65 protein-coding genes, 1 tRNA gene and 5 pseudogenes (1 of these 71 cut by a window edge) are annotated in these 54238 nt (G+C 65.0%); 29 read left to right on the forward strand and 42 right to left on the reverse strand.

What is annotated here, in order from left to right:
• Positions 1-290: 290 nt before the first annotated feature.
• Positions 291-593 (reverse strand): UBP-type zinc finger domain-containing protein, encoded by a 303-nt coding sequence (locus GR702_RS17370; RefSeq protein WP_160986993.1) that lies wholly within the window; start codon positions 591-593, stop codon positions 291-293.
• The gene (locus GR702_RS17375) at positions 590-2278 is read right to left on the reverse strand and encodes an FAD-dependent oxidoreductase (RefSeq protein ID WP_160986994.1); all 1689 of its coding nucleotides are present in this window, start codon (positions 2276-2278) and stop codon (positions 590-592) included. The genes GR702_RS17370 and GR702_RS17375 overlap by 4 nt, the downstream gene beginning before the upstream one ends.
• 349 nt (positions 2279-2627) lie before the next feature.
• Between GR702_RS17375 and GR702_RS17380 the strand changes: the two genes are divergently transcribed.
• Together GR702_RS17380 and GR702_RS17385 are read left to right on the forward strand one after the other, a co-directional pair.
• Positions 2628-2834, forward strand: a complete 207-nt coding sequence (locus GR702_RS17380) for a cold-shock protein (protein ID WP_007684000.1) — start codon at positions 2628-2630, stop codon at positions 2832-2834.
• 89 nt (positions 2835-2923) lie between these two features.
• Positions 2924-3259, forward strand: coding sequence for a DUF6481 family protein (locus tag GR702_RS17385; protein WP_160986995.1), 336 nt, complete (start codon positions 2924-2926; stop codon positions 3257-3259).
• A gap of 238 nt (positions 3260-3497) precedes the next feature.
• Here GR702_RS17385 and GR702_RS17390 read toward each other — a convergent pair whose 3' ends face one another.
• Both GR702_RS17390 and GR702_RS17395 read right to left on the reverse strand, forming a co-directional pair.
• The gene (locus tag GR702_RS17390; RefSeq protein ID WP_160986996.1) at positions 3498-3689 is read right to left on the reverse strand and encodes a YbdD/YjiX family protein; all 192 of its coding nucleotides are present in this window, start codon (positions 3687-3689) and stop codon (positions 3498-3500) included.
• Between the two features lie 14 nt (positions 3690-3703).
• Complete coding sequence (locus tag GR702_RS17395) at positions 3704-5749, reverse strand: carbon starvation CstA family protein (protein ID WP_160986997.1); 2046 nt, start codon at positions 5747-5749, stop codon at positions 3704-3706.
• A 178-nt stretch (positions 5750-5927) separates the two neighbouring features.
• Between GR702_RS17395 and GR702_RS17400 the strand changes: the two genes are divergently transcribed.
• From GR702_RS17400 to GR702_RS17420, 5 genes and pseudogenes are all read left to right on the forward strand, one after another.
• Positions 5928-6443, forward strand: a complete 516-nt coding sequence (locus GR702_RS17400) for a DUF983 domain-containing protein (RefSeq protein ID WP_237449782.1) — start codon at positions 5928-5930, stop codon at positions 6441-6443.
• A gap of 267 nt (positions 6444-6710) precedes the next feature.
• Positions 6711-8888 (forward strand): TonB-dependent siderophore receptor, encoded by a 2178-nt coding sequence (locus tag GR702_RS17405; protein ID WP_160986998.1) that lies wholly within the window; start codon positions 6711-6713, stop codon positions 8886-8888.
• Between the two features lie 184 nt (positions 8889-9072).
• Positions 9073-9741, forward strand: coding sequence for a hypothetical protein (locus GR702_RS17410; RefSeq protein WP_202408347.1), 669 nt, complete (start codon positions 9073-9075; stop codon positions 9739-9741).
• 343 nt (positions 9742-10084) lie between these two features.
• Positions 10085-10228: pseudogene (locus GR702_RS17415) on the forward strand (IS5/IS1182 family transposase); the annotation flags it as partial.
• Positions 10229-10331: 103 nt separating this feature from the next.
• Positions 10332-11272 (forward strand): IS630 family transposase gene (locus tag GR702_RS17420; protein WP_237449783.1). Its coding sequence is split into 2 segments (ribosomal slippage): positions 10332-10677 and positions 10677-11272, totalling 942 coding nucleotides; the frame shifts between segments, so codons are not numbered across the junction.
• A gap of 12 nt (positions 11273-11284) precedes the next feature.
• On the opposite strand, the gene GR702_RS17425 is transcribed toward GR702_RS17420, so the two are convergent.
• Positions 11285-12343: a glycosyltransferase gene (locus tag GR702_RS17425; protein ID WP_160987000.1), complete on the reverse strand. Its 1059-nt coding sequence runs from the start codon at positions 12341-12343 to the stop codon at positions 11285-11287.
• 250 nt (positions 12344-12593) lie between these two features.
• Positions 12594-13910: a lipopolysaccharide biosynthesis protein gene (locus GR702_RS17430; protein WP_160987001.1), complete on the reverse strand. Its 1317-nt coding sequence runs from the start codon at positions 13908-13910 to the stop codon at positions 12594-12596.
• A gap of 332 nt (positions 13911-14242) precedes the next feature.
• On the opposite strand from GR702_RS17430, the gene GR702_RS17435 reads away from it, so the two are divergent.
• Both GR702_RS17435 and GR702_RS17440 read left to right on the forward strand, forming a co-directional pair.
• Positions 14243-14437, forward strand: coding sequence for a hypothetical protein (locus GR702_RS17435; protein WP_160987002.1), 195 nt, complete (start codon positions 14243-14245; stop codon positions 14435-14437).
• A 441-nt stretch (positions 14438-14878) separates the two neighbouring features.
• A complete protein-coding gene (locus GR702_RS17440; protein WP_160987003.1) occupies positions 14879-15769 on the forward strand; it encodes a class I SAM-dependent methyltransferase in 891 nt (296 codons plus the stop codon).
• Here the strand turns inward: GR702_RS17440 and GR702_RS22130 are convergent.
• The 25 genes and pseudogenes from GR702_RS22130 to GR702_RS22805 all read right to left on the reverse strand — a co-directional run.
• Positions 15766-15976: pseudogene (locus tag GR702_RS22130) on the reverse strand (IS630 family transposase); the annotation flags it as partial. The gene GR702_RS17440 and the pseudogene GR702_RS22130 overlap by 4 nt on opposite strands.
• 133 nt (positions 15977-16109) lie before the next feature.
• Positions 16110-16508, reverse strand: coding sequence for a hypothetical protein (locus GR702_RS17445; RefSeq protein WP_160987004.1), 399 nt, complete (start codon positions 16506-16508; stop codon positions 16110-16112).
• On the reverse strand, positions 16505-16831 hold the full coding sequence (locus tag GR702_RS17450) for a hypothetical protein (RefSeq protein ID WP_160984961.1): 327 nt from the start codon (positions 16829-16831) through the stop codon (positions 16505-16507). Before GR702_RS17450 ends, GR702_RS17445 begins: the two co-directional genes overlap by 4 nt.
• On the reverse strand, positions 16828-17478 hold the full coding sequence (locus tag GR702_RS17455) for an N-acetylmuramidase family protein (protein ID WP_160987005.1): 651 nt from the start codon (positions 17476-17478) through the stop codon (positions 16828-16830). Before GR702_RS17455 ends, GR702_RS17450 begins: the two co-directional genes overlap by 4 nt.
• Before the next feature lie 547 nt (positions 17479-18025).
• Positions 18026-18826: pseudogene (locus GR702_RS17460) on the reverse strand (IS110 family RNA-guided transposase); the annotation flags it as partial.
• A gap of 15 nt (positions 18827-18841) precedes the next feature.
• Positions 18842-19599 (reverse strand): IS5 family transposase gene (locus tag GR702_RS17465; RefSeq protein ID WP_160987006.1). Its coding sequence is split into 2 segments (ribosomal slippage): positions 18842-19266 and positions 19266-19599, totalling 759 coding nucleotides; the frame shifts between segments, so codons are not numbered across the junction.
• A gap of 80 nt (positions 19600-19679) precedes the next feature.
• Positions 19680-20039: pseudogene (locus GR702_RS17470) on the reverse strand (IS110 family transposase); the annotation flags it as partial.
• Between the two features lie 137 nt (positions 20040-20176).
• Positions 20177-20569 (reverse strand): hypothetical protein, encoded by a 393-nt coding sequence (locus tag GR702_RS17475; RefSeq protein WP_160987007.1) that lies wholly within the window; start codon positions 20567-20569, stop codon positions 20177-20179.
• Positions 20560-21189, reverse strand: a complete 630-nt coding sequence (locus GR702_RS17480; RefSeq protein ID WP_160987008.1) for a hypothetical protein — start codon at positions 21187-21189, stop codon at positions 20560-20562. Before GR702_RS17480 ends, GR702_RS17475 begins: the two co-directional genes overlap by 10 nt.
• A 248-nt stretch (positions 21190-21437) precedes the next feature.
• Positions 21438-22946, reverse strand: coding sequence for an arabinofuranosidase catalytic domain-containing protein (locus GR702_RS17485; RefSeq protein WP_337192638.1), 1509 nt, complete (start codon positions 22944-22946; stop codon positions 21438-21440).
• 148 nt (positions 22947-23094) lie between these two features.
• The gene (locus GR702_RS17490) at positions 23095-23481 is read right to left on the reverse strand and encodes a hypothetical protein (protein WP_160987010.1); all 387 of its coding nucleotides are present in this window, start codon (positions 23479-23481) and stop codon (positions 23095-23097) included.
• Between the two features lie 108 nt (positions 23482-23589).
• Positions 23590-24039: a hypothetical protein gene (locus tag GR702_RS17495; RefSeq protein ID WP_160987011.1), complete on the reverse strand. Its 450-nt coding sequence runs from the start codon at positions 24037-24039 to the stop codon at positions 23590-23592.
• 307 nt (positions 24040-24346) lie between these two features.
• A complete protein-coding gene (locus GR702_RS22795; protein ID WP_160987012.1) occupies positions 24347-24589 on the reverse strand; it encodes a phage head completion protein in 243 nt (80 codons plus the stop codon).
• Positions 24589-25170, reverse strand: coding sequence for a head-tail connector protein (locus tag GR702_RS17505; protein ID WP_160987013.1), 582 nt, complete (start codon positions 25168-25170; stop codon positions 24589-24591). Before GR702_RS17505 ends, GR702_RS22795 begins: the two co-directional genes overlap by 1 nt.
• A 25-nt stretch (positions 25171-25195) precedes the next feature.
• The gene (locus GR702_RS17510) at positions 25196-25630 is read right to left on the reverse strand and encodes a protein kinase family protein (protein ID WP_160987014.1); all 435 of its coding nucleotides are present in this window, start codon (positions 25628-25630) and stop codon (positions 25196-25198) included.
• Positions 25631-25704: 74 nt separating this feature from the next.
• Positions 25705-26298: a phage major capsid protein gene (locus GR702_RS17515; RefSeq protein WP_337192640.1), complete on the reverse strand. Its 594-nt coding sequence runs from the start codon at positions 26296-26298 to the stop codon at positions 25705-25707.
• A 22-nt stretch (positions 26299-26320) separates the two neighbouring features.
• Positions 26321-26767 (reverse strand): annotated as a pseudogene (locus GR702_RS22800) (phage portal protein); the annotation flags it as partial.
• Positions 26768-26840: 73 nt separating this feature from the next.
• Entirely contained in the window at positions 26841-27530 is a 690-nt protein-coding gene (locus GR702_RS17525) for a GapR family DNA-binding domain-containing protein (protein ID WP_160987016.1), read from the reverse strand.
• Complete coding sequence (locus GR702_RS17530; protein ID WP_160987017.1) at positions 27530-28111, reverse strand: hypothetical protein; 582 nt, start codon at positions 28109-28111, stop codon at positions 27530-27532. Before GR702_RS17530 ends, GR702_RS17525 begins: the two co-directional genes overlap by 1 nt.
• On the reverse strand, positions 28108-29385 hold the full coding sequence (locus GR702_RS17535) for a CHC2 zinc finger domain-containing protein (protein WP_160987018.1): 1278 nt from the start codon (positions 29383-29385) through the stop codon (positions 28108-28110). Before GR702_RS17535 ends, GR702_RS17530 begins: the two co-directional genes overlap by 4 nt.
• Positions 29372-29587, reverse strand: coding sequence for a hypothetical protein (locus GR702_RS17540; protein ID WP_160987019.1), 216 nt, complete (start codon positions 29585-29587; stop codon positions 29372-29374). Before GR702_RS17540 ends, GR702_RS17535 begins: the two co-directional genes overlap by 14 nt.
• A 99-nt stretch (positions 29588-29686) precedes the next feature.
• Positions 29687-29815 carry a hypothetical protein gene (locus tag GR702_RS22580; RefSeq protein WP_272916684.1) on the reverse strand — a complete coding sequence of 43 codons (129 nt, stop codon included), beginning with the start codon at positions 29813-29815 and terminating at the stop codon, positions 29687-29689.
• Positions 29812-30339 carry a helix-turn-helix transcriptional regulator gene (locus tag GR702_RS17545; RefSeq protein ID WP_160987020.1) on the reverse strand — a complete coding sequence of 176 codons (528 nt, stop codon included), beginning with the start codon at positions 30337-30339 and terminating at the stop codon, positions 29812-29814. The genes GR702_RS22580 and GR702_RS17545 overlap by 4 nt, the downstream gene beginning before the upstream one ends.
• Positions 30340-30341: 2 nt before the next feature.
• Positions 30342-30803, reverse strand: a complete 462-nt coding sequence (locus tag GR702_RS17550; RefSeq protein ID WP_160987021.1) for a phage regulatory CII family protein — start codon at positions 30801-30803, stop codon at positions 30342-30344.
• Positions 30800-31081, reverse strand: a complete 282-nt coding sequence (locus GR702_RS22805; protein ID WP_419880310.1) for a carph-isopro domain-containing protein — start codon at positions 31079-31081, stop codon at positions 30800-30802. Before GR702_RS22805 ends, GR702_RS17550 begins: the two co-directional genes overlap by 4 nt.
• A gap of 93 nt (positions 31082-31174) precedes the next feature.
• Here GR702_RS22805 and GR702_RS17555 point away from each other — a divergent pair, with 93 nt between their 5' ends.
• Entirely contained in the window at positions 31175-31759 is a 585-nt protein-coding gene (locus tag GR702_RS17555; RefSeq protein WP_237449787.1) for a LexA family protein, read from the forward strand.
• Here the strand turns inward: GR702_RS17555 and GR702_RS17560 are convergent.
• Positions 31743-31928: a hypothetical protein gene (locus GR702_RS17560; RefSeq protein ID WP_160987022.1), complete on the reverse strand. Its 186-nt coding sequence runs from the start codon at positions 31926-31928 to the stop codon at positions 31743-31745. The two genes, GR702_RS17555 and GR702_RS17560, sit on opposite strands and share 17 nt — an antisense overlap.
• A 251-nt stretch (positions 31929-32179) precedes the next feature.
• Here GR702_RS17560 and GR702_RS17565 point away from each other — a divergent pair, with 251 nt between their 5' ends.
• The 15 genes from GR702_RS17565 to GR702_RS17630 all read left to right on the forward strand — a co-directional run bounded on the left by GR702_RS17565 (position 32180) and on the right by GR702_RS17630 (position 40298).
• Positions 32180-32443, forward strand: a complete 264-nt coding sequence (locus GR702_RS17565; protein WP_160987023.1) for a hypothetical protein — start codon at positions 32180-32182, stop codon at positions 32441-32443.
• Positions 32440-32940, forward strand: coding sequence for a hypothetical protein (locus GR702_RS17570; RefSeq protein ID WP_160987024.1), 501 nt, complete (start codon positions 32440-32442; stop codon positions 32938-32940). Before GR702_RS17565 ends, GR702_RS17570 begins: the two co-directional genes overlap by 4 nt.
• The gene (locus GR702_RS17575) at positions 32933-33403 is read left to right on the forward strand and encodes a hypothetical protein (RefSeq protein ID WP_160987025.1); all 471 of its coding nucleotides are present in this window, start codon (positions 32933-32935) and stop codon (positions 33401-33403) included. The genes GR702_RS17570 and GR702_RS17575 overlap by 8 nt, the downstream gene beginning before the upstream one ends.
• Positions 33400-33576 carry a hypothetical protein gene (locus GR702_RS17580; protein WP_160987026.1) on the forward strand — a complete coding sequence of 59 codons (177 nt, stop codon included), beginning with the start codon at positions 33400-33402 and terminating at the stop codon, positions 33574-33576. The genes GR702_RS17575 and GR702_RS17580 overlap by 4 nt, the downstream gene beginning before the upstream one ends.
• Positions 33573-33698 carry a hypothetical protein gene (locus tag GR702_RS22585; RefSeq protein WP_272916685.1) on the forward strand — a complete coding sequence of 42 codons (126 nt, stop codon included), beginning with the start codon at positions 33573-33575 and terminating at the stop codon, positions 33696-33698. The genes GR702_RS17580 and GR702_RS22585 overlap by 4 nt, the downstream gene beginning before the upstream one ends.
• 13 nt (positions 33699-33711) lie before the next feature.
• Positions 33712-34728, forward strand: coding sequence for a DUF6551 family protein (locus GR702_RS17585; protein WP_160987027.1), 1017 nt, complete (start codon positions 33712-33714; stop codon positions 34726-34728).
• A complete protein-coding gene (locus GR702_RS17590) occupies positions 34728-34937 on the forward strand; it encodes a hypothetical protein (protein WP_160987028.1) in 210 nt (69 codons plus the stop codon). Before GR702_RS17585 ends, GR702_RS17590 begins: the two co-directional genes overlap by 1 nt.
• Positions 34934-35116 (forward strand): hypothetical protein, encoded by a 183-nt coding sequence (locus tag GR702_RS17595; protein ID WP_160987029.1) that lies wholly within the window; start codon positions 34934-34936, stop codon positions 35114-35116. Before GR702_RS17590 ends, GR702_RS17595 begins: the two co-directional genes overlap by 4 nt.
• A gap of 3 nt (positions 35117-35119) precedes the next feature.
• Positions 35120-36622, forward strand: coding sequence for a ParB/RepB/Spo0J family partition protein (locus GR702_RS17600; protein WP_160987030.1), 1503 nt, complete (start codon positions 35120-35122; stop codon positions 36620-36622).
• Entirely contained in the window at positions 36619-36918 is a 300-nt protein-coding gene (locus GR702_RS17605; protein ID WP_160987031.1) for a hypothetical protein, read from the forward strand. Before GR702_RS17600 ends, GR702_RS17605 begins: the two co-directional genes overlap by 4 nt.
• A complete protein-coding gene (locus GR702_RS17610; protein WP_337192639.1) occupies positions 36915-37487 on the forward strand; it encodes an MT-A70 family methyltransferase in 573 nt (190 codons plus the stop codon). Before GR702_RS17605 ends, GR702_RS17610 begins: the two co-directional genes overlap by 4 nt.
• A complete protein-coding gene (locus tag GR702_RS17615; RefSeq protein ID WP_160987032.1) occupies positions 37480-37794 on the forward strand; it encodes a hypothetical protein in 315 nt (104 codons plus the stop codon). Before GR702_RS17610 ends, GR702_RS17615 begins: the two co-directional genes overlap by 8 nt.
• Entirely contained in the window at positions 37791-38090 is a 300-nt protein-coding gene (locus tag GR702_RS17620; protein ID WP_160987033.1) for an HNH endonuclease, read from the forward strand. Before GR702_RS17615 ends, GR702_RS17620 begins: the two co-directional genes overlap by 4 nt.
• The gene (locus GR702_RS17625; RefSeq protein WP_160987034.1) at positions 38087-38512 is read left to right on the forward strand and encodes a hypothetical protein; all 426 of its coding nucleotides are present in this window, start codon (positions 38087-38089) and stop codon (positions 38510-38512) included. The genes GR702_RS17620 and GR702_RS17625 overlap by 4 nt, the downstream gene beginning before the upstream one ends.
• 169 nt (positions 38513-38681) lie before the next feature.
• Positions 38682-40298 carry a recombinase family protein gene (locus GR702_RS17630; protein WP_160987035.1) on the forward strand — a complete coding sequence of 539 codons (1617 nt, stop codon included), beginning with the start codon at positions 38682-38684 and terminating at the stop codon, positions 40296-40298.
• On the opposite strand, the gene GR702_RS17635 is transcribed toward GR702_RS17630, so the two are convergent.
• A tRNA-Gly gene (locus tag GR702_RS17635) sits at positions 40267-40340 on the reverse strand. The genes GR702_RS17630 and GR702_RS17635 overlap by 32 nt on opposite strands.
• A 215-nt stretch (positions 40341-40555) precedes the next feature.
• On the opposite strand from GR702_RS17635, the gene GR702_RS17640 reads away from it, so the two are divergent.
• Complete coding sequence (locus GR702_RS17640; RefSeq protein WP_160987036.1) at positions 40556-41968, forward strand: malonyl-CoA decarboxylase domain-containing protein; 1413 nt, start codon at positions 40556-40558, stop codon at positions 41966-41968.
• A gap of 75 nt (positions 41969-42043) precedes the next feature.
• Here GR702_RS17640 and GR702_RS17645 read toward each other — a convergent pair whose 3' ends face one another.
• The 6 genes from GR702_RS17645 to pepN all read right to left on the reverse strand — a co-directional run bounded on the left by GR702_RS17645 (position 42044) and on the right by pepN (position 49285).
• A complete protein-coding gene (locus GR702_RS17645) occupies positions 42044-42580 on the reverse strand; it encodes an adenine phosphoribosyltransferase (protein ID WP_160987037.1) in 537 nt (178 codons plus the stop codon).
• Positions 42581-42731: 151 nt separating this feature from the next.
• On the reverse strand, positions 42732-43571 hold the full coding sequence (locus GR702_RS17650) for a cytochrome c1 (protein ID WP_160987038.1): 840 nt from the start codon (positions 43569-43571) through the stop codon (positions 42732-42734).
• A 26-nt stretch (positions 43572-43597) separates the two neighbouring features.
• Positions 43598-44929, reverse strand: coding sequence for a cytochrome b (locus tag GR702_RS17655; protein ID WP_160987039.1), 1332 nt, complete (start codon positions 44927-44929; stop codon positions 43598-43600).
• 23 nt (positions 44930-44952) lie between these two features.
• A complete protein-coding gene (gene petA / locus GR702_RS17660) occupies positions 44953-45486 on the reverse strand; it encodes a ubiquinol-cytochrome c reductase iron-sulfur subunit (RefSeq protein WP_160987040.1) in 534 nt (177 codons plus the stop codon).
• A gap of 363 nt (positions 45487-45849) precedes the next feature.
• Positions 45850-46638, reverse strand: a complete 789-nt coding sequence (gene pgeF, locus GR702_RS17665) for a peptidoglycan editing factor PgeF (protein ID WP_160987041.1) — start codon at positions 46636-46638, stop codon at positions 45850-45852.
• Positions 46631-49285, reverse strand: a complete 2655-nt coding sequence (gene pepN / locus GR702_RS17670; protein ID WP_160987042.1) for an aminopeptidase N — start codon at positions 49283-49285, stop codon at positions 46631-46633. The genes pgeF and pepN overlap by 8 nt, the downstream gene beginning before the upstream one ends.
• A 169-nt stretch (positions 49286-49454) precedes the next feature.
• Here pepN and GR702_RS17675 point away from each other — a divergent pair, with 169 nt between their 5' ends.
• The gene (locus tag GR702_RS17675; RefSeq protein WP_160987043.1) at positions 49455-50249 is read left to right on the forward strand and encodes a Rossmann-fold NAD(P)-binding domain-containing protein; all 795 of its coding nucleotides are present in this window, start codon (positions 49455-49457) and stop codon (positions 50247-50249) included.
• Here GR702_RS17675 and GR702_RS17680 read toward each other — a convergent pair.
• Together GR702_RS17680 and GR702_RS17685 are read right to left on the reverse strand one after the other, a co-directional pair.
• On the reverse strand, positions 50223-51131 hold the full coding sequence (locus GR702_RS17680) for a DMT family transporter (RefSeq protein WP_160987044.1): 909 nt from the start codon (positions 51129-51131) through the stop codon (positions 50223-50225). The genes GR702_RS17675 and GR702_RS17680 overlap by 27 nt on opposite strands.
• Positions 51128-52123: a threonine aldolase family protein gene (locus tag GR702_RS17685; protein ID WP_160987045.1), complete on the reverse strand. Its 996-nt coding sequence runs from the start codon at positions 52121-52123 to the stop codon at positions 51128-51130. The genes GR702_RS17680 and GR702_RS17685 overlap by 4 nt, the downstream gene beginning before the upstream one ends.
• Positions 52124-52181: 58 nt before the next feature.
• Between GR702_RS17685 and GR702_RS17690 the strand changes: the two genes are divergently transcribed.
• Positions 52182-52472, forward strand: a complete 291-nt coding sequence (locus tag GR702_RS17690) for a GNAT family N-acetyltransferase (protein ID WP_160987046.1) — start codon at positions 52182-52184, stop codon at positions 52470-52472.
• Between the two features lie 82 nt (positions 52473-52554).
• Here the strand turns inward: GR702_RS17690 and GR702_RS17695 are convergent, their stop codons facing one another.
• A complete protein-coding gene (locus GR702_RS17695) occupies positions 52555-53910 on the reverse strand; it encodes a lipopolysaccharide biosynthesis protein (protein WP_160987047.1) in 1356 nt (451 codons plus the stop codon).
• 161 nt (positions 53911-54071) lie between these two features.
• Between GR702_RS17695 and GR702_RS17700 the strand changes: the two genes are divergently transcribed.
• A protein-coding gene (locus GR702_RS17700) for a phosphocholine cytidylyltransferase family protein (protein WP_160987048.1) crosses the window boundary here: on the forward strand, positions 54072-54238 show its 5' end (the start). 589 nt of this gene lie beyond the right edge of the window; only the first 167 of its 756 coding nucleotides appear in the window; the start codon lies at positions 54072-54074; the stop codon falls past the right edge of the window.

Here is a 54238-nt window from a genome sequence, read left to right on the forward strand (position 1 = left end):
TATCTGACCACGACACGATCAGATCCGCCTGCACATCACCATCACGTCGCATCGCCATCGTCGCTGACCGCCTTCTTTCCGTATCCAGGCTGAATCAGATCACACCGACTTCGTCAACGCGCTGCTAGGCCTTCGGCGAACAAAAGGTTTTGAACCGGCAGTCCTTGCGTGATGCCCGCAAGGAACCCCCAGCGCCGACCGCCTCGCCGTCCGCTGAACCTTTCCCCGGCGTTACCCCGCACTCGCCAGCGGGCGATGAGGCGTGCCTCGCGCCTGTTTGCGCTCGCGCGCTAGAAGAAGCGCGGGATCGGCCCCAGCTGCGGCGTCCGGTCGGGCAGGTCCACCTCCACATCGTCGACATAGCACCAGCCCCAGCCCTCGGGCGGGTCGTAGCCTTCGATGATCGGGTGGTGGCTCGCCGCGAAGTGAGCGCGGGCGTGGCGGTTGGGCGAATCGTCGCAGCAGCCCACGTGCCCGCAGCTGCGGCACAGGCGCAGGTGAACCCAGTAGCTGCCGGTCTCCAGGCACTCCTCGCACCCCTTGGCGCTGGGCATCACTGTGTTGATCGTCGATCGATGCGAACAGCCAGTCATGGCGCGTCCTTTCCCTTGGCGGCGAATCTGGCGTGGATCTGCGCGACGACGGCGGCGCCCTCGCCAACGGCGGCCGCGACGCGCTTGGTCGAGCCTGCGCGCACGTCGCCGATGGCGAACACGCCTGCGATGCCCGTTTCAAGCAGGTCGCAGCCGGTGCCCGCATGGCTTCCGGTCATGACGAAGCCGCGATTGTCGCGCTGGATGCGCTCGGGCAGCCATTCGGAGTTGGGATCGGCGCCGATGAACAGGAACAGGTGGCGCAAGTCGCACCGGCGCAGCGCCCCGCTCGCATTGTCGCGGATCGTCGCGCCCGAAAGGCCGTGCTCGTCGCCCTCCAGTCCCGCGATCTCCGCGCCCACGTGCACCTCGACATTGGGGAGCGCGGCGATCCGCTCGATCAGGTAGCGCGACATCGTCTCGGACAGGTCGCGCCGCACGATCATGTGCAGCCGCTTCACCTGCGGCGCGAGGAAGACCACCGCCTGCCCGGCCGAGTTGCCGCCGCCCACCAGCGCCACTTCCTCGCCCGCACAGAGCCGCGCCTCGATGGGCGAGACCCAGTACGAGACCCCCGCGCCTTCGAACCGCTCCAGCCCCTCGACGCCCGGCCGCCGGTAGCGCGCGCCCGAGGCAACGACCACGGCGCGGGCCCGCACCGCGCCCCCGCCCGCGAGGCGAAGCCGCAGGACGCTGCCGTGCTCTTTGCCCGAACCGGGAGCCTCGTCTTTCGCAGCCTCCTCTTCCAGCGCCTCCACCTCGCAGGGGATCGCCATCTGCGCGCCGAACTTCAGCGCCTGGTTGAAGGCGCGCCCGGCCAGCGCCTGCCCGGAGATGCCGGTGGGAAAGCCCAGGTAGTTCTCGATCCGGGCCGAGGCGCCGGCCTGCCCGCCCATGCTGCGGCAGTCGAGCACGACCACCGAGAGCCCTTCCGAAGCGGCATAGACCGCCGCCGCCAGTCCCGCCGGACCCGCGCCGACGATGGCCACGTCCTGCACCGTCTCGGGGTCGATCTGCGCGGCCATGCCCAGGCACGCGGCCAGCTCGTTCTCGTCCGGGCCGCGCAGGATCGGCCCGGCCGGACAAACCACGAGCGGGTATTCGCCGGGCGCGACGCCAAGGCGCTGCACCAGCTCGCGGCCCTCGCCGTCCTCGCTCACGTCGAGCACGAGGTAGGGATATCCGCTGCGACGCAGGAATTCACCCAGGCGCAGGATCTCCGGGCTGCCGGGCACGCCGATCAGCACGGTGCCCGCGCCCCCTTCCTCGATCAGGCCGACGCGGCGCAGGATCAGCGCGCGCATCACTCTCTCGCCAAGTTCGGCGGCGCCGATCATCAGCGCCCGCAGGTGCGCCGCATCGATCGGCAGCGCGGTGCACCCTTCCGGCCCCGCACTGCCGCCCGCGATCGAGGGGCGACCGGCCAGCTGGTTGATCTCGCCGGTGAACTGCCCGGGCCCATGGCTGGTGATCCGCGCCTCGCGGTTGAGGCCGTCGCGGCGGCGCACCTCGATGCTGCCTTCCACCACGAGCCAGGTGGGCGAATCGACGTCGCCAATGGCATAGACGCTCTCCCCGGCGGCGAAGCGCCTTTCCGGGCCGCTGGCGAAGCGCCGCGCCTCCGCGATCTCGCCCGGGCCAAGGACCGGGAACATCTGGTGCTCGCGCTCTGCAATGCTGCTCAAGGCGGAAATTCTCCCTCGGCGGGGAAGGTGGCCGCGCCACCGGCCACGCTTCGTGCGCCCGCCAGTATACGCAGGTTTCGGGTCGATCTGTCGAGCCGCGATGTGCAGGCCGGGCACAGGCTGGGAGGCAGGCGTCCGGACGCCCCCGTCCGGCTTCCCGCACGCATCGGCGCGGCGGCGCGCGGCAGCGGTGGCTATTCGCGCAGCATGTGCTATAGGCGGTCGGGCTGATGTCGCCATCGACGGATATCGGGCCGCTTCAGCTGCTCCCTTGTCCCTTTTGCTTCGCGAAGCCGGGATGCCCCGCGTTGGAGCATGCCCGCCAAACCTCGGACAAGGAATGCGTCCCATGATCACCGGAAAAGTAAAGTTCTTCAATGCCGACAAGGGCTATGGTTTCATCGCGCCTGAAGGCGGCGGCGACGATGCCTTCGTGCACATCTCGGCCGTCGAGCGTGCCGGCATGCGCACGCTCGACAAGGAGCAGCGCGTCTCCTACGAGCTGGAAACCGATCGCCGCGGCAAGACCTCGGCCGTGAACCTCCAGCCCGCCTGATCGGGCCGGAACGGGAAGCGGCCGGCCAGCCGGGCGCTTCCCACCCCTTTCCCACACTACGTTTTTTCGAGAAGACCAGGTAGCAGTCGATGGCAGGATACAAGGAACCCGGCATTCAGGATCGCGTCAATGCGGCGGCACAGGCCCGTGCCAAGGCGCTCGCGAAGCTGAAGGCCAAGGCGCCGATCGACCCGGCAGTGCAGGCGGAGCGTCTCGCCAGGGCCGCAGCCCGCGAAGCGGCCGAGGCCGAGAAGCGCGAAGCGGCCAAGGCCGCGCGCGAGGCCCGCGCCGCCGAGAAGGCCGAAAAGGCCGAGAAGGCGCGTCAGGCCGCGGAAGCCGCGAACGCGAAGGCCTCCATGTCCGAGGCCGAGAAGAAGGCGCTGCGCGATGCGCGCTATGCCGCGCGCAAGGCACGCAAGAAGTAGGACCGAAAGGGTCCTTCCCTCATTCCCCGCTAGGCATTTGACCGACGGCCGCTCGTCCCTTTCCGGGATGAGCCCGTCGCCGCTGCGCGCCTTCCAGCGCCGCCGTTCCTGGCGCATCTGCCGACGGTAAACGGCAAGGCGGCTCGGCCCAGCTCGGAGCAGCCCGTACCCACTCCGTAAAAGGGCAGGCCGGGCAAAGCGCAGGCCCCGCAGCGACCCTGCGCTTCCGCCCTTCGACCTAGCAGCACTTGCCTCCGCCCGCGCCGCCGTAGCGCGCCTGCTCGCGGTTGCGGAAGAACTCGAGCCGGGTCAACGGCGCGGCTTCGGGATGGTGGTGCGCCATATGGGCGAGGTAGGCCTCGTAGGGAGGCTGCCCCACCATCAGGCGCAGCATGTCGCGCACCCGCTTCATGACGTCCCTTTGCTTCATGACGCCGCGCCGCTTCATGACGCAGCGACCATGTGCGCCGGGCTCTCGTTCACGGTCGGCCGCTCCTCGCGCAGCGCGGCAATGCAGGTGCGCACGGTGAAGAACAGCAGCGACAGCACCACCGCCAGGAACAGCGCGCACAGACCTGCGTCCACGCGGTCGTTGAAGACGATCGCCTCCATCTCGGCCATCGACTTGGCAGGGGCGAGCACGGTGCCCGCTTCCAGCGCCGCGCCGAACTTCGCCGCATGGGCAAGGAAGCCGACCGCCGGGTCGGTGGACAGCAGCTTGAGCGTCCCCGCGCTCAGCGTGCAGACCAGCAGCCATGCGGTGGGAACCACCGTCACCCAGGCATAGCGCTGCCGCTTCATGCGGAACAGCACCACGGTCGAGAGCATGAGCGCCACGGCCGCGAGCATCTGGTTGGAGATGCCGAACACCGGCCAGAGCGTGTTCACCCCGCCCAGCGGATCGGTGACGCCCTGATAGAGGAAGAAGCCCCAGCTCGCCACGCACAGTGCCGTCGCCACCACGCCCGGCACCCATGACGTGCCCGCCCGGAACGATGGCACCACGAGGCCGATGAGATCCTGCAGCATGAAGCGCCCGGCGCGGGTCCCGGCGTCCACCGCGGTCAGGATGAACAGCGCCTCGAACAGGATCGCGAAGTGATACCAGAAGGCCTTCATCGCGCTCCCCCCGGCGATGTGGGCGAAGATCTCGGCCATGGCCACCGCCAGCGTCGGCGCGCCGCCGGTGCGCGAGACGATGGTGTGCTCGCCCACGTCGCGCGCGGTCTGCGCCAGCGTCTCGGCGCTGACCGGGAAGCCCATCGCGGTGACCGCCTGCGCCGCGCTCGCGGGGTCGGTGCCCAGCACGGCGGCGGGGCTGTTCATCGCGAAGTAGATGCCCGGATCGAGGATCGAGGCGCCCACCAGCGCCATGATCGCCACGAACGCCTCCATCAGCATCGCCCCATAGCCGATGAAGGGCGCGTCGGTCTCGGCGCCGATCAGCTTGGGCGTGGTGCCGCTGGCGATCAAGGCGTGGAAGCCCGAGACCGCCCCGCAGGCGATGGTGATGAACAGGAACGGGAACAGCGCGCCCGACCATGCCGGACCGCCGCCGCCGGTAAACTGGGTCAGCGCGGGCATCCGCAGCGGCGGCGCCATGACGACGATGCCGATAGCCAGCGCCGCGATCGCGCCGATCTTCAGGAAGGTCGACAGGTAGTCGCGCGGGGCGAGCAGCAGCCAAACCGGCAGCAGCGAGGCGAGCGCGCCGTACCCGATCAGGATCCAGCACAGGGCCTGCGGCGTGAAAGTGAAGACCGGTCCCCAGAACGCCGAGGCCGCCACATCCTGCCCCAGCACGATGGCCGCGATCAGCCCGATGAAGCCCAGCACCGAAACCTCGCCGATGCGGCCCGGCCGGATCCAACGAGTATAGATGCCCATCAGCAGCGCGAGCGGTATCGTCGCCGCCACGGTGAACATGCCCCAGGGGCTTTCCGCCAGCGCCCGCACCACGATGAGCGCCAGCACGGCAAGGATGATGACCATGATGAGGAAGGCGCCCGCCAGCGCGATGGTGCCCGCGACCGGACCCATCTCCATGCGGACGAGCTCGCCCAGCGAACGCCCGTCGCGCCGCATCGAGATGAACAGGACCATGAAGTCCTGCACCGCGCCCGCCAGCACGACGCCGAAGATGATCCACAAGGTGCCCGGCAGGTAGCCCATCTGCGCAGCCAGCACCGGCCCCACCAGCGGCCCCGCCCCCGCGATCGCCGCGAAGTGGTGGCCGAACAGGACACGCCTGTCGGTCGCCACGTAGTCGAGCCCGTCCGCCCGGTAGATCGCCGGAGTGGCGCGGGCGCCGTCCAGCGCCATGACGTGCCGGGCGATGAACAGCGCGTAGTAGCGGTAGGCGACGAGGAACGAGCTGACCGCCGCGACCACGATCCACAGCGCGTTCACCGGCTCCCCGCGCGAGACCGCCAGCACGGCGAGGCAGGCGGCGCCCACCAGCGCAAGGATGATCCACGGGATATGCTTCAAGGCCTGCTCTCCTGCCGCTGCCGTTCGTCTTCGCGCGAGGTCCTAGGACAGATCGAGGCGAAACAGAAGGATGGAGCGCCAGGTCACGCGCCGATTGACAGTCCTGCGAACCGGCGCTCATGGTCGGGCGGCACCGCGTCCGTTCCCGGGCAGCCCGACGAAGCAAGGCAGGCACGACATGGCAGACGAAGAGCAGGCCCGCGATCCCGCACGCGATGGCCCGTCGCCGGGAGCGGGAGCGGGAGCCGACATCGGGACCGGCGTCGTGGTCGAGGACGGCGTCAGGGCCGCGAAGGGCAAGTGGATTTTCCACTGCGGGCTCAAGGGGCTGTGCCCGCGCTGCGGCAAGGGACGCATGTTCCGCAAGTGGCTCAAGCTGCAGGACAGGTGCCCCGCCTGCGGCCTCGACTACGCCTTCGCCGCGCCGGACGATGGCCCGGCGTTCTTCTCGCTGTGCATCATCGCCTTCCCGCTGACCTTCTTCGCGGTGTGGCTGCAGGTGCGGTTCGAGCCGCCGTTCTGGGTGCACCTGCTCACCTCTTTCCCGCTGCTGGCGATCGGCTGCGTCGTACCGCTGCAGTTCATCAAGGGCTGGCTGGTCGCGTCGCAATACGTGAACAAGGCGCAGGAAGCTGGCACCGAAAAGCTCTGGGCCGACCTCAACGCCCGCCACGCAGAGGGCCGCGAGGACTGAGCCAAACCGCCCCGCCGAGGCCCGCAACCTTTCCCGGCCCTATGTAGCTTTCCTGCACCTCTCTCGGCACCTTCTCGGCCCAGAGCCCACTTTGCAGTTGCGAATGAGTTTCAGTACCATTAGCGGGGCGGCAATTCGGCTCTCCGGTGCCCGCACGCGTGGGCGATCGAAAGCGGCCGAGCCAATCGCGACGGGCCGCGCCTTGCCAGGCGCGTCCGGACAGGAATGGCGGGTCGACGGGGGCCGGCCGAACAGGGATCGAGCAGTATGAACTCCAGAATCGCACTCATGATCGGCGGCGCGCTCGCCGTCTACGCCATGCCCGCAAGCGCGCAGACGGCGTCAGAAGCAGGCCCCGGCCCGGACGAGATCGTGGTGACCGGCCGCTACACGATCGACGACAAGATAGACACCGCCACCGGCCTCGGCCTGTCGATCCAGGAGACGCCGCAGTCGGTCAGCGTGATGACCGCGCAGCGCATCCTCGACCAGAACCTGATCAGCGTGAAGGACGTCATCGTCAACGCGGTGGGCGTGTCCGCCAATGAGTTCGACGACGTTCGCAACGAGTTCTTCGCGCGCGGCTTTGAAATCCGCAACACCCAGATCGACGGCGTGCCCGCGGCATGGACGCTCGCGGGCGGCAACGGCGAGACAAGCATCGACGTGTCGATCTACGAGCGCGTCGAGATCGTGCGCGGCGCGACCGGCCTGCTCTCGGGCGCGGGCGATCCCTCCGCCTCGGTCAACCTCGTGCGCAAGCATGCCGATGCCACCGAGCTGACCGGCTACGCCACGGCGAGCATCGGCAGCTGGAACACCTGGCGCCTCTCGGCCGACGTCGGCGGCGCGCTCACCTCCGATGGCCGCGTGCGCGCCCGCGCGGTGGGCCGCTACGAGGAGGGCGAGTTCTACATGGACATCCAGAAGCGCAAGAAGTGGGTCCTCTACGGCGTGGTCGAGGCGGACCTCACCGATTCCACGCTCGTGCGCGCGGGCATCAGCCACCAGGACACCAATCCGCGCGGGGCGACCTGGGGCTCGCTGCCCACGTTCTACACCGACGGCACCCGCACCGACCTGCCGCGCTCGCAGACCACGGCGGCCGACTGGACCTACTGGAACTCCACCAACCAGAACATCTTCGCCACCGTGAGCCAGGACTTCGGCGAAAGGTGGAACCTGACGGTCAACTACAACCGCCTGCGCAACACCGGCGACACCAAGTTGCTCTACCTCTACGGCGGCGTCGACAAGGCGACCGGCGCGATCGAATCGAGCAACCCCTACCAGTCGAAGGGTGTCAGCACCCAGAACAGCATCGACGCGCAGCTGAAAGGCAGCGTCAACCTGTTCGGGCGCGACCACGAGATCGTGCTGGGCGCGCTCTACAGCGAACTCAAGCGCCACACCGACAACATCGTCGCGCCCTATACCGAGAACAACCCCGCCTGGGGCGAAGGGCTGAACTCGTGGGCCACGGACGTCCCGCTCATCGGCCAGAACGGCGTCCCCTTCCCCGAGCCGGACTGGAACCCCGGCCTTGTCCGCAACGAGCAGGAGCGCATCGAGCAGACCGGCTATTACGGCGCGGTGCGCCTCAACGTGGCGGACCCGCTCAAGGTCATCGTCGGTGGCCGCCTCGCCAGTTGGAACCAGAAGGGCTTCGCCTGGAGCGGCCCCAGCGACTATGGCGACGACAACGTGTTCATCCCCTATGTCGGCGCGCTCTACGACGTGGCGGAAAACCACCGCGTCTATGCCAGCTACACCCGCATCTTCCAGCCCCAGAACCTGCGCGACCGCGACCTGCAGCTGATCGACCCGCTTGACGGCAACGCTTACGAGATCGGCCTGAAGAGCAGCTTCTTCGGCGATGCGCTGCAGACCTCGCTCGCGCTGTTCCGCATCGAGCAGGACAACGTGGGCATCGTCGACGGAGCGCCCATCCCTGTCCCCGGCAGCACGCCGCTCCAGCCCTATCGCGCAGCGCAGGGCGTCGTCAGCAAGGGCTTCGAGATCGAAGTCACCGGCCAGCCGCTGCCGGGCTGGAACCTCAACGCCAGCTACAGCCAGTTCAAGGCCGAGGACGCCAACGACGTCGCCGCGAACACCGACCAGCCGCGCAAGCTGCTCAAGATCTTCACCACCTACGACCTGCCCGGCTTCCTGGAAGGCCTGACCGTGGGCGGCGGCGTGAACTACCGCAGCAAGGCCTACATCGACGGGCTCAACCCCTACCTGAACACGCCCTTCCGCTTCCAGCAGGACGGGTACACGCTGGTCAGCCTGATGGCGCGCTACAACGTGAACGAAGCGCTGCAGATCCAGGGCAACCTGGAGAACCTGTTCGACAAGAAGTACTACAGCCAGATCGGCTCGTTCAGCCAGTACCGCTACGGCGCCCCGCGCAACTTCACGGTGAGCGCGAACTACCGCTTCTGACGCCCTGCCCATCCTGAGCGCCCAAGGGTGCGCGAGGTGCACGCAAGCACTTCGCGCACCCTTTTTTCATGCGCCGGGCGACGCGGTTAAATTCTGGCAACACGGGCCTGCAGCAATCCCCGGCTGCGGATTTTCCGATTATCTCGTCCGCGCGGTGCACGATTCGCCGCAAATGGGGGTAATCATGAAGACGATCCATACTCTGGCGCTGCCTTGCGCGGCGCTGTTCGCGCATCCGCTGGCCGCGCAGACCTTGCCCGCACCGGTACTGGGCACTGCCCAGGTCCAGACGGTGGTCGCGACGCCGGTCGCAACGCTGCTGCCGTCGACGCAGCCGGACATCCTGCGCGCGGGAACCGCCATCGCCTTGGTGACGCGCGAGGAACTGACAACCAAGAAGAAAAAGCTCCGCGTGGGCCAGCGCTTCCAGATGGAAGTTGCGGAGAACGTGACGCACAACGGTCTCGTCGTGATCCCGTCGGGCACGCCCGCCATCGGCGAAGTGACCGAAGTGCGCAACAAGGGCATGTGGGGCAAGTCGGGCTACATCGGCGCCCGCGTCGTCTCGCTCAGCCTCAACGGCCGCAACGTTCGTGTGAGCGGCACTTTCGACGACAAGGGCGTCACCGGCACGGGCGGCGTGATCGCGGCGATTGCCCTGGTTCCGATTGCGGGCTTCCTGACCACCGGCACCAGCGCGTTCATCGCCAGCGGCTCGGGCGTGAAAGGCTTTCTGGATGAAGACCTGTCGTTCCTGGCGACGCAGCCACAGCCACAGCCACAGGCGCAGGCCTTCCCGGCTGCGGCCCCGGCTGCCCCGGCAGTGCTGACCTCGACCTCGCTCACGAAGTAAGCCGCCGATCGAACCTGCCCTGTGATGCTACGCGCATGCGGGGCAGGCGTTCGGATGTGATTATGGGGGAAGGACGGCTGGAGCGGGTAGAGGGAGCACGCCATAATCGTACATGGCAGCGGGCCTCAGTTTAGCGCGGGTTCGATTCCCTGGAGCGCTCCGCCTGGAGCATACCTTGCGGCGGGTGCGTCTTTAGCAAGAAGCAGCGAAGCGGCCACAGATACATCATATGTGTGAACTCACGCGCAAGCACAGCAACGGCTAGATCCGCTCCTGATCAATGACCTGAGAGCCCGTTTGATAAGGGTTGAGCGACAGCGGCTTTACCAACGCGCGTTGGTATTATTGGTGGTTTCGCCGCTTCGTGCGCCGACTGCTGTTCCGCACGATCCACGACATGGCGCTGATGCTCGACCGGGAGCGTGAGGCACGCGAGCAGAGCCCATCCGCGGCGGTGGTCGACAGCCAATCGGTCAAGGCACCGTCCGGCGGCGGCTAGAGCGGTTTTCGACCGTTCTGAATCGGCATGGGATTCCCTTCGGGCGCGATTTCTGATTCAGAATCCATGCTGGTGAAGGAGGCCGGCATGGATGGCTCTTTCAATGGATTTGCGCACTCGGCTTTTGGCAGCGGTGGATAGTGGATCGAGTTGCCGTGCTGCGGCGGACCGGTTCGGTGTGGCACCATCAACGGCGGTCCGATGGCGAGCACAGCAGCGCGAGACGGGTGACATTGCCCCAAAGCCCCGCGGCGGGGATATGCGCTCGCGGCGGATGGAAGAGCGGGCAGCGGACATTCTGGCCATTTGGGAGGAGCGTAGGGACATCACCCTCGAAGAACTGCGTTTGGCGCTGGCGGACAAGGGCATGGTCGTTTCCGTGGCCGGGCTACATCGCTTTTTTGTTCGCCGTGGACTGACGCGCAAAAAAAGACAGGCCATGCGATAGAGCAAGATCGACCAGACGTCCTGAAGCAGCGTCAGGACTGGTTCGAGGGGCAACTCGATCTCGAACCGGAGCGCCTGGTCTTCATCGACGAAACCTGGACCGCGACCAATATGACCCGCAGCCACGGCCGTTGCCCGAAAGGCGAGCGGTTGCGGATGGGCTTCCCGCACGGCCATCGCAAGACAACCACCCTGGTCGCCGGCCTGCGCATGACCGGCATGGTCGCACCCATGGTGCTCGATGGACCGATTAACGGCGACTGGTTCGAAGCCTACGTCGCTCAGGTCCTCGTCCCGGAACTGCGGCCCGGCGACGTCGTCATCATGGACAACCTGTCGAGCCACAAGCGCGCATCGATGCAGGTGCTTATCGAGGCCGCAGGCGCAACCCTGCGCTTTCTCCCGCCCTACAGCCCCGACTTCAACCCAATCGAGAAGGCCTTTTCCCGCCTCAAGGCCATGCTCCGCAAAGCGGGCGAGCGAACGGTCAGCGGCCTGTGGAGCTTGATCGGCAAACTCGTCGATATCTTCCAGCCTCAGGAATGCGCCAACTACTTCAAATCATGTGGCTACGAACCAGAATGATCGAAAACCGCTCTAGTATTTTCTACGTTTAGCCACGCATATAGCCAGCGCATCTAGGGCAAGGTTTTTGTTTTGCTTAATTCCACCTAAAGTTTGCCTGTACATTCCGCCTGTAACATAAGAAATGTATCTCGCAACGCCCGCTATTTTATTTCCACGGATCATCTTCAGCCTCTTACTGAAAATGTACGCATGCTGACGCAGATGCTCTTGGCGATTTTTTAGTTGATGTTCTGAAAACAGGCATGAGTCCCACTCATTTACATCTATGCCTTCAGAAAGATCAGCAATTTCCTCAAGAAACTCTTTGCGTTTAAGGAGATAAGAATCATACTTAAGTCTGATAGATTTGATAATCTCTTTTTTAGAGCGTTCAATGCGGGCAAATCCGCTTACGTTTTGATCATGCTGTCTGTAATTTGCAAGCTTGTCAGGAAGATTGTATATTTTACCTGAAAGAAGGGCTAGCTGTGTAACCCAGCGGTCATGAGATACTTTCCTTTCCTCTTCAATCACATCCATAGGTCTAGTATTATAGTCAATAATATCGATCAAAGCGCGGGGGAAAGTGCACACGAAGCCGGAAAAATTGATTAGCGGGTCCATAACGGATATCTCGCCTTTCGGAACTTTTCTTGTCTCCAGTCCTGCCGGCTCGCCTTTCTTCGTGAACTTCAAAGCGTCATGAACGCAAAGCACGACACCAGGTCTCGCCAAGGCTTCGAGGGACATCTCGATCTTATTCGGCTCCCAAATGTCGTCTTGATCAGAGAACGCGATGAAGTCACCTTCACACAAAGAGGCAGCCTTCATGAAATTAGATGAGAAATAAAGTCGCTGTTCATTGCGGATGAAGCGCACCTTGAAGGGTGCTACCTCTGTAAATTTTTCCACAATCTGCTGGGTCTCATCCGATGATTGATCATCAGTTATGACCAACTCCCAAGGCAGATGAGTTTGAGCTAGAAAGGAATCTAGCTGCTCTTGGATGAAGCGAGCGCCATTGTATGTCGCCATCGCGATCGAGACGCGAGCATCTTGAGGAGAGGCAAGATTTGCTGGTAGGCTCACCGTTTAACAACTCCTAAAATCTTAAGTATTTGTTCTCATGAACATTGCAGCGCTAGCAGCACTCTGAAAATCACTCGTCGGCGTCGAGCAGACTGTCGGGCGTGCCGGTGTCAAGCCATGCGAAGCCGCCCCGCCAATGACAGCAACCTTTCTGCGATAGCTATCCGGCAGCCCGGCGTTTTTCTTTCGTCTCACCGGACTACACTTTTTGTGCACTCCCCTTCTCCTATCAGAAAAAGTCCGCGATCGCTCAGCAAGATCTGCGGCGCTCATCGAAGCCCCGCTCTCGCCAGATTACAAACAGCAACCAGAAAAGAGATGCGCCATATCCGAACGCCCATGCTGCAGATGTTGCGACTGCCGGTCCTACGCCGCGCAGATAATGAATGCCAACGGCCATAGCGATGACGAACAGGGTGAAATTGACAATATTGATGGTAAGCATTGCCCTCATTTCACGCAATGCAACCAGGGCTGGCGTCACCCAGAACAGGCTGGTGGAGATCGCTGTTCCGACAAGCAGTATTCGAAACGGCAAAACTGCGCCCAGGTAAGCGGATCCATATACGAACGTGATGACATGCGGCAACGCCAGTGCCAGCAGCAGGCAGCTGAACATCACAATGACGGCGAATGGAACGGCTATACGACGCACGACAGCCAGGATGGCTGCGGGGCCCTCGCGACGCAACGCGCTGAAATCCTGCAGGATCAGGGTTGCTATCGCTTGGTTCGCAAGTTGCACGATCGATACGAGGGAGCGGGCGAGGCGATAAAAGCCGACAGAGCTATCGGACGCTACCAGTCCCACCACCAACGTATCGCCTTCTTTCATCAACGACGAAAGGCAGGACGTGAAATAGCCGGCAACCATCATCCGCCAGTACGCCGGCGCCTGGTCTCGCCTTAGGAGCCCAAGGTGGGGACGCCGGAGCACATGCACATGCATGTTCTTTGAGACATCGCGAAGCTGGTTCAGCTTCACGACGAGGCTGACGGCCTGTGAGAGCACATACCCCAGTGCTGCCAGAAACAACCTGCCCGAAAAACCCCAGACCAGGGAGGTCACTAGCACCATCTGCAGCGAAATCTGCATGACTGGGACAAAGGAGAGTGAGTAGATGCGCTTCGCATCTCGCATCAAACTCACCCAGGCAGCATCCGCAAAGCTCAAAAACCTGAACAGGCCGATCAGAGCCGCCGCGGCGATAATATCAGCGGACGCGTCGAGCGCTCCCAAAAGAGCCACGCCTACGATGAACGAGACAACTCCCGAAATCAGCTTCGTGATGAACTCAACCAAAAGTGAGGATGAGAGATAACGTTGAGCGGCCGCCGTATCGCCGTCCTCCTTGGCCTCAATCCAGAAGCTTGTGAGGGCTTCTGCAGTCCGAAATCCCAGAAAATTACCGATGAGCGATGAACTGGCGATCAGAAGCGCCCACTTGCCGAACTGCTCTGGACCGAAAAATCTCGCCAGTATTACGCTCTGTATAAACGAAATGCCGACACTGATAAGTTGCCCACCCAGTACCGCGGAGCTGTTTTTAACCAACCGTTTGATCATAAGATCTGATTCCAGCCCGCACTCAGGCCTACTTTTGCAATCTGCGCGTGCGAACGCCCGGATTACAGCCTAGTGTCGGGAGACAGCTAGCCTCCAGCAAGCGGCAATGCAACATGATCCCAAGTTTCGGTGATCACCTGCCATTGTCGGAATGCCGCCGGAGAACAGACCGATGATGCCGGTTCGCACAGTCGCCATACTGGGCGACGAGGCGGGCTTCCCACAGCAGCCGGGCCGCATCAAGGAACGGGAACGGTCGGGGCGTCACTGCCGGACAGTCCGCCGACGGTGATGCGGCCGAGCCTCGGCTGCCTGATGGGGGAGAGCACAGCATGAGCGAGCGAGCATCACTCAAGATCGTGCAGATTGCCGTTGATGTGGGGGATGGCGATTACTGCGCCATCAGCCTGACTCAAGAGCGCAGAGATCTGCTCATCGGCTTCATCAAGGCTCTTTCCGAGGGCCCGATCAAGCTTGTTCGCCTGATCGCCACGTCAAGCGCCCACTGGACGCGGCCCTCCGCCTAAAGGCCGAGGACCAGGCGGGTGATGCTGAGCACGATGACGGCCAAGGCACGCGCAAAGGCGGGCCACCGGCTCCACATATCCATCAGATGGCGCGCGGGTTCGGTACGTGATAATGCCCGCCTCGAAATCTCGGGGGCGTAATGACTTTCTTCGCGTTCTTTCGCCGGTGGCTCGCAGCAGTTTTTCGAGCAAATGATGTTGCCCGTCGGGTGTTATCCAATGCACCTTCGGCAAACCTTGCGGGGAGTGCGAGGAGTTTCGGCAATGGTAACCCCTTGATGCGATGCCATTTTCTGCTTACATTCTAAAAATACTGTGGAGCCGATTCTTGCGGCCGGATGTTCGGTCGTATCGGCAAATAATGGTCGGGGTCGGATAAACGAATTTGCAGGGCTATATTAATAATTCATAGTGAACGCTTATTTTACACAAGGGTGATTGATGAATTTTGTTCAGAGAAGCGAGTGCCCTGTTTGTGAGAGTCAAAACTGCACAACTCTCGTCAAGATACCGTTCGTCGCTCCAGTAATGATGAATTTCATTCAGGATTACTATCAAGGGCGTCCGGACCCATCTCTTTTCGTCGCCGACGATTACCATTTGGTGGAGTGCGAGCGTTGCTCTTGCGTCTATCAAAAGGCAATTTTGTCGTCAGATAACATGGATGCGCTGTATGAGGATTGGGTATCCGACGAAGGGCGAAAGAAAAAAGATCGTCGGCGAATAAAAGATATGAATACTTATATGAGGGACTTTAAGGTTCTTGAGGCTTTGACCAATAGACGCCCTCATGATATAAGCGTTCTTGAGTTTGGTTTGGGGTGGGGGCATTGGTCGCGGTTGGCTAAAGCTTTCAACTTCAATGTGTCGGGCGCGGAACTTGCAGAAGACCGGGTTGCGAATGCGTTGGCGCATGGCATCCCTATCGTCAGCGATCTATCGTCCGTCCCAGACGAGCATTACGACATCATCTATTCAGATCAGGTCTTGGAGCACTTGCCCCATCCCGCAGCAATGATGTCCGAATTTTCTAGAATGCTGAAGCCAGGCGGTTTCATTGTGACGAAGGTTCCTAGCGACAAGGGAATGTCAAAAAAACTGAACCCTGCAACCTTTAAGCCGGCTCACGATGCGGTACATCCGCTGGAGCATATCAATTTATTCCGCCGTTCGACTTTTGACTTCATGGCACAAGAAAACAACTTGATACAGGTGAAAGTGCCTTATGTCGAAGGGCTTAGCCGTCCCGTCGAATTTCTTAGGGAGAGAAAGCGGGGCATTCAAAATAAGGCGCATCAAAGTACTGCGATTTTTCATAAGACAAGGAATTAGAGTGGACTCTGATCAGTCTGGTCATATCCGCACGAGCAAGTAATTGGCGCACTCGTCGGGACAGAAGAGATCGACAAGCATGCCGAGGAGGGCGCAGAGGCCGGAGACGGTCCGCTCGCCTGCCTTCCTTAGCATGGCCTTGAGGCGGGAGAAGGCTTTTTCGATTGGATTGAGGTCAGGGCTGTAGGGAAGGAAGCGCACGAGCGCAGCAAGCCCATTGATCCCTTCATCAATTCACATGCTTCCCTGGCGCCCTCCAGCCTCGATCGACCGGTGATGCCGGTTCGCACAGTCGCCATACTGCGCGACGAGACGCGCCTCCCACAGCAGCCGCGCTGGATCAAGGAACGGGAACGGCCTCGGCTCCACTGCCGGACAGTCCGCTTCCAGGTTGGCCTGTCCGGCGGGCGTTGGCGGCGGCGATGGCGTCGTCGAGCACGCTCCCGGCAGCATCAGGCAAAGCGCAGTCAGCAGGCACCGGCCGGTCGCGATAGATCGTGTTGATGGTGCTTTCCCGCAAAGTGGATTGTGCCTGGTCATCTTGCCTGTCCCTTTCGTAGCGGTCGCCCTGTTCCCGCATATGCTGCGCGCTGTCGTTCGCCGCCTTCGTGGCGTTGGCCAGAGCTTCGAGTGCCTTGCTGTCGTGGCGCCAGTCGTTCGCGGTCCAGCCGCCCCAGGCACCAAGCGCCAGGGCTGCCCCGGCGCCCGCGAGGCACCAGCCGATCGGGATCGGGTTCACGGCGCCTTTTCCAGCGTCACGGAGTCCCCCTCGCGCAGGGCCTTGCTCTCTCCGGCCGTGGTGGGCGTGCTCTCGGCCGCCGCCTTCAGCGCGTCGAAGGCCTTGCCGGTGTTCTCGGTGGCCTTCTCGCTGCTCTTGTTCAGCACGTAGTGGAACGAGACCACGGTCGCCACAAAGCCTGACAGCTGGCCGAGCATGTAGACGATCAGCTGCTCGTTCTTCTCCGGGATGTTCTTGAACATCAGGCCGAACAGGACCGAGACGAAGGCGAACACCAGGCCGACGCCGATGTAGTCGCGCAGGGAGAGGGGCTCGCGCTTCACTGCATCGCCCTCGCAAGCTTCTGGTGATAGCCGCCCTGCGCGTAGGCTGGCCCGTTGTACCCCTTGGCGAAAGCCCGGCAGTCGTCGGGATCGCGGCTCAGGGCGCGCAGCTCGTCCGTCAGTCCGAACGCCTCGATATAGCGGGCGAGCAGCTCATAGTGCGCCGCCTCGCTGGCGACGGTCGAGAATGCCAAGGCATAGGGGCTGGCGTACCGGAGCTTGGACCAGTGCAGGCCCAGAACCTGGAACTTGCCCCATGAGCAGGATCCGAATGCGGCATCCGGGTCCTTCGCGCAGGCCAGGCCCAGCTTGTCCCAGCTGCTCTCGGTGTACCTTCCCCCGCTCGCCTGGCTGGAGGAGGCGGGCGACCACTTGCCGGCCGTCTGCCGGTGGAACAGGTGCCGTTCGAACAGGATCTTGGGGTGGCCGTCCTTGTCGAAGCCGCCTCCGCCGCTCTCGACGATCGAGACGGCGCGCAGCTGCTTGACGGTGCAGCCGAGGCGCGCGGCGACCTTGTCCATCTCGGCCGACGTGATCGCGGGCGCGTTGATGTTGGTGAAGCGTGAGCGCAGGGCCTCCCGGCTGATCGGGCCGAATACCCCATCGGCCTTGACGCCCAGCGTCGTCTGCAACTGGCGAACGTCCATAAAGCTTTCTTTCCACACGAGAAGGATCGGTCGAGTAGTAAATCAACATTCCTCGGGGCACCCAAAGGCGGGGTTATCCCGGGAGTACAAAGCTGATTAGGAGGCAAAGGCGAACGGCGAGAACTCCCGTCCGGGCGGCTCGTAACCTGGATTTTACCAAATGGAGGCGCTTCCTACCCTCCTACTAGATCAGCAGAAGGAGGTTTTATCATTTTAATTAGTCTATTATCGAATTATTCGAAGATGTATGCTCACATGATGAGAAAGCAGACAATGTGCATTATCAAATGGCATTCTTCGTCTCCCAATTTAAGATCCAGGCTTGAGCCCGATTGCATGACGCGGCTTCGATAGATCGAACCCGGTCCAGCTCACATGCGGTCGCCGTTCTAAACGGCTGCACCATTATCCCGTTTGCGGCGGGCGCGGGCTCAGGAGGCGATACCAGTCTTTCACTCGGCGTTTGAAGCCAGCATACACTTTGCGGTCCGCTTCCTGGATCCACGAAGCTGATCAAGCCTCGGGGAACAGTGAAATCGAAATTGTGTCAGGCAGTTTTCATTACGGCACCATCGATTATAACTCCCGCAGTGACGTACTTCCACAACGCGATGAGTAGCTTACGGGCAAGAGCTACGATCATGGGTTTACGCAGGCGCCCCCCATTGCGTTCAACGCGCTGGTGAAACCATCGAGTTAGTGCTGATTCTGGCTGATTACGTAACCAGAGCCACGCTAACTCGACCATCGTTGTTCGCAGACGGATGTTTCCGGCTTTTGAAACACCCTGTTCGTAGGTAATTGCACCACTCTGCCAAGGGGTCGGCGCAAGCCCCGCATAGGCCGCCACCTGACGCCTGTTGTCAAAATTTCGGAACAATCCCTCGCCAAATAGGATGGTGGCAAACTCCGGACCAATTCCTTTGATGCCTATGAGCATTGCCACCGGACTATCGGCATTTTGTGCTTCGATGAGTTTTTTTCGTTCCTCTTCAACTGCTTTGATCTGTTCCAACAACAACTCAAAGCGATCAAGCTCTCGGTCAATCTGCGCCTTCAAATGGGGTGAAATCGACCGTCCGTCCCCTGTCCTCAATTCATCCAAGCGTTCACGGCGGTCCCGCCGTAATGGTTCGTAGTTCGTGATGCCTTGGCCGAACAGCAAGCCTTTGATGCGGTTGACGTGGCGAATACGCTCGGCAATCAACACCTTCCGCTCGCGGTTTATACGGCGCCGATCCTCTGCTTCCACACTCGGCACCCTAACCATTGCACAAACCCGCGGCTCACCTCGCTTGTACGCGAGCAACGCCCGCACTAGCGCTTCGCCATCGATCTTGTCCGTTTTAGGGTCGAGACTCGTTCAGAGCCAGAATGCAACGGCGGCAGCGAGGCTTACGGCTGACAGGAAGTTTCTGGCGAGCTTGTCGTAGCGGGTAGCGATTCGGCGGAAGTCCTTGAGGCGGCAGAACATTGCCTCGATCCTCCAGCGATCTTTGTAGCGTCGTTCGTCATACTGGATGGGGCGCTTACGGTTGCGTCGGCCGGGGATGACGGGGATGGAGCCCTGTTCGCGCAAGATAGCCCTGATGTGGTTGGCGTCGTAGCCACGGTCGGCGATCACCCGCTTCATTCCGACGGTTTCGCCGATCAGCAGGTCCGCGCCTTTCACGTCCGACGTGTTGCCCGGTGTCAGGACGAGGCGAAGCGGCCGTCCCAGGACATCGACGAGTGCGTGGATCTTGGTCGTCCTGCCGCCACGCGAGATGCCAATGGCATTGGCTCGCGCCCCCCTTTTGCCCCACCGGCACTGCGGTGGGCCTTGATGTAGCTGCTGTCGATCTGTCCGGTTTCCGCGATCCAGCCTTCCTCGGTCAGCGCCGCCAGGATGCGGGTCCAGATGCCCCGGCGGCTCCACCTGTTCCAGCGGTTGTAGATCGTTGTCGCCGGGCCGTATTGGGTCGGACAATCAGCCCAGCGGCCGCCGCATTTGAGCATGTGAACGATGCCGGAGATTACCCTGCGATCATCGACCCGCCGCGCTCCGGGTTGGTTCTTCGGCAGGTGGGGCTCGATTGCGCCCCATGCTTCATCCGACAGCCAGAATAACGAACGCGACATCTCTAAGGGCCTCCTGCTTCAACGGAGCCCTCCTGAATCAATGTGCCAACAGATTTTCAATAGGCTGATTGAGTTTAGACCCTAGCACGTCGCCGTCGACGCGAAGTCGCGATGGAAGCGGGATCGACGACATGACTCTCGATCCCCTCCTGCTGCAGAACTCGATGGATCCAGAAGCCGTCGAGGCCCGCCTCCTGAATGACGACGATGCGGAACTCGCGGCCGGTACGTGTTTGAGCTTTGTTGCGAAGTTCCGCAAATCGACTAAGCAGCCGCCCCACCTCGCCAGCAGGCACGGTGTGCTTGGACATTCGCTCGCCAGCACCAGGCGACAACGACGTCACCAGCCACGTTGATCTACTCAATTCCAGCGATACAAAAATAGCACCGAGGTCTGTACGGATAGCGGCATACGTCGCACATTGATCAGCTACAAGCATGGTTGCCTCCACAGAGTTCTGGATTGCAAACCCACTCTGACAGAGCGACAGCTGCTATCCAGCCGTCATGGCATCTTTCACGGCGAAGCGACACCACCATGAGCTACTCTTTCACGGCGAAGCGACACCACCATGAGCTACTCTTCCTTGGCCGAACCGAGCATGGCCTTCATCATCGCCACCACGCGCTCCCGCATGAGGCGCACGACGAGCAGCCCGGAAAAGCCGAGTCCGATGCCCGTCACCACGGCCATGCCCGTCTCCATGGGCTTGCCGGTGCCGACCAGCGGCATCTGTCCCGTGACCACCAGCAGAAGGATGATGATCAGCAGGGCGGTAAGCGCCCATTCCTGCTCCCGGGTCATTTTCTCGAGGCTGGGAGGCGCCACGAAGCGGGCGAGGAGCAGGGACGCGGTGGAAAGCCCGAGGGCGAGGATGGGAATGTCGAGCCCGGCGAAGGTCACGATGGCCGGGCCGATGGAAGGCGCGATAGGCACCGCTGCAGCCGCGAGGATTGGTTTCACGTCCATGCCTTGCCTACCGTCACGCCCAGGGCGATGAACGCGATCAGCCCGGTCATCCCGACCGAACCCTTGATGCGAGCCCACTTGGGCGGACACGCGAGTTGCTGCGAACGGATCAGGGCCTGCGGGATTGCATGGTCCGACCACTCGCCGATGACGAAGGCGAGCATGAACGGCATGATGGTGGCCCCGTCGAGCGCCCGATCGAGCGAGAGCAGGACCTCCATCGTCCGGGCCGACACTTCCCCCCACAACAGCATGACCAGCACGTCGCCGATCGCGCCCATCAGCACGGTGAGGTAGAGGCAGGACACTTTCCACCGGAACAGCCCCAGCGGCGTCCAGAACGGGATTGCGGGCCGACGCACGTAGCTGCCGATACGGCGCTCCAGCGCGATCTCCCGGCTTGCTTCGCTGACGGTGCCGAGCAGCCGCTTCAGGGACAGGCACGAGGCCAGCGTCAGGCTGAACAGCGCCGCCGCGTACGCCCAGGCATTGCCCTCGAAGGACGGAGGCAGCGCCGACAGCGGAACATGGTGCGGCATGAGGCGGGAATCGGCGCCGAGCGCCATCGCCCAGCGATGGGTGAGCGATGGCCAGTTCTCCGGCTCGATCACGAAGCGCATGAACCTATGCGCTCGTTGCCGGTTTCAGGCATGGGTCACCCTGTTGTGCCGCGCCCCGCCGCCTGCTACGGCGAGAGCAAGGGCTACCAGGGGCAAAAGGTGCAGCTTTTCCGCGACTTCTACCGGGCGTTGCTCGGCATCATCCTCTCGCCGCGCAGCTGCCCGCATGGAGACCCTCGCTGCAGTCCGGAGAGCAGCTGCCGCGCGTGTGAAGCTGATTACGACGCAAGGGTCTGGTAGAGGCTGCGTCACCAGCCCTTGCTCTCGATGAACGCCTTCTGCGTCGGCGCCACCACCGCCGATACCCCAAGCGCATTCGGGTGAAGGTCATCATTTGAGATTGCGGCCGGAGGCGCGCCCGTGGTGTTGCCTCCGTATGTCGACATGGCCTGCGCCAATTCGATCGTGTTATTCGGAAATGCGGCGCGCAGGAGGTTGTTGAACGCCGTGATGTTGGTGTTTCTGGACGTGCCTGTCACGGCCGACTGCTGCGGCACCACCGTGTTGAAGCCGATGCGCTTCCCTGCAGGCATGTAATCGTACATTTCCTGAAATTGGCTGATGTACGCAGAATGGTTTGCATCGGTGTCCTCAAGATCGGTGTTGATGCCCGACTGAACCAGAACAACCTCGCTAGCGCCAATGGTCCGCGAAAGCAGCGCATCCCGAGCAGATGTGATGACTGTTCCGGCGACAGCCTGATTCTGGACGCGGCGGTAGGGGTTGAAGCTGTCCGCCAAGACCTTCTGAATGCGCTGGTTCGGATCGGGGATCTGCGTTTCCTGGAAGCGGCTGTCTCCAAAAAGCCAGATCAGGGGCGGCACGGTCGGGGCCACATACCCGGGCGCGTACTTCGCCAACTCGGCATCAGCGAACGTTGCCTCATCGTTGGTGAGCTGGCGATCCCAGGCGACGAACCCGGCGATGCTGATCGGCAGACCTGACGGGTTGGTGTTGTTGAAGCGCACGGAAAGGCTGCTCGTGTCCGGCGTCTTGACCACCTCGTTCATCACAATGCTCTTTTCCAAGCCGTTCGCGATGACCGAATTTGCCCCACCTCGGAAGTTCGTCCGATGGAGAACGCGGAACCAGGTGTTGAGGATGAGTGGATCGGACTGCGGTGTGAGATAGCCGCCGGTGAAATTGTCGTGCGTGGTGGAGTTGCCGCGCACGCGCAGATCGCTGTCGATCTCTAGCGCCACCCGGCGCGCGGTTCCGGCCGTGCCTTGAGAGAACCACACGATCGGCCGCCCCGTCGTGAAAGCCGCATCTACCTTGGCGAGCAGGCTGTAGGATACAGCATCCTTGTATCGCGCGAACCCGCCCCATGCAGCCGTGGGCTGGAAGTTCTGCTGCGCCGTGAAGGTAGCCCAGGCGAACGTGCCGCTGATCGTTAAGGCCGGCTGCGTGGCGTTGCTCGTCTGAGTCCAGTGCTTGAATCCGCGCTGGTCGTAGAACGTCTTGACGCTTGCCGTTGCACCCGCGAGCCAAGCCGTGATTTCCGCCGTGTCCACCCAGTCGCCCCCTGCGGCCGGGCCGAAGTCCCTTTCGGTGTTGTCGCTCGAGCGGCGCAGTCGGACAAGCGGGCCGAGGTAAGTCGATACGAAGCGGACGGTGCCGACGATCCCGTAAATGCCCTGGACCAGTTCGAGGGGCCGGGGGCCCGATGTGAGAGCATTTTTGGCGGCATCAGCATTCTCCTCAGAGAGGGCAGCAGCAGCCTCCGCGAGTTCCCTCTGCGCGGTCGCCTGCGCCACCTGTGATGCTCCTTCGGTTTGAACCGCCGCCACCGCCTCGTCCCGGGCCTCGTCGATCGCCGGCACGGCGCTACCGGCGATGCCTTCGATGCGCCGCGCAGCAGCCAGCGCCAGGCGCGCGCCAGGACCAACGAACTCGAGCCTGATCTCAGCCATTCACTTCGCCTTTCATCACGTAGTCACCGAAGAGGATCGTCGTTACCGCATCGCTTCCCGGATCTCCGGGCAGCCTGTTGAACTTGATTTGGTAGAAGAGCGTCAGCGGCTCGTTGCCGGGGAGCCCGCCAACGCCGGCAACCGCCGCGCGCACGCTGGTTGCGGACGCGAAAACCTCTACGATGGAGGTTGAGACACCGTCCTCGTCCTCGATCACGTCCAGCAGATCCACCTCCGCCGTCACGATCGCCGGCTGTTCGGCGCCGGCCGATAGCTCGAAGGTAATCGTCACCCCGGTAAGGTCGTACCCAACTGCCGAGATGACATGCTTGATGTCGTCGCCGAGAATCCCGGCGAGCGCCAATTTCTGAGCTTCCATGAAGTGGGTCCTATTGCTCGATCGCGATGACGAAGACGGTCGCACCGACGAGGAGGTTGAGAACGGAGCCGAGCAGCCACGGTACTTCCTCCGCCCTGGACCGGCCCATCAGACGATCGTCCCCGAAGCTGCAGGAGAGATGGAAAGCAGGTTGTCGGCCGCGTCGTAGATGCGCACCCACCACCAGTACGAGCCGGGCGTCAGCGTATCGTCCTCGAACACCCTGGGCTCATACAAGCCGCCCGTTTCGCGCTCCGACACCGCAACGCTTGCCGAAGCAGCGCTGGAAGTGCCGCGGAACACCACGGCATACGACCAGCCTGTGATCTGGGGCATCCGCATCAGCGCGCGCTCGTACTGCTCCTGCTCCAGGCGCAGCAGCTCGAGCGCGATCCGGCGCCGCTCCGATTGCGTGACAGCCATGTCGCCCTGGATGCGCAGCATCGCCATTTGCGCGTCGGCGTTCTGGGCGGCCGAATCGTAACCGGCCGCCACTTTCTCGATTGCGCGCTGCACCCGGATATTATCGATGCGCTGCGCGCGCGTTTCATCGTTCAACTGGCTCAGCCGGGATGCCTCTTCAGGCTTCAGGTCCCTGCGGGCAAGCTGGGCGTCGATCTTCGTCTTCTGGGCGCCATAATCGGCCTCGATCTCCTCGCGGGCAAGGCGATCGCGCTCTTCCTCGGTGGCGGCAGTCTTGCGCTGCGCATCCAGCAGCCGACGCCGGGCCTGCCTCTCCTGCTCGGCGTAGGAAATCTGGTCCGACAGGATGGCGTTCTGGGCAGCTTGGGCTCGACGGGCAATCTCGTCCTGGCTGCGAGCGCTTTTCGAGAACGCAACGTGGAAGTGGTCGTTGTGATCCTTATCACCCGGGCCGAGCAGCTCCTTGATGTTGACGCCCTGGCCCTCGAGGAACGCGCGGATTTCCGCCTTGCTGGTCGCCCTCCCGCGTCATCTCGTCGCCGCGAAGCGGGACCTTCTTCGCCCAGACGATCACGACCGGGCTCCAATCCGACGTGAAGCCCCCCTGCCCGTTCGGAACCTTGCTTTCCGCTTCGACGCGGATTCGGGAGCGCAGCTCACCGGCAGTGAGCGGTTGAAGCGCCATCAGATCAGCACCCGGCGAAATGAAGCGCACAGTTCACGCACACCGAACGGCACTTCTGCTTCGGTTCCGCGGTCGGTCACGGCCTCGCGGTTCTTGTACAGATGGCCCAGAAACAGCCGCACAGCGGCGATGAGGCTTCGCGGCGCGTCCCCAGGGGCGTAGCCGGCGGTGAACTCGACCGAGACGGCTCCTCCAGCACATGACGGCCATCTCGCCCCAACGGCCGGCAGCAAATCGCCCCGCGCCCTCAGACGATAATCGGCCGGCACGCCGACCACCGGATTACCTGACCCATCCGCCCAGGTAATCGCGGTGATGGCGGTGACCGGGGAAACCGAGAGCATGATCGGCGTGGAAAACGCGCTCGGGAACCCGGCCGCCTGCCAGATCAACCCTGCGGTCGGCGCCAGCTTTACGGAACAGTATCGCTCCACGAATTCGATCGACGCGTCGCGCAGCGCGCCGATCAGATCGTCTTCATCGTCACCATCGACCCGCAGATGCGCCTTGCATTCGTCGATCGAAAGGATCGCCTCGCCATATCCCTCGGGAAACGGCGCATGCAGCAGCTCGAAGATCATCTGCGGGTCCGATCAGGTTGCGCGGTCAGTCTTCGTCCGACGCTTTGCCCGCGGCTTTCGTGGCCGGCTTTTTAGCCGCGCCCCCCGCTACGTCGGCGTCCTGCTTCACTTCGGCAGCCGGGCTGACTTTCCCTTGGATATCGGAACCGCCGGCTTCCAGCGCCACAAGGCGCTCTGTCAGTCCACCAAGCTCCACCTGGAGGGCCTCATGTCTCGTGACCTGCACGGCGATCGCCTCGGACAGATCTGCAATGCGCTGATCACTCTCGGCTTTCTGGGCAACGAGAAGCTGCTGCAGTTCGAGGACACCTGCCGCCAACTCTCGCAGCAGCGCGCCCTCATCAACTGGTGCTACCGTCGCGAGCTCGGCTTCGACCTCGGCCAGAAAGTCGCTGTCCGCTGCTCCGCTGCGCAGCATCTTGTTTCCCACCCGGACAGGCCGGTTCGGTTTGATGTCCATCTGAATGTTCCCTTCCACATAGGGGCCCCGGCGGCACCAGTGCCGCCGGAGTAGAGTTTCTCAGCTGATTACGGTCAGCCGCCTGCGGGCTCGGCCACGGCAGTGCCGAACGGGCCGGTGACGAATGCCTCAGGGCGCTTCACTGCAAGCGCGGTCCGCTCCTCGCAGCGGATCGTGATCATGTTCTTCTCGAAGTCGTCGTTGTTCGTGGTGGCGATGACGACATTGGCGTCTTCCCGATCGAAGATCTGCGCGCCGGTGCGGAATGCGCCGGCCAGGAACTCGCCAAGGAACTCGGGTTCTTCCGTTTCGACCACCGGCTTGCCCCAAATCGTTGGACCAAGGATCTGCGCAGGATTGGCCATGAGGTATGCGCCGTCTGCCGTCTTGGTCAGCTCGATCTCAGCCCAGTCGACCGAGTGGAGCACGAAACCGTCCACGGGCAGGCGCGCCAGCTGGGCCTGCAGTACCGCCAGGCGCAGATCGTCGATCTTCGTTCGGCGCTCGGGCGCAAACGCCGGAGCGAAAGCCGAAGCTTGCGGGACGATGCCCTCGATATTGCCGGCGCCGCCTGCACCGAAGAGGAATTCCTGCTCCTCGACATACCGGAGGCCATACCGCAGCTCTGCGTCCACCATGGATTGCAGCTGGGCAAAATCGTCGAGGATCCTCGTGGCGTTCCTTGTCGTACCAGGTGTAGCGTAGCGAGTTGTCCCTGACGCGCTGCACCCGCATGATGTCTGGTCGAACCGGCGTCAGCGAAATGATCGAGCCGTCTCGCCGCCGATCGACGCGCGCAAAGGCATTGCCCCACAGCTCCAGGCTGAGGCTCATCTGCTCCCAGAAGTCGATCGGTGTCTGATCTGCGTTGGGATCGTCCAGCACGCTCTGCAGCGGATGGTCACTTGCAGGCCTCCGCACGTTGCCAGACTTCACTTGTACGCCCAGGCTGAGCGAACTGATGGTGCCAGCCAACAGGTTCACACAGCCCCAGGCGGCCGATAGACCCATGACGGATGCGGAATCCACGACCTCTTCGGTGTGCGCCGGCGTTTCCCTAATGACGCGATAAAGGTCGTCGTCCGTGGCGGTCAGACCTGACAGCAACCATCGGGCGGCACGGTCGAGCCAGCTCATGCTGCGCGAAGTCCGGCAAGCCAGTCGTCGATCGACGGCTTCGGAATGGCGGCAACCGGGATCATCTGATCCGTCACTTCAATCCCCTGTTTCGTCTGCTGATCTGCGCGTAGGCGACGGCATCGCTCGCCTGCCGCTGCTTGATGGTGGGCGCCTTCTTCTCAGGCTGCGCAGGCCCGGCGAACATGGCGACCAGCTTGCTGTCGCCTTCCAGCTGCGACGCGGGGCGCGGCCCGTCGCCGATATCGCGATAGATCTGGAACAGCTCCTCGCTGGCCAGCATCATGTCGCGGCCATGCTTGTCGCATTTCTCCAGCCAGATGCAGGCCTCGGTGATCTTGCGCGGATCGAACCCGCCCGCGCGCGCCTTCTTCAGTTCCAGAGCGATGGTGCTGCGCATCTCCACCCGCTCGGCTCGCAGCTCGAGCACTTTGCTGATGATTGCGCGCAGCTGGTCCTCACTGCTGGAATTCGGCGGCGCCACGAACTTCTCGCGCTTGGCAGGCGGCCCGGCATCGGCATGCGCGATCGCTTGGCCCGTCACGCCCATGTCGGCCTCGTACTGGGCCAGCAGATCGTCCGCCGCGTCCCGATCGGCCGGGTTCATGCCGAGGCGGCGCACCAGATTGCGGATCGTCTTGCGATCGTAGCCCATGGCGGCCGCCTGGTCGTAGACGCCGCGGCGCCCTTCCATGGCGTCACCGATCTCCTGGTTGTAGGACTGAATGGTCTTGACGAGGCCGCGCAGGCGATCGTCGCCCATCACACCCCTCCCTCTGCAGCGGTGGAGTTGAGGGCGGCGAGCAAAATCGCCCTTACGTCTTTAGCGATCCTCTCAAGGCCGTGGCGCATAGCTTTGTCGATTGCGTCAGCGTCGTTTAACTTCCACGCTTCAATTGCGTTCACCGTGGCGTCGGTCATCGCTTCTAGAGAGCGATCGGCATGGCAAATATGATCGTAGATATTCGCCACCACATCCCCCGCCGTGTCTGGCGCGGGCAGGGAGGCGGCGTGGACAGAACAATCCGGGTCTTCCCCAGCTATCTCGCCACACGTGCAGTCGGGGAACGCGGCCCGCGACATGAACATGCGCAGTTCTTCGAAGGTGATGAGCGCCATATCCGGGTATCCCTCCGGCGAGGTGCGATCATCGTATTCGACAAGCTCCTGCCACGCCTCAAGGGCAGTCGCGGCGGGCATGGCCGACAGGGCTGCATGCATGGCCTCAATCGCCTTGGGCTTAGTGTCGGCGAGCAGGCCAGTATCCCACCACCCTTCGCCACCGAAGAAGTCGCAGTGCGCTTTCGCCATCGCCTCGACAGCACTGTCCTGCACGTCGGTCATACCATCTCCTGAACTGCATCGTTGAAATCCAGGCCCGCGGGCGGCTGCACGGCGCGCGCCTGGCACCCGATCGCGCGCCAGCCCTTCACCATCAGCTCGCCGCAGATCCGCGCGCGCTCGGCGCCGGTCACCGCGCGCCGCACGATCGGCCCGCCCTTGCGCTCCACCAGGGCCTCGCCAAGGTATTGCCCGGTGCGCGGATGCTTTTGGCCGCGCAGCGGACTCATGTCGGCGTCAACCAGACCCACCACCTCGCCGCGGTGCCCGGGCACCAGAAAGCACGGCCGTTCGGGATCGGGTCGCACGTCGAACAGCGGCCAAACGTTGTTGCGCCATTTGCGCATCCCGCCTTGCAGGTTGTCGAGGCTCAGCGTCGCGATGCCTACGTCCCCGGCATCGGCCCTGCCGATCGCCATGCCGGACAGCACCGTCTCGTTGCCCTCGCCCACCCACAGCTTCGCATCCGGCCGGTATTCGCCCAGCACCACGCACCCGCGCCCGGTCGGACCCAGCATCAGGCGCTTGGGCAGCCACGGCTCCTTGTCGTCCGGCTTCGCCCAGAGCGCGCGCCGCTTCATCGTCCCCGTGCCTTCGGGGTTCAGGAAGGTGACGTGAACCCCCACCGGCACCCATTCCAGCGCCGGCACTTCGCCCATCATCGTCGGCACGCGCACAAGGGCCACGATCGCGGGCGCCGTCAGCACCTTGCGCGGGTCGGTGCCAGCCTCCCAGGGGAAGCACGGGCAGTCCGACATGTAGCGAAATTGCGCGAGGCGCTCCGCGCCTGTCAGAGCCTCCGGAACGCCGCGCCCCATGAAGTACCGCCGCACCGTGCGATCGTCGCGCCGCGCGTGCTTCCAGATCCAGCGCCCCATGTCGAGCGTGTCGATCTTCGGCCGCTGCGCCCGGCGCCGGGGCTGGTCTGTCTTGACGCGCTGCACAGGCCCGCGCGCTGCGCGCTCGTCCCCGCCCGCCTCGCAGATGCCTGCCATGCGCTCGAGATCGGCCAGCGCGTCCACGAACGACCAGCCTTTCATGTCCATCACGAACTTGAACATGTCGCCATGCCAGCCACAGCCGAAGCAGTGGCCGAAGCCGTCGCCCTTATCGGCATCCTTCACGCTGAAGCTCAGCGATTCGCTGCCGTGGAACTCGCACTTGGCCCGCCGCCGTCCGCTTCCGGCCGAGCCGGTCAGCTTCCAGCTGCGCGCGATGACCTCGCCGATCGTCAACCGCCGGCGCACTTCGGCCTTGCGCTCGTCAATCGTCGGCATCGCCGTCCTCCACGGGCGCGGTCAGTTCGGCCAGCTTCGTGTGCGCGGCGCGCTGGATCCGCAGGGCACGGCCAAGGTCCATGTTCGGCCCGGTCCCGCACATCTCGCGCGCCTGCGCCGCCATGCGCATCACGTCGGTTGCGACGAGGCACACCTCCATGCGCGTCGGCCCCTGCGGGCCCAGGTCGGAATAGGCCGACATCAAGCACGCCCCCGATTGAGGACGCGCGTCTTCGGACTACGCTTGGTAGCCATATTCACCTCATCTCTCGCAGCTGCATCAGCCCGGCGGGCGCCGGCTTCAGGATCCGACCAGCAGCAGGGCCAGACCCCAGGCAAAGCCCAGACTGCCGCCGCCTGCCACGATCGCCAGCGCGGTCGCGTACAGGGCAAAGGCAGAGCCGCCGGGCTCGTCTTCGTCTTCCGTCACAGGCTTGCCTCCTGCCTCAGGATGTCCACATAGCGGTTCAGCCCTTCGCGGCGGACGCGGACGAAGCCGCCTTCCACCAGCAGGCGAAGGCGGTAATCCGCGGCATTGCGCGTCGGCAGTTCGGCCCGATCCGCCAGCAGGTCCAGGCTGGGCAGCGGGCCGCCGCCTTCCGCGATATCGGCCAGCACTTGCAGCAGCCTGGCCTCTGGTCGCCCCTCGATCGGACAGGCCACCGCAGCCGAATTGGCGCTCGTCGTCGCCCCGTGCCGCTTCTGCAGGAAATACCGGAAGCCCCGGCCATCGTTTTCCCGCTCGCGCAGCAGGTGGCACAGGCCCTCGTCGTGCCAGGCGCGCACCAAGGCGGCAGTCGCGGCCGTTAGGCTGACGGCAGGCCCGATCGCATAGGTGACGCGCTCGCCTGCCCGCGCCTTGCGAAACCGGCGCTCCAGCTCGGCCGCGTCGACATAGGTCGTCAGCGGGCCGATCTTGTAGTGCGCGCTGTCTCGATCGAGCCGGCCGGACATGATCACGCCCCCGCCGCGGCGCAATACAGCGCCCGCAGCCGCGCGAGAGAGGCCTGCGCCTCGTCGATCTGCCGCGTGATCTCGCTGCAATCCTGATCGCAGACCTTGCCGTCGCGGTGCGCCGCCTGGATGGCGGCGGCAATGTCGCCGAACTCGGCCATGGCCGCGACAAGCGCATCGTTGGGGTTCATCGTCGAAGTGGCGACGGAGGGCAGCCGATGGACGACATGCCCCAGCTCGGCCGCCATCGCCGAAAGGATCGGCGGCGCGTCCCCCAGCACCATACACAGCTGGTCCAGTTCGAACGCGCACTCGACCGGCGGGAACACGTCGTCGTTGCGGTTGTGCCACCGGCCAACCGTGGAAGGCTGGCGCTTGGCGGTCAGCGCAGCGCTATCCTTGCCCCCGTTGCGGGAGATCGCCTGGACGACTGCAAGCTTGAGGCGGGCAACAGCCGGCGTCATGCGGGGGCCCCGACCGACCCGTTAGACTTTTCGCCGGATTGAATAATGGACGCTTCGTCCTGCACTGCGGCATCAGCGCAGCCATGAGCCAACTCGTCCAGATCCTCCGGCAACTCCCTTCCCGCGGCGGTAGCAGCGAGCCGCAGATGAGCCATGCGCGAAGGCGGGATACCGATGCGCCGCCAACTATGGACCGTCGATGTTGGAGCTTCGATCAGCCGAGCGACCGCGGAAGTGCCACCTAGATGATCAATCACGAGATTGGCGGGAGTGTTCATGCTCCCAGTTATGCGATGAGCGCAAACTTACTGCAAGACCGTTTTTGCGATATTAGCGATTGCGATAATCGCAGGCCGTTGGTTCATGGCCCTATGAACGCGGAAGACATCAAGGCAGAGCTGCGCCGCAGGAACATGAGCCAGCGTGATCTCGCTGAGGCCGTTGGCATGAGTGAGAACCACCTGTCCAAGTCGCTTGCTGGGAAGCGGCAGTTTCGCTTGGCCGAGATGGACGCGATCAGGGTTGAACTGGCACCGGAGCCAGACAGCTACTCAATCAGGACTATACCCTTGCTTGGCTCTGTGCCGGCGGGGGACTTTCGCCCGGAAGAGCAGCGGGGCGGGATGCGGATACCTGTGTCAGATCCAGGCACGCCCGCTGGAGCATATGCACTCAAGGTGGACGGAGACTCGATGGATCTCATCGTTCCAGACGGGACCACCATCATCATCGATCCGGACGACAAGGCGCTCTGGCCAGGCCGGAGGTATGTCATCCAGACGGAAGATGGCGAGACGACCTTCAAGGAATTTCAGGCTGATCCCGCGCGACTGGTGCCGTGCTCCAGCAACCCTGCCCACAAGGAAATACCGCTGGGCGCTGCCCCTGTGACAGTGGTCGGAAGAGTATATTCATACACCTTGCGGGACGTAGATTTGCCTAGGCGCACACTTTAACAAAGCGCGCATGCAGCTCTTCGATCTCACCTGGGACTGATACGAAGAAGTCTCCCCACTCGTCGTAATCGCCAAGGCCAAGCTCGAGCGCGTCCTGCTCTGCCTGCCGCTTCAGCGGGCGCCATGGCCCTTTGGCTTCACCAAACACTCGCACGCGGTAGTAGAGCACTCGCGACCTCCTTTCGAATCAGGTTGATACGTGTACTGCCATAATGAGAACAAAAGTTGAACACGGATTGGCCTTGTTGAGGTTCGCAGAAAGGTCTGAGCAGGGTACAGCGCCTCACAAGCGCGCCAGAACGCTGCGATGATCGCAAATCCGTTTCCCGATTTGCGAAGTTCGCAAATTTCGACTTGACGTTCAGTTTGCGATGATCGCATATTGCACTCCAACAGGCACACCGCCTGATGGAGGCTTCAATGCTCAACGTCAGTGCTCCGTACCCGCACGCCGGGTCCACCGCATACTTCGACGATATCGACCTCGACGGTAACGACATCGTCCGCAAGGTGCGCATCATCGCGCACAAGCCCGAGGATCTGGTGCTGGTCGCCATCCGCGACCGCCTTTACCCGCGCGAGATCGCCAGCGGGAACCGCACCGTCTCCCTTTCCCAGCTGCGCGAAACCGAACAGCCCGTTCCCTCCAAGCCCTCGGGTCGCACCAAGGGCCGCCGCCGGTGAGCCTCGCCCTCGCCCCTACGGACGAGGCCACCGGCGGCACCGTCTCACCCGACCTCGCGCGCCTCGGCCTGCTGGCCGAGGAGTGGAAGGCCGCACAGGAACATCGCCGCCGCGCGGCCGAGGAACTGCTCGCCGCGCAGGAGCGCCTGCGCAACGCCGCCGCCTCGGCCGAGGCCGCCGAAAGCCGGTTCCGGGAAGCCTGCCCCGCAGCTTTCGGCATCGCCCCGAAGATCGTCAGCGCGCACCCTGTCGACGCTTGGGTGGCCACCCGCTGCGATACATCGGATCGCCTGGCCGCCACCGGCTCATCCAGCCTCTACCGCGACTTCATCGAATGGTGCGTGGGCTCCGGTTTGCCGCAGGCCGATCCGGGACGCTGGCCGCAGACGCGCTTCGGCCGTGAACTGTCGGATCGCGGCTTCACGGCCCGAAAGAACCGCCTCGGCCATACGTTGCGGGTCGGGCTGAGCCTGCGCGGGGAGTCCGGCCGTGGCTGATCTCGCCCAGCTCGCTGCGATCGCCGCCGACGAGCACGCGCGCCGGTCGTCCGCCGCCAGGCGCAAGGTCGCTGCGGGCGAATTGCCGGAGCACGTCGCCAACCGCGAGTTGATGCCCTGGCACGCGATCGCGGTGCTCTGCGGCGCACCCGGCGTGCTGGCGCAGGAAGTCACCGACTACCGGCGCACCATCGTCCACTACCCGGGCAATGGTGCACCGGCCGTCTACGGCCACCTTCTGCCCGAGCAGGATGCGCGCTGGGAACTTGCGAGCGCCCTGTGCGCGCCCGGCAGCTGGCGGGAGGCACTCGGCAAGGCGCGCGATGCCGCGCTGGGCAAGGCCACCACGCCCGAGCGCGTCGCCCGTGCCCGCAACCTGTGCATCCTCGCTCGCGCACTGGACGTGCCGCTGACCGCAGCTTCCTGCGCGCGCCCGGTCACACCCGAGAGGAAGGCCGCGTGACCGAACGCCGCTCGTTCGCCGTCGATCTTCGACACGAGGGAGACGCGCCGCTGCTCGACCAGCTCGAGACTTGGTTCCTCTACGCCAACGTCCTCTGGGTGGTCCTGGCAACGCTGCTGTCCATCGCTCTGCCCTGCATCGTCATGATGGCGCTCGTCAGGGCTTTCTCGTGATCACCAGGCCCCCCGCTGGCCCGGGCTCGTACCGCCCGGGCCGCACGAGGATCGTCGTCGCCGGCGCCGCCATGTCGGCGGCGGCGATCCTCACCTTCCTCTGCAAGCTGTTCCATCCCTGAAGGAAGCGCCGCCATGGCATCGCCCAAGCCCGCCAATCTGAAAGTGAATCCGCCGCTGGGGCGCATGCCCGTGCTCCAGTTCCTGCCTCCGGCAGAACTGGGGATCGATCCCGCCTACCAACGCTCGGCCGAAGGTGGAGACAGCCAGGCGCTCATCCGTCGCATCGCACAGGACTGGGACTGGGATCTGTGCCAGCCTCTCGTCGTCGCACGCCGGCAGCAGGGCCAGGGCGAGGCATTCTACGTCATCGACGGGCAGCACCGCCTTCTGGCGGCCAAGCTGCGCGGCGACATCGCCCAGCTGCCCTGCAATATCCGCTCCTACCCGAATGTCTCGGCGGAGGCGGCAAGCTTCGTGAAGCTCAACCAGCAGCGCAAGCCGCTTTCGAAGCTGGACCTGTTCAAGGCGGCCGTGGCCAGTGGCGATGAAGAAGCCTGTGCCATCGTCGAGGCCATGGAAGATGCAGGCCTGCGCGTGGCACCGCACAACAACCCCACCGCCTGGAAGCCGGGCATGGTTTCGAACATCTCCGGGATCCAGGCCTCGTGGAGAAAGCACGGCAAGCGCCGCACGGCCACCGCGCTGCGCGCGCTGTCCTCGGCATATGCCGGGCAGTTCCTGCAGCTGGCGGGCACGATCTTCCCGGGCATCGCCGCCGTTTCTTTCGATGAGCACATCCGCAACAAGATCTTCCTGCACGATCGGCTCGAGAAGTTCATCACGATGCTGGCGATCCGCAGCCAGGATGAATGGCGCAAGGACATCAGCGCTCTTCGCATCGACAACACCGGGCTGAGCCTTTCCGCTGCGAGCGAACGCGTGATCCGCGATGCCTGGGCCCGGGCCAACGGCACACCTGTCACGACGAGCCCGGCGCCGCGGCCACAGGCTCCGGCACCTGCGCCGCGCACCATCGCGACAGCCATGCAGACGGGAAAGCGCTGGTGCGACCAGTGTGACCGGGGCGTAGATCACCGCGAGATCGCCGCCTGCCGTGACAGCCACTGCAAGGTCAAGGGCGCTGCCTGATGCCTCGCCTTACCCCCATCAACCAGCGCATGTCGGAAGGACGCGACGCCGCGATCGACGCATGGAACAAGGGACACGATCTCCCGGCCTGCCCCTACGGCCGCGCCACCAAGAGCGCCCTGTTCTGGAACGATGGCGCCGCGCGCGCCCAAGCCGGGCTGGCGCGCGCCCAAGCTGCACTGGAACAGGTGATGAGGATCGGCGCGTGACCGGGCCCACCTCGATCGAGGCGGTGCCGATCGACGATGCCGCCCGCGACGGCCCCTTTCAGCTCGTCTTCGCCGATGGCCGCTGCGCCCTGGTCCGCTTCGCTGGCGAACACTGGGTCTTCTCCAGCGGCATCCCCTTTCCCGACCAACCGACCCGCTATCACCCCCGAAAGGACTGACCCTTGTCCGATGCCACAGCCACCGACTTCTCCGACCTGGACGAGGGAGTGATCGCCCCGATTCCGCTAGATCGCCTGATGCTGTCCACCCTCAACGTCCGCCAGACCGAGCGCGCGGCCGACGTCGATTCGCTTGCAGAGGACATCGCCGCACGCGGCCTGAAGCAGAACCTCGTGGTAGTGCCCGCGCACTTCACCAGCGGTGAGGCGCGTCCGGAGCACATGGCTGGTGAGCCGCTCGCTTCAGGCGGGAAGAACGTGTGGGACGGCCGGTTCGAAGTCATCGCCGGTGGCAGGCGTTTCCAGGCGATGCAGCTGCTGGTCCAGCAGGAACGCCTGTCGCCTACCTACCCTGTCCCCTGCATGGTCGAATTCCGCGACGAAGCGGCCGAGACATCATTGTCGGAGAACCTCCACCGCGTTGCCATGAACCCGGCCGACGAGTTCGAGGCATATCGCATAATCGTCGAGCGGGCGACGAAGCACGGCCTCGATGCCGATCCTGTCGCCTACTGCGCCAAGCGTTTCGGCGTCAGCGTCAAGCACGTCAACGGCCGCCTTCGCCTCGCCACCCTCGCGCCCGAGATCCTCGACGCCCTACGCGCCAACGAGATCGGCGTGGACAGCGCAAAGGCCTACGCCGGTACGGAAGATCATGCGCTCCAGGTGAAGGTCTTCGCTGCGCAGAAGAAGTCAACGTGGAAGCCTCATGACCCGCAGCAGGTCCGCCAGGCCCTGCGCGGGGAAACCTTGCCGCTGTCGAACGCGCAGGTGAAGTTCGTCGGGCTCGATGCCTACCTTGCCGCCGGCGGGCGTACCGAAGTCGAAATGTTCATGGGCACGGAAGGCGAAGAGCGCATCGTCGACGTCAAGTTGGTGAAAAAGCTCGCCAGCACCAAAGCTGAGGAATTGGTCGCACCAGCGGCCAAGAAGGACGGCTTCGCGTCGGGCCTGCTTGCCGCAGGGGTTGGCAAGCACAACGCCGTGTGGCCCAAGGACCCGAAGGAAATGGAGCGGATCCCCAGCTGGGGCGATCAGCCGACGAAGGCTCAGAAAAAGAAGTGCGTCGGCGTCTATGCGATCGACGGCGACGGTGTCGGTATCGAGCACATCGGCACATTCCGCCCGATCGAGAAGAAAGCAGAGCCCGCGCCGAGACGCGACTGGGCGGCCGAGCACGCCGCCGAGCAGCGCAAGGAGCTGATCGAAACGCGCGCCGGGCGAATGACCCTGCCGCCCTTTGCAGGTACGCCGCTCGAAGGGCGAGCATTCTGGCCGAACAGTGATTGGCATAGCGGCATCGAGCCCGACGACACCGACGATGCCTTCAAGTTCGTGGTCGTGCACGTGCGCGTACCCGTCTCGGAGATCGAAGCGAACCTCGCCGACGCGGAGCGTCTGGTCGACGAGGAAGAGGCGGCAGCACAGCGCACAGCTCTGCTCGAACAACTGCGCGCCGAACGGATCGCTGCGGAAGAAGCAGCGGCGCAGGAGCAGAGCGCATGACGAAGAACGATCGCACCGTTCCGCCCGTGATGCACTTCCCCACGCACGAGGAGGGCCTGAAGCGCTGTCTGGTGATGACCAGTACTGCCGTTCACACCGCGACCCTCCATTCGGGCACCTCGTTCGCGGCGCTGGTGATCAACGCGCCGCAGCACCCTTGCGGCGCCGCCGTCCTGATGGACCGGGCAGAAACCGAAGCCATGATCGCTCTTCTGCAGAATGCTTTGGATGATGCCGACCGATTGAATGCCGGGAAGCTTCCGCTTGCTGGTCGGGAAAAGGGGTCGCTGCAGTGACATGGCCGTTCGGCGCCATGCGCCCCTTCGCCTATGGCGGCCTGCTGGTCGATCCGCCCTGGCACTTCGCCAACTACTCGGAGGCTGGCGAGGAGAAGAACCCGTCGGCGCACTACAAGTGCATGTCGCTGGCCGACATCGCCGCGCTCCCGGTCGGCCATCTGGCCGCGCCGGACTGCGCGCTGTTCATGTGGGCCACGGCACCGCTCTTGCCCGAGGCGGTGGAGCTGCTGCGCGCGTGGGGCTTCACCTTCAAGTCGGCCGCCGCCTGGGCGAAGCAGTCCAGCACTGGCAAGGCATGGCATTTCGGCACCGGTTACGTCTTCCGATCGGCCGCCGAGTTCATCCTGGTGGGTACGATCGGCAAGCCCAAGGTCCAGTCGCGCTCCGTGCGCAACCTGATCGTCGCGCCCGTGCGCGAGCACAGCCGCAAGCCCGACGACCAGTACACCATGGTCGAGGCTCTGTACGAAGGGCCCTACGCCGAGATCTTCAGCCGCAACAGCCGCCCGGGTTGGGACTGCTGGGGCGATGAGGCAGGCAAGTTCGTGGAGCCCGCCGATGCGTGATCCCGCGCTCAAGATCGCACAGGAGCTCATGGCGGATGAAGACGCCCGCCGCGTCATCGCCGAGCTTTGCTGCTGGTACGACGATGCAATCCCCTACGCCCGCGAAGTGGCGCGCGACCTGGGCATGCCGGTCGAACAGCTGCGCCGCATCCTGCACCGCCTGATCGATGGTGGATACGCCACGTACGGCCCGCTCTATCGCGAGGACGACGGCATGCCGATCGGCTCCAGCTACTCGCTGACCGAAACGGGCGAGCAGCTGCGCCAACATATGCCCGGCTTTCCCGAAGCGGTGGCAGGCCGATGAGGCGTTCCGCCAAGCGCAAGGCGCGGCTGCGCCGCGACCGGGTCGCCCTTCTACGCCAGGCTCAGCGAAAGCGCTGCGGATCCTGCGGCGGCCGGGTGCCGCCTGTCGGTGCGCGCTGCTCGGCCGCCAATCGCCCGACGCTCGATCACGTGGTGCCGCGTGCGGCCGGCGGCGCCAACGCGATCGGCAACCTGTTGATGATGCACCACCGCTGCAACCACGCGAAAGCAGACCGCGCACCGACAGGATGCGAACTGCTGATGCTGGCCGCCGCCAACGCAAGGCTCGGCCTGTGACCCTGCCCCACTGCCTCATCTGCGACGACACCGGCTTCAAGGATCACGCGAGCTTCCGCATGGACCCGTGCGACCACCTGCAGCTGCCGCCGCTGCCCGCTTTGAAACCCTGCCCGAATCCGTCGTGCGGCAGCATCAGGATCGTCTTCAGGTCGGACCCAAGCACCGGCCAGACGATCGCCTGCCGCGACTGCGGCCTGTCGACCACCCAGGGCGAGCAGGATCACCAGTACGCCACCTGGAATGGCCTGCTGCGCGCGGATCTCGGCCCGCCCAGGGCATGGCTCTACACCAGCCGCTTCGGCGATGCAGAACTGATCTTCAACCGCAACACCGAATACGCGGTGCGCCTGCGCGAGCAAGGATACTCCGAGTCGGCGCTGCATCATGGCGCACTCACCGCGGAGATCTCCGGCCAGTGAGCACCTCCGCGCGCCTCCCCGATCTTGACCCGGCCGTCGTCGAGTTGGTGAAGGCCCTTGCGCGCGCAGCCGCCGCGAATGACATTGCCCGCCTTCGACAAAAGGATTCGCCTTGTGATGTCGGTTCCGCCGATCGATCCGGCCACTGAATGCGTGAAGCGCTGACCCGATGCGCACTCTCATCTACGCCCGCTACTCGAGCCAGCTGCAGAATAGTCGTTCGATCGATCAGCAGGTCGAAGTCTGTCGTGAACGCGCTGCGCGCGAGGGCTGGGCCGTTATCGACGTCTTCATGGATTATGCGATCGGCGGCGGCGCCGGCACCAACGAGGCGCAGCGCCCCGGCCTTGCCGCCATGCTCTCGCGAGTCGAGCAGGGCGACATCGAGCAGGTCCTAGTCGATACGACGAGCCGCATCGCTCGCAACCAGGGCGACAGCCACCACATCCGCGATCGCCTGAACTATTGGGGTACCCGCCTGTTCACGCTGGGCGACGGCGAGATCGATCGCTTCAAAGGAGCGATCAAGGGTCTTCTCGACGAGCAGCAGCGTGTTGAACTGCGCCATAATATCAAGCGCGGTCAGCGTGACACCGTGGCGCAGGGCCGATCACCGGCAGGCATTGCTTATGGGTACCGAACCGCCAATCGCATCGATCCCAATGGCCGCCCTGTCCGTGGCCTGCGTGAAATCGACGCCGAGCAGGCAGAAATCGTGCGCCGGATCTTTCGCGACTACGCTGCCGGCATCAGCCCGGTGGCGATCGCCCAGCGTCTAAACGCGGAAGGCGTACCCGGACCGCGCGGCGATCGCTGGCGGGCGACAACCATCCGACCGGATCGTACGCGCGGCAACGGGATGCTTCAGAACCAGCTCTACATCGGGAGGATCATCCACAATCGCACGTCGAAGGTCATAGAGCCGGTCACGCGCACCGTTCGCATACGGCCGAACCCTCCTGAGCAATGGGTGATTGAAGATGTGCCGCATCTGCGCATCCTTGATCAGGATCTCTGGGACGAGGTCCAGAACGGATTGCGGCGGCTCGAGGGGACGGTGCCGCACAAGGCACGCAGGGCTCGGCACCTGCTGTCCGGCCTGGGGTTCTGCGGTGAGTGCGGAAGCCCCTACATCGTTCGTTCGCGTACATACTGGGGCTGCTCCGGTCGCCGCGAGGGGAACAACTGCTCGAACAACCGCACGGTCGCGAACGCCGATTACGAGGAGCGCGTCCTCCAGGGGCTGAAGCGGCACATGCTCGACCCGCGCCTCGTGGCGATCTGGGTGAAAGAATTTCACGAAGAGAGGACCCGGCGCACGGCCGATCTCAAGCGCGAGCGCCGCGACCTGGAACGCAAGCTCTCCGAATCATCGGCCAAGGTGACGCGCCTGGTCGATGCTATCTCCGGCGGCGCCGGTGAGTTCCAGGAGATCCGCGATGCCCTGACCAAGGCTCGGGCTGATCGCGATGCTGCTGCCGCCCAGCTCGCCGAGTTGGAAGCCTTGCCGGTCATCACCCTGCACCCTGCCATCGCTGAGGACTACCGCCGGCAAGTGCAAGAACTGACCGCCGCGATCTCCGACCCGGCCGCACGCGACGGCGCCATGCCGGCGATCCGCCAGCTGATCGACCGTATCGTCCTGCGCCCCGCAAAAGGCGAGCGCGGCATCGAGATCGAGGTAGAAGGACGCCTCGCGGCGATCGTCGCGCTGGCTACCGGTCGGAAGGTTGAACCCGTCAGTACGGCAAAGGTGGAGCGGGTAGCGGGAATCGAACCCGCATAGCCAGCTTGGAAGGCTGGAGCTTTACCACTAAGCTATACCCGCTCATGCCGTGGTGCGAGCGCGCTTGCCACGGCGCGGGGGGCTTCGTCAACGACTCTCTTGCCCTCGCCCGCAATCGCCCGGGCGGCTTCTGCCGTTCGCCCCCCGGAATTGCCCGGGTTTCCAGCGGTTCAGCCCATTCCCTTGTGCCTTCCTGTATTCTCTTGCCCTACCGGCGATGATAGCCTTTTGCCGGAAACCAGAGGATCGAGAACGCCATGAACACTTCACGGACCCGCGCGCCATCCGAGAGTGCCGGCGCCGGCACCTCGGGTCAGGGACCGGTCGCACGGCGGCGCGGCGCGCTCGACATGCTGATGAATTCGGGCCTCGGCAAGATGCTGCGCGGGATCGGCGTGGCGCCCCGGCAGGACAGGGGCGAAAGCCTGCTCGACCTTGCCGATGCGCTGCTGTCGCTGCGCGGACGCGCCTCGGGCCCGGCCCTCGCCTCGGCCTTCTTCGACCTCTATGAGGCGAGCGATCTCGAAACCCGGCAGGACTTTCTGGGCAAGATCCACGATCTCCACCCCGCCGACGCCGAGGCGATCGACAAGGCCATCGCCGCGTGGACGAAGAAGCGCGACGAGGCATCGGCCCTTGCGCTCAACGCCGCGAGCAAGTCCCCCAGCCGCCGCCTCATCAACCAGCTCAACCTCGCGCCGCAGGGGACGCAGCGACTGATCGGCCTGCGCGAGGACCTGCTGGCGGTGCCCCGCGCCGCTACGACGCCGGGCCTCGCGGCGCTGGACCGCGATCTGGAGAACGCCTTCACCGCCTGGTTCAACGCCGGTTTCCTGGAACTGCGCCGCATCGGCTGGGACAGCTCGGCCCAGTTGCTCGAACGCATCATCCGCTACGAGGCGGTGCACCAGATCCAGGGCTGGGACGACCTGAGGCGGCGGGTGGAACCGGCGGATCGGCGTTGCTACGGCTTCTTCCACCCGCAGATGCGCGACGACCCGCTGATCTTCGTGGAAGTGGCGCTGACCGCCGGCATCCCCGGCGCGATCCACGAGATCATCTCCGAGGAGCGCGAGGGCGTGGATCCACGCGATGCGACCTGCGCCATCTTCTACTCGATCAGCAATTGCCAGGTTGGCCTGAAAGGCATCCCCTTCGGCAACCACCTCATCAAGCGGGTGGTCGGCCTGCTGAAAGACGAGCTGCCGCACCTCAAGACCTTCGCCACGCTCTCGCCCGTGCCCGGCTTCGCCCGGTGGCTGGCGAAGGAGCGGGACGGCGCCGCCCCCGTACCGGGCGCCAGCGAACTGCGCCAGCTGGCCGCGCGCTACCTTGTCGGGTCCAGCGGCAACGGGGAAGCCAGCGGCGAACGCGCGAGGAGCGGCGCGGGCAAGGTGAGCCAGCCGCTCGACCCGGTGGCACGCTTCCATCTCGGCAACGGCGCGCGGCTTGAGGCCGTCCACGCCAACGCGGACCTGTCGGCCAACGGGCAGAAGCAGTCGCACGGGGTGATGGTGAACTACCTCTACGAGCTGGCCGACATCGAGGCGAACGTCTTCGCGCTCAACGAACTGGGCACCGTAGCCACGTCGAAGTCGGTGCAGGCGCTGCTCGAGCCGGAGCCGGCGGCGAGGAAAGGCAAGGCGGCCAAGGATGCAGTCGCCGCCTGAGCGCATGTCGATGCGCTAAGGCCATGCCCTCGGGGCTCTAGCCCTTGTTTCCCCTCGGCCCCGTCGCCGGGCGCGTCAGTGCCCTTCGTAGGCCAGCAGCGCCTGTACCCTGACGCCCGCGTCGCGCAGCCGCTCGGCCCCGCCAAGCTCGGGCAGGTCGATCGCGAAGTGCGCGCCGATCACCTCGCCTCCCGCCCGGCGAAGCAGTTCGACGGCAGCAAGCGCTGTGCCGCCCGTGGCGATGAGATCGTCAACGACGATCACCCGGGCCCCGTCCGGCACTGCCCCGGGGTCTACCTCCAGCGTGTCGGTGCCGTATTCGAGCGCGTAGTCGATCGCGAGGACCGGAACCGGGAGCTTGCCGGGCTTGCGCACCGGCACGAAGGGCAGGCCCATCCGCGCGGCGACGGCGGCGCCGAAAATGAAGCCGCGCGCCTCGATCCCGGCGATCACTTCGGCCCCGTCGGCTTCCGCGCGCGCCGCCAGGTGGCCGACGGCCGCTGCAAAGCCTGCCCCGTGGCCGATGAGAGTGGTGACGTCGCGAAAGAGGATGCCGGGCTTGGGGAAGTCCGGGATCGTGCGGATCAGGCCGCGAAGGTCGTCGAGCGTCACTGGGGATTTCTCCGGCATGGGGGTCTGCGCAGGCGGCGCGATACAGGAAAGAAGGCCGCCAGGGCAACCGTTCCCGAATGCAAAGCGCCCCGCCATCGGGGAATGGCGGGGCGCATGGCAGGATTGGCAAGCCGGTTTGTGGGCGGGAAGCTCAGTGCTTCTTGCCGGCCCATATATTGCGGTAAGACATGTATCCCAGCACCGTGGCGAAGAGCAGGAAGAGACACACGGCAAGGCCGGTCTGCTTGCGCTTCTCGAGCTTGGGCTCGGCGGTCCAGATCAGGAAGGCAGAGACGTCCTTCGCCATCTGGTCGACCGTGGGGCGGGGATTGCCCGCGCCGTATTCGACCTGCCCCTCGCCGGTGAGCGGCGGCGCCATCGCGAGGTTGAGGTTCGCGAAGTACGGGTTGTAGTGCAGGCCGGACGGGGTCTTGGCGTCCGGGAACTTCTTCAGCAGCTCGGCCGGCTGGGCCTGGTAGCCCGTCAGCAGCGAGTAGACGTAGGCCGGGCCGTCATGGCGGGCCTTGGTCATCAGCGACAGGTCGGGCGGAACCGCGTTGTTGTTGGCGGCGCGCGCGGCGATGTCGTTGGCGAACGGCTTGGGGAAGTAATCGGTCGGCATGCCCGGGCGGCTGTTCGCCTCACCGGTGGTCTGGTCGGTGCCCGGAACCTGGAAGCCGGCCGCGATCGCCTTCACCTGGCCTTCGGAATAGCCCAGCTGCTCAAGGTCGCGGAAGGCCACGTGGCTCAGCGAGTGGCAGGCCGAGCAGACTTCCTTGTAGACCTGGAAGCCGCGCTGGAGCTGCTGCTTGTCGAACTTGCCGAACGCGCCGTCGCTGGCGAAGTGGACTTCCTTGGGGTGGCGGTGGAACTCGTGCTCGGCGGTCTCGGCGGCCGGCTCGGTCGCCCAGGTGTAGAAGCCGAGGCCGAACGACCACGCCAGCGCCACCGTGAAGAACAGCCCGACGAGGATCGAGAGAATGCGTGCCATGTCTTTCGTCTTTCGTTCTGGCTGGATCAGGCGGTGTGGCCGGGGGCCGTCTCGGGGTGGACGGCTTCGGTTGCGCCGTGCGCCGGGCGAAGGTGCGACCCCTCATCGTGGCCGAGAACCGATTCCGTGATCGAGTAGGGCAGCGGCAGCGGCTTCTCGATGGCGGAGACGACCGGCAGGACGATCAGGAAGTGCGCGAAGTAGTACAGGGCCGCGAGCTGGCTGAGCATCACGTAGGGTTCTTCCGCCGGCGCGCCGCCGCAGTAGAACAGGACCGCCATCGTCGGGATCAGGCCGAACCAGAAGAACTTCTTGTACGCCGGGCGATAGTTGCTCGAACGCACGGGCGAACGGTCGAGCCAGGGCAGGAAGAACCACACCAGGATCGCGCCGAACATGGCGAGCACGCCCATCAGCTTGGCCGGGATGATGAAGAAGTCCTGCGTGAAGGCGCGCAGGATCGCGTAGAATGGCCAGAAGTACCATTCCGGAACGATGTGCGCCGGGGTGCTCATCGGGTTGGCCGGGATGTAGTTGTCCGGATGGCCGAGCGCGTTCGGGAAGTAGAACACCGCGATCGAGAAGAGCAGCGCGAAGGCGCCCACGGCCCAGCCGTCCTTTGCGATGAAATAGGGGTAGAAGGGAACCGTATCGCTCTCGCTCTTCACCTCGACGCCGGTCGGGTTCGAGGAGCCCGGGATATGCAGCGCCCAGATGTGCAGCACGACCACGCCCACGATGACGAACGGCAGCAGGTAGTGCAGCGAGAAGAAGCGGTTGAGCGCGGCATTGTCGGGCGCGAAGCCGCCGAGCAGCCACTGCTGGAGCGGCTCGCCCACGAAGGGGATCGCGCCGAACAGGCCGGTGATGACCTTGGCGCCCCAGAAGCTCATCTGGCCCCAGGGAAGCACGTAGCCCATGAAGGCGGTGGCCATCATGAGCAGGAAGATCACGACGCCCAGCAGCCACACCATCTCGCGCGGGGCCTTGTACGATCCGTAATAGAGGCCGCGGAAGATGTGGATGTAGATGACGACGAAGAACGCCGAGGCGCCGTTGGCATGCGCATAGCGCATCGCCCAGCCCCAGTTCACGTCGCGGACGGTCTGCTCGATCGTATCGAAGGCGACAGCGGTGTTGGCCGCATAGTGCATGGCCATGACGATGCCGGTGACGATCTGGATCGTCAGGCAGATCAGCGCGAGGAAACCGAAGTTCCAGAAGTAGTTGAGGTTGCGCGGCACCGGATAGCCGGCGCCCACGGCGTTGTAGACCAGCCGGGGGATGGGCAGCTTTTCGTCCATCCACTGCATGAAGGGATGGTTCGGCTTGTATTCGTTGGCCCAGGGAAAGCTCATGTTCGTGATCCTCTCTCTTGGCCTCAACCGATCTTCACGACGGTGTCTGATGAGAACTCGTATTCCGGAACCTCGAGGTTCGAGGGCGCAGGGCCCTTACGGATACGAGCGGCGGTGTCGTAGGAAGATCCGTGGCAGGGGCAGAAGTAACCGCCGAACTCACCCTTCACCTCACCCTCGCCGGCGCCCAGCGGCACGCAGCCCAGGTGGGTGCACACGCCCATGGTGATGAGCCAGTTCTCCTTGCCCTCCTTGGTGCGCTCGGCGAGCGTCTGGGGATCGCGAAGGGACGAGGCATCGACCGCGTTCGCTTCCTCGATCTCCTTGGGCGTCAGATTGCGCACGAAGACGGGCTGCTTGCGGAAGATCGCCTTGATCGCCTGGCCGGGCTGGATCGCGGAAATGTCGATCTCGGTGGAGGAGGCCGCGAGGACGTCGGCAGAGGCCGACATCTGGCTGATCAACGGGATGACGATCCCGACCCCTGCCACGCCCGCGGCGCTTACTGCGGCTATGTTGATGAAATCGCGCCGCCGCACGCCCTCTGTTTCTGCCATGTCTGCCCTTGCCTTGCTTTCGACAACCCACCGCCGGGGGGCCCGACAGGGGGGTCAATCTGACCACGGTATCCTGGTATCCCCCGTGCCGGTTCAAGACGCGCGCACAGCCCACGCCTCTGCCGACTTTGGGGGCCTGATATACACGAAAGACAAACGTGCCAACCGCCTTTTTGGCGCGCGCACAGTGCCGTAAACGCCGCCGCCCAAGTCGATGGACAAGTAATCTTGTGCATTTCGGTGGTGCTGGTGGCACGTTCGGCGCGCGTCCTCCTTGATGCAGGACAATCGCGAAGGGTTTTCAGCTTGGCGGAAAAGCGGGATTGCTCCGCTTTTCGCGCCAGAATGCGCGGCCTTCGGCGCTCAGGCGAGCGCGATCAGCGAGAACTGCCGGCCGTATGCCGGTTCGGCAAGATGCGTCGCGCGCCGGTAGGAATAGAAGCTGGCGGGCCGCGCATAAGTATCGAGCGCCAGGCCCTGCGCGTCTGCAATACCGCAGGCGCGAAGGCGGTGGAGCACATAGCTCGCCAGATCGAACTGGTGGCGTCCTTGCGCGCCCGGCGCGAAGAAGGCGGAATTTGCAGCATCGTCCGCGACGAATCGGGCGCGGAACCCCTCGTCGACTTCGTAGGAGCCTTGCGCGATGCAGGGCCCGACCGCAGCCACGATGCTTTCGCGCCGGGCGCCGAGCCGCTCCATTGCGGCGATGGTCGCATCGGTGACACCGCCGATGGCGCCTTTCCATCCGGCATGGGCGGCACCGACGACCCCGGCCTCGCGGTCCGCCAGGAGGACGGGCGCGCAATCGGCGGTCAACACGCCCAGAACGACGCCCGGCCGGTCGGTCACCAGCGCGTCGGCATGGGGACGGGCATCGTCGGCCCATTCGCCCGCAATCACGCAGTCGGCGGAGTGGACCTGATATACGCTGGCGAGCCGGCCACCGGGTCGCACCGCCTGCACGGCAAGCGCGCGGTTGCGCGCGATCGCCACGGGATCGTCGCCCGATCCCAGCCCCACGTTCAGCCCCGCGACCGCGCCCGTGCTCACCCCGCCGCGCCGTCCGAGGAAGCCGTGGGGCAGTTCCTCGAGCAGCGGAGCGCGTAAGACCTCGACCGGAGCGACGGCCGGGCCGGCGACATCGTCAGCCAAGGCTCTTGGTCACCTGTTCGCGCACATCGCGCGAGAGCGAGGGCATGGCGGCGATGCGCTCCAGTTCCTCGCGCATCATCGCTGCGCGCACCGGCTCGATCCGACGCCAGCGGCCGAGCGCGGGCACGAAGCGCGCGGCGGTCTGCGGGTTGATCGGGTCGAGACGGCGGATGAGGTCGCCGATCATGCGATAGCCCTCGCCGTTTGCCGCGTGGAACGCCCGGGGGTTACCGGCGGCCGCCATGTAGAGCGCGCGCACGCGGTTCGGGTTGGTCATCGTGAAGTCCGGGTGCCCGGCCAGCGCCTTCACCTGTTCGAGGACGCGCGGGCCCAGAGCGCCCGCCTGCAGCGAGAACCACTTGTCGATCACCAGGGCATTGCCTGCGTAACGGCGGTGGAAATCAGCCAGGGCCTGCTCCCGCTCGGGAGCGTCGAGGCTGGCGAGGACCATCAGCGCGCCCTGCCGGTCGGTCATGTTGTCCGCTGCCTGATACTGCGCGAAGGCGCGGCGGGCGCCCTCGGCCGGATCGCCCGCGGCGATGAGGACGAGCGCCTGCGTCTTGATCTTACGCGCCCCGCGCGCCGCCGCATCGCGCGAGTAAGCCACCGCGAGCGCGCGATCGTGCAGCGCGCGCAGCTCGCTCGCCAGTTCGGTGCCGAGCCAGGCCTTGAGCGCTTCTCGCTCGGCGTGGATGGCGCCGGGGTCGCTGATCGCCAGCTGCTCGGCAAGGTAGGTCTCGGCCGGCAGGATCATCAACTCGCCGCGCATCAGGTCGTCGAGCGCAGGGTGGGCGAGCACCGCCGCATAGGCCGCGCCGATGGCCGCGCGCCCTTCGGCGCGGGTGGCATCGTCGAGCCGGCCGCTGACCGCCGCGACGAGATGCTGGACGACAAGGCCCTGCATCGCCTCGTACCGGGCGAAGGGATCGTCGTCATGCGCGGCAAGGAACACGAGGTCGGCGTCGACGCGCGGGAAGTCGATCGCGACCGGGGCGGAGAAGCCGCGGTTGATCGACAGGACCGGCGGCTTGGCGAAGCCCTCGAAGGTGAAGCTGTCCGCCGCCTTGTCTAGCACGACAAGCTGCTCGCCCCGGTGCTCTCCGGCGTCGCGGTCGTAGAGGGCGACGCGCAGGGGAATGGGCATGGGCTGCTTTTCGCTCTGCCCCGGAGTTGCCGGAACGGTCTGGGTCAGCGCGAGGGTTGCCGTGGTCCCCTCGTGCGAAAGCGTCGCCGTCACCTGCGGAGTGCCGGCCTGCGAGTACCACAGGCGGAACTGCCCGAGGTCGAGCCCTGCGCCGTCCTCGATCGCCTTGACGAAGTCCTCGCAAGTGGCGGCCTCGCCGTCGTGACGCTCGAAATAGAGGTCGGTGCCCCGGCGGAACCGCTCGGGCCCCGCCATGGTGCGCATCATGCGGATCACCTCGGCGCCCTTGTTGTAGACGGTGGCGGTGTAGAAGTTGCTGATCTCCTGAAACGAATCCGGCCGGATCGGATGGGCCAAGGGTCCGGAGTCCTCGGGGAACTGGGCGATGCGCAGCACGCGCACGTCCTCGATCCGCTTTACCGCCTCGCTGCCCATGGCGGCGCTGAACAGCTGGTCGCGAAGCACGGTGAAGCCTTCCTTGAGGCTCAGCTGGAACCAGTCGCGGCAGGTGACGCGGTTGCCGGACCAGTTGTGGAAGTATTCGTGCCCGATGACCCCTTCGACCGCATCGTAGTCGCCGTCGGTCGCGGTTTCCGGGTCGGCCAGGACGTAGCGGGTGCTGAAGACGTTGAGGCCCTTGTTCTCCATCGCGCCCATGTTGAAGTCCGACACGGCGACGATGTTGAACAGGTCGAGGTCGTATTCGCGCCCGAAGGTCTCCTCGTCCCACTTCATCGAGGCGATGAGCGACTCCATGGCGTGCTGGGTGCGGTTCTCGTCTCCGGGGCGGACCCAGATGTTGAGATCGACCTTGCGCCCGCCCATCGTCGTGAAGGTGGCATGGTTGGCGACGAGATCCCCGGCGACGAGCGCGAAGAGGTAGCTCGGCTTGGGCCAGGGATCGTGCCACTCGGCCCAGTGCGTGCCGTCCTCGCCTTCGCCGCTGGCCGTGCAGTTGCCGTTGGCAAGGAGGATCGGGAACTGCGCCTTGTCGCCGCTCATCCGCACGGAATAGGTGGAAAGCACGTCGGGCCGGTCGGGGAAGAAAGTGATGCGGCGAAAGCCCTCCGCCTCGCACTGGGTGCAGAGCATGCCGTTCGAGGCGTAGAGGCCCATCAGCTGGCTGTTGGCTGCCGGATTGACGCTGGTCTCGATCTCGATCTCGTGCGCCTCCCCGGTCAGCTCGACCAGGAGGTCGGCCCCGTCGAGCCGCCAGTCGTTCGCTTCGCGTCCGTCGACCCGCACCGCCAGCGGCGCGATCTGGTCTCCGTTGAGGCGCAGCGTCGCAGTGCCGTTGCCAGCGGGATTGCGCGTGACCGACAGGCGCGAGACGATGTGCGTGGCCTCGGCGCCAAGCCGGAAGTCCAGCGAGACCTGCGGCACCAGCCACGCAGGCGCAAGATAGTCCTCCCGGCGGATGACCGGCGGCGACTGCGGGGCAGGCGCGGCATCGGCGACCTTGGGGTTTTCCACGGGCTCGGAGGGTCTGCTGGCAATATCCATGAGGGCATACTTAGACGCTCGCAGGCGGATTGCCAGCACAGGCGTGCGAGACGGCGCATGGCCCCCTCCGTCCGGCCCTTCTCGAGGGGACGCCGCTTTCCGGCAGGACGCCGCTTTCCGAGAGGACAAGGCCTTTCCCGATGCCTCCCGCGCCGCTAAGCCCGGTGCCATGCCTCGCCTGTTCATCTTCGGTCTCGGCTACACCGCACGCTTCGTTGCCGCGCGCTTCGCCGCGCAGGGGTGGGAAGTCGTCTCGACCGGCACGCAGGGCACGCTCTCGTTCGAGGATGCCGGGAACGTGCGCGTCGCCCTTGCCGATGCCGATCACGTGCTCTCCTCTGTCCCGCCCGGCAACGAAGGGCGAGGCGAGCCGCTCGACCCGGTGCTGGAGCGCTACGGCGATGCCCTGCGCGGCAAGGCGCTGTCCTATCTCTCCTCGACCGGCGTCTACGGCGATGCGCGCGGCGCCTGGGTGGACGAAAGCGCGCCAGTGGGAACCGGGCGCCGCACCGCGCGCGCGGAGGCGGACGGGGCGTGGCTGGCGGCAGGTGCGCGGGTCTACCGCCTTCCCGGCATCTACGGCCCGGGCCGCTCCATCTTCGACCGGCTGGCCGAGGGCCGCGCCCATCGCATAGACCTGCCGGAACAGGTGTTCAGCCGCGTCCACGTCGAGGACATCGGCTCGGGCGTGCTTGCGGGCCTTGGCGCGCCGCCGGGCGCATACAACCTTGCCGACGATCTGCCCGCCTCGCAGAACCGGGTGGTGGAGGAAGCCTGCCGGTTGACCTCCACGCCGCTGCCGCCTCTGCAGTCGCTGGACGAGGCCGGGCTCTCACCGATGGCGCGCGGCTTCTATGCCGAGAACCGGCGCGTCGCCAACGGCAAGGCGCGGGCGCGCCTGGGGTGGCGTCCGCGCTATCCCACTTACCTCGACGGGTTACGCGCGCTTTGCCCGCGCCGATAGGGCGATGAGCAGCCCCGCGATCGCCAGCACCGCCCCGCCGATCGCCAGCGCCGACCAGCGATAGCCTTCGAACAGGGTGGAAAGCGCCATGGCGACCACCGGCACCGCCACGCCGTTGTAGGCGGCGCGGCCGGGCCCGAGCTGGCGGATCAGTGTGAAGTAGAGCGGGAACGTCACCACCGAGCCCATGATCGCAAGGTAGAAGACGCCTGCCAGGTAGTTCCAGCGCCAGTCGAACACCGGCGGGCCTGCAAAGACAAGGCTGTAGGCCGCGTCCGCCAGCGTTCCCCACAGCATGGCCCAGGCGATCAGCGGGACGACCGCCTGCGCGCGGCCGATCGAGCTTGCCTGCAGCACGTTGGCGACCGAAGCGCTCATCAGGCCCGCGAAGGCAAGGACGACGCCAAGCGCGATCCGGCCCTCGGGCGGTGCCGCGCGATACTCGTGCACCATCAGCAGCGCGATCCCCGCCATCGCCACCAGCGAGCCCGCGACGAAGCGCGGCCCCACGCTCTGCTTGAGGAAGATCCGCCCCAGCAGCGCGTTGGGCACCATCAGCAGCGCGTAGAACACGGCGACCAGACCGGACGTCAGGTGCATCTCCGCGCGGTAGACGAACTGGAAGTTGCAGAAGAACTGCGCCACGCCGACCATCATCGAGAGCTTCATCGCCCCGCGCGGCAGGCGCAGCGAATCGCCGCGCACGAGGGCGAAGACGAACATGCCGATGCACGCCACGAGGAAACGATAGGTCACCGACCAGCTTGCCGGCACCGTGCCCACCTGGTCCTTGATGACGAGCCAGGTCGACCCCCAGATCGCCGTCACCACCAGGAACGCGACGATGACCTTCGCGCGCGAGGTCTCCGCGCCTTCGCTCATAGCCCGGCCAGCGCGCGGGCCAACGCCGCGACGTGTTCGTCCCGTGCATCCCACGAGGTCACGAGGCGGGCCGCATCGGGCCCCCAGTCGTAGAAGACGAAGCCCCCTGCCCGCAGCGCCTCGCGCTCGGCCGGCGTGCAGGTGATGAAGACCTCGTTGGCCTCGACCGGATGGAGCAGGCGGCCCGCCGCCACCGCGCCGATCGCCGCGGCGGCGGCATTGGCGGAGCGGGCGTTTTCCAGCCACAGGTCGCCTTCCAGCATGGCGACGATCTGCGCGGCCATGAACCGCCCTTTCGACTGCAAGTGCCCCGCGCGCTTGCGGCGATAGCGCAGCACTGTCGCAGCCTCCACATCGAAGAGCACGATCGCCTCGGCGCCCATGCCTCCGTTCTTGACGAAGCCGAAGCTCAGCGCGTCCACCGGGCCGGCCGCCTCGGCCGGGCTGCAGCCCAGGTGCGCGACGGCGTTGGCGAAACGCGCCCCGTCCATGTGCAGGCCAAGGCCTCGCGCCCGGGCAAAGTCGGCGATGGCCTGCACTTCGTGGGGCCGGTAGACGCAGCCGTACTCGCTGGCCTGCGTGATCGAGACCGCATGCGGCTGGACCTGGTGCACGTCGTCGCGAATGGGATCGATCGCGGCGGCAAGCGTGGCGGGCGTCACCTTGGCGCTTTCCCCGCCTGCCAGCAGCAGCTTGGCACCGTGCAGGAAGAAGCCCGGCGCCCCGGCCTCGTCCATCTCGATATGGGCCTCGCGGTGGCACACGACGGCGCCGTGCGGCGGCACCATCGAGGCGAGCGCGAGGCAGTTCGCCGCCGTGCCGGTCGCCACCCACAACACCGCGCAGTCCCGGCCGAACAGGTCGGTGAAGGCCGCGTCGAGGCTGCGGCTGAGCGCGTCGCCGTCATAGCCGGTGTCGGCTGCATCGGCGGCCATCATCGCCCTCCAGACGGCGGGGTGGACGGCGGCGGTGTTGTCGGAGGTGAACTGCATGACCATATGCCCTGAAAGCGCTTGGCGCAGCCGTCAAGCGCAACGAGGAGAACCGTCCATGGTCGGCGTCACCATCACCAAGCACGAGACCGGCTCCACCGGCGAATATCACGCCCATGTGGCCGACAGCGACCACATCGGCCGCCTCACCTGGACCGAGCGCGGCGGCGTGCGCTATGCCGAGCATACGCTGGTCCCCCCGCCCATCGGCGGCCGCGGCGTGGCGATGCGCCTGGTCGAAGCCATGGTCGCCGACGCGCGCGAGAACGGCTTCAGGATCGCTCCGCAGTGCAGCTACGTCGATGTCGCTTTCAAGCGCCATCCGGAATGGGCGGACCTGCGGGCCTGATCCCTCGGGCGGCAGCGTTCTGGGTAGCGGCGTTCGGCGTGGCTGCTCTCCGGTGCCGGAGGGCTGCGCGTCGTTTGCCGGTTTAGTCCAGCTCGTCGTCCGGCAGGCCTACGGCGATGCGGCCTGCCTCGACCTGCTGCAGCGTGCGCCACGCCATGAGGCCCATGGCGACGTACGAGACCGCGCCTGCAAGAGCCGTGGCCCAGGCCGCGCCGCTCGGGCCCATGGGGATGAACTGCCACAGGCCGATGCCCAGCGCGCCCACCGCCAACAGCCGCGCCAGCAGCGACAGGCGCGCGCGGCCGGTGGAATGAAGCACCGGCTCGAAGGCCACGCTGGCAAGATCGAAGCTTGCCGCGACCGCCAGTGGCACCAGGATCGATGCCCCGCTCTCGAACGCCTCGCCGCCGATCATCGCCAGCAGCTGTTCGCCCGCGACGATCGCGACGAGGACGACCACGATCCCCGCCGCACCGGCGATCAGGGTGGTCTGCAGCGCCAGCTTGCGGAACTCCGCCGCCTTGGACGCCACCCGCACGCGCGCCACTTCGGCGTAGACCGAGCGGGTGAGCAACGTCGACAGCTTGCTCAGCGCCTGCGACAGCTGCGAGGCGAGGCGGTACAGGCCCGCCGCGCGCGTTCCGACCCAGCCGCCCACGACGAGCAGCGGCCCGTTCTTCATGGCCGCGTCGATGGTGGAGCCGGCATAAGTGATGAGGAAGAACCGCGTGACGCCGGGGTTCTCGTCCACCGCCTGCCGCCACTTGCCGAAGTTCGAGATGCGCACGGCCTGCGGGCAGAGCCGGCGCGCCATGATCCAGTAGAGGATGGCCTCCAGGATGTCGATCGCGGCCCAGGCGGCCAGGAACCGGCCTACCGTGGGCCCCGTAGCCCAGATCGCCAGCGCCGCCACCAGCCGCCCGCTCGGCACGATGGCCTCCACGTAGACGGCCATGTCGAACCGGTTGAGCGCGCGAACGATGCCGGTGGGCGCCGAGACGAGCGCCCACAGCGAGCCGCAGCAGAACCAGAACGCGAGGTCTATATAGTCGGGGTTGAGCTCCAGCACATGGGCGAAGCCATAGATCAGCACGGCCGCCAGCGCGCAGCCGATGACCGCGCCGACCGCGTCGAGCACGCCGCACAGCATTCCCAGGCGGCCGAACCTGTCCCAGTCCGAATTGTGGATGTGCTCGCTGCCATAGCGCACCACCACTCGCCAGGTCTGGAACCCGGCGATCGAGGTGATCGCCTGCGCCGTCCCGAAGATGAGCGAGAAGTGGCCGAAGTCCTTGAGGCCCAGAGTGCGCGTCAGGATGGCAAGATAGGCAAGGCCGCAGACGGCGCCGAAGCCCTTGCCGCCAAGCAGCCAGGCCGTGTTCTGGAGTATCCGCGCTAGTGGAGAGGCACTCTCCTGGCGGTCGCGTTTGGCGGGCATCGCGGTGCATTTGGACGAGGGTGCCTTCACTTGCAAGGGATCACTCGTAGTTTGGGCGAAGTGTCGCGGATCGCCCGCGCCAGAGCTTTCCCTTTGGCCCGCCAGTCGCTAGATGCGCCTCATCTCCCCCCGATGCCTCTTGCGCAGACTGAACCTGGACCATGATCGAACACGCCATCCTCCTCAGCGCCGGACAGGGCTCGCGCCTGCTCCCCCTCACCGCCGAGCGCCCCAAGTGCCTGATCGACTTCTCGGGCCGCTCGCTGATCGCTTGGCAGATCGAGATGCTGGCGCGTGCGGGCGTGAAGAAGATCGACGTCGTCACCGG

Origin of the sequence: Novosphingobium silvae (assembly GCF_009856825.1) — a bacterium.
Lineage (GTDB): Bacteria > Pseudomonadota > Alphaproteobacteria > Sphingomonadales > Sphingomonadaceae > Novosphingobium > Novosphingobium silvae.

Excerpts from the sequence above, each read along its gene's own strand:
- GR702_RS17405 (WP_160986998.1), top strand. The coding sequence starts at position 6,711 with ATGAACTCCAGAATCGCACTCATGATCGGCGGCGCGCTCGCCGTCTAC.
- pepN (WP_160987042.1), bottom strand. The coding sequence starts at position 49,285 with ATGGATATTGCCAGCAGACCCTCCGAGCCCGTGGAAAACCCCAAGGTC.
- GR702_RS17680 (WP_160987044.1), bottom strand. The coding sequence starts at position 51,131 with ATGAGCGAAGGCGCGGAGACCTCGCGCGCGAAGGTCATCGTCGCGTTC.
- GR702_RS17565 (WP_160987023.1), top strand. The coding sequence starts at position 32,180 with ATGCTCAACGTCAGTGCTCCGTACCCGCACGCCGGGTCCACCGCATAC.
- GR702_RS17475 (WP_160987007.1), bottom strand. The coding sequence starts at position 20,569 with ATGGACGTGAAACCAATCCTCGCGGCTGCAGCGGTGCCTATCGCGCCT.
- GR702_RS17540 (WP_160987019.1), bottom strand. The coding sequence starts at position 29,587 with ATGTCGGCCTATTCCGACCTGGGCCCGCAGGGGCCGACGCGCATGGAG.
- GR702_RS17480 (WP_160987008.1), bottom strand. The coding sequence starts at position 21,189 with ATGCGCTTCGTGATCGAGCCGGAGAACTGGCCATCGCTCACCCATCGC.
- GR702_RS17525 (WP_160987016.1), bottom strand. The coding sequence starts at position 27,530 with ATGGGCGACGATCGCCTGCGCGGCCTCGTCAAGACCATTCAGTCCTAC.
- GR702_RS17380 (WP_007684000.1), top strand. The coding sequence starts at position 2,628 with ATGATCACCGGAAAAGTAAAGTTCTTCAATGCCGACAAGGGCTATGGT.
- petA (WP_160987040.1), bottom strand. The coding sequence starts at position 45,486 with ATGGCAGAAACAGAGGGCGTGCGGCGGCGCGATTTCATCAACATAGCC.
- GR702_RS17655 (WP_160987039.1), bottom strand. The coding sequence starts at position 44,929 with ATGAGCTTTCCCTGGGCCAACGAATACAAGCCGAACCATCCCTTCATG.
- GR702_RS17535 (WP_160987018.1), bottom strand. The coding sequence starts at position 29,385 with ATGCCGACGATTGACGAGCGCAAGGCCGAAGTGCGCCGGCGGTTGACG.
- GR702_RS17605 (WP_160987031.1), top strand. The coding sequence starts at position 36,619 with ATGACGAAGAACGATCGCACCGTTCCGCCCGTGATGCACTTCCCCACG.
- GR702_RS17640 (WP_160987036.1), top strand. The coding sequence starts at position 40,556 with ATGAACACTTCACGGACCCGCGCGCCATCCGAGAGTGCCGGCGCCGGC.
- GR702_RS17390 (WP_160986996.1), bottom strand. The coding sequence starts at position 3,689 with ATGAAGCAAAGGGACGTCATGAAGCGGGTGCGCGACATGCTGCGCCTG.
- GR702_RS17400 (WP_237449782.1), top strand. The coding sequence starts at position 5,928 with ATGGCAGACGAAGAGCAGGCCCGCGATCCCGCACGCGATGGCCCGTCG.
- GR702_RS17675 (WP_160987043.1), top strand. The coding sequence starts at position 49,455 with ATGCCTCGCCTGTTCATCTTCGGTCTCGGCTACACCGCACGCTTCGTT.
- GR702_RS17590 (WP_160987028.1), top strand. The coding sequence starts at position 34,728 with ATGCCTCGCCTTACCCCCATCAACCAGCGCATGTCGGAAGGACGCGAC.
- GR702_RS17385 (WP_160986995.1), top strand. The coding sequence starts at position 2,924 with ATGGCAGGATACAAGGAACCCGGCATTCAGGATCGCGTCAATGCGGCG.
- GR702_RS17370 (WP_160986993.1), bottom strand. The coding sequence starts at position 593 with ATGACTGGCTGTTCGCATCGATCGACGATCAACACAGTGATGCCCAGC.
- GR702_RS17630 (WP_160987035.1), top strand. The coding sequence starts at position 38,682 with ATGCGCACTCTCATCTACGCCCGCTACTCGAGCCAGCTGCAGAATAGT.
- GR702_RS17555 (WP_237449787.1), top strand. The coding sequence starts at position 31,175 with ATGAACGCGGAAGACATCAAGGCAGAGCTGCGCCGCAGGAACATGAGC.
- GR702_RS17505 (WP_160987013.1), bottom strand. The coding sequence starts at position 25,170 with ATGATCTTCGAGCTGCTGCATGCGCCGTTTCCCGAGGGATATGGCGAG.
- GR702_RS17435 (WP_160987002.1), top strand. The coding sequence starts at position 14,243 with ATGAGCGAGCGAGCATCACTCAAGATCGTGCAGATTGCCGTTGATGTG.
- GR702_RS17410 (WP_202408347.1), top strand. The coding sequence starts at position 9,073 with ATGAAGACGATCCATACTCTGGCGCTGCCTTGCGCGGCGCTGTTCGCG.
- GR702_RS17585 (WP_160987027.1), top strand. The coding sequence starts at position 33,712 with ATGGCATCGCCCAAGCCCGCCAATCTGAAAGTGAATCCGCCGCTGGGG.
- GR702_RS17490 (WP_160987010.1), bottom strand. The coding sequence starts at position 23,481 with ATGGAAGCTCAGAAATTGGCGCTCGCCGGGATTCTCGGCGACGACATC.
- GR702_RS17530 (WP_160987017.1), bottom strand. The coding sequence starts at position 28,111 with ATGACCGACGTGCAGGACAGTGCTGTCGAGGCGATGGCGAAAGCGCAC.
- GR702_RS17615 (WP_160987032.1), top strand. The coding sequence starts at position 37,480 with ATGCGTGATCCCGCGCTCAAGATCGCACAGGAGCTCATGGCGGATGAA.
- GR702_RS17620 (WP_160987033.1), top strand. The coding sequence starts at position 37,791 with ATGAGGCGTTCCGCCAAGCGCAAGGCGCGGCTGCGCCGCGACCGGGTC.
- GR702_RS17690 (WP_160987046.1), top strand. The coding sequence starts at position 52,182 with ATGGTCGGCGTCACCATCACCAAGCACGAGACCGGCTCCACCGGCGAA.
- GR702_RS22795 (WP_160987012.1), bottom strand. The coding sequence starts at position 24,589 with ATGGCGCTTCAACCGCTCACTGCCGGTGAGCTGCGCTCCCGAATCCGC.
- GR702_RS17440 (WP_160987003.1), top strand. The coding sequence starts at position 14,879 with ATGAATTTTGTTCAGAGAAGCGAGTGCCCTGTTTGTGAGAGTCAAAAC.
- GR702_RS17430 (WP_160987001.1), bottom strand. The coding sequence starts at position 13,910 with ATGATCAAACGGTTGGTTAAAAACAGCTCCGCGGTACTGGGTGGGCAA.
- GR702_RS17650 (WP_160987038.1), bottom strand. The coding sequence starts at position 43,571 with ATGGCACGCATTCTCTCGATCCTCGTCGGGCTGTTCTTCACGGTGGCG.
- GR702_RS17510 (WP_160987014.1), bottom strand. The coding sequence starts at position 25,630 with ATGGACATCAAACCGAACCGGCCTGTCCGGGTGGGAAACAAGATGCTG.
- GR702_RS22805 (WP_419880310.1), bottom strand. The coding sequence starts at position 31,081 with ATGAACACTCCCGCCAATCTCGTGATTGATCATCTAGGTGGCACTTCC.
- GR702_RS17545 (WP_160987020.1), bottom strand. The coding sequence starts at position 30,339 with ATGTCCGGCCGGCTCGATCGAGACAGCGCGCACTACAAGATCGGCCCG.
- GR702_RS17550 (WP_160987021.1), bottom strand. The coding sequence starts at position 30,803 with ATGACGCCGGCTGTTGCCCGCCTCAAGCTTGCAGTCGTCCAGGCGATC.
- GR702_RS17695 (WP_160987047.1), bottom strand. The coding sequence starts at position 53,910 with ATGCCCGCCAAACGCGACCGCCAGGAGAGTGCCTCTCCACTAGCGCGG.
- GR702_RS17455 (WP_160987005.1), bottom strand. The coding sequence starts at position 17,478 with ATGGACGTTCGCCAGTTGCAGACGACGCTGGGCGTCAAGGCCGATGGG.
- GR702_RS17685 (WP_160987045.1), bottom strand. The coding sequence starts at position 52,123 with ATGCAGTTCACCTCCGACAACACCGCCGCCGTCCACCCCGCCGTCTGG.